Annotated in this window: 51 protein-coding genes and 2 pseudogenes (2 of these 53 cut by a window edge); 41 read left to right on the top strand and 12 right to left on the bottom strand. The window is 44.6% G+C overall.

Going from position 1 to position 57,671, the window contains the following annotated elements; genetic code table 11:
* The 6 genes from BN1546_RS15935 to BN1546_RS15960 all read left to right on the top strand — a co-directional run.
* Positions 1 to 622: the 3' portion of a PspA/IM30 family protein gene (locus BN1546_RS15935; RefSeq protein WP_040102898.1), read on the top strand. It extends 47 nt beyond the left edge of the window; the window shows 622 of its 669 coding nt (coding positions 48-669); its start codon lies beyond the left edge, outside the window; it ends in the stop codon at positions 620 to 622.
* A gap of 7 nt (positions 623 to 629) precedes the next feature.
* Positions 630 to 1,115, top strand: a complete 486-nt coding sequence (locus BN1546_RS15940; RefSeq protein WP_013372999.1) for a PspC domain-containing protein — start codon at positions 630 to 632, stop codon at positions 1,113 to 1,115.
* The gene (locus BN1546_RS15945; RefSeq protein ID WP_090738262.1) at positions 1,115 to 1,819 is read left to right on the top strand and encodes a PspA/IM30 family protein; all 705 of its coding nucleotides are present in this window, start codon (positions 1,115 to 1,117) and stop codon (positions 1,817 to 1,819) included. The genes BN1546_RS15940 and BN1546_RS15945 overlap by 1 nt, the downstream gene beginning before the upstream one ends.
* A gap of 147 nt (positions 1,820 to 1,966) precedes the next feature.
* Positions 1,967 to 2,614 (top strand): cell wall-active antibiotics response protein LiaF, encoded by a 648-nt coding sequence (gene liaF / locus BN1546_RS15950; RefSeq protein WP_013372997.1) that lies wholly within the window; start codon positions 1,967 to 1,969, stop codon positions 2,612 to 2,614.
* 16 nt (positions 2,615 to 2,630) lie between these two features.
* Positions 2,631 to 3,710: a sensor histidine kinase gene (locus BN1546_RS15955; protein WP_013372996.1), complete on the top strand. Its 1,080-nt coding sequence runs from the start codon at positions 2,631 to 2,633 to the stop codon at positions 3,708 to 3,710.
* Positions 3,688 to 4,338: a response regulator gene (locus BN1546_RS15960; RefSeq protein WP_013372995.1), complete on the top strand. Its 651-nt coding sequence runs from the start codon at positions 3,688 to 3,690 to the stop codon at positions 4,336 to 4,338. The genes BN1546_RS15955 and BN1546_RS15960 overlap by 23 nt, the downstream gene beginning before the upstream one ends.
* A 76-nt stretch (positions 4,339 to 4,414) precedes the next feature.
* Here the strand turns inward: BN1546_RS15960 and BN1546_RS15965 are convergent, their stop codons facing one another.
* Positions 4,415 to 4,870 (bottom strand): hypothetical protein, encoded by a 456-nt coding sequence (locus BN1546_RS15965; protein ID WP_090738264.1) that lies wholly within the window; start codon positions 4,868 to 4,870, stop codon positions 4,415 to 4,417.
* A 246-nt stretch (positions 4,871 to 5,116) separates the two neighbouring features.
* Between BN1546_RS15965 and BN1546_RS15970 the strand changes: the two genes are divergently transcribed.
* From BN1546_RS15970 to BN1546_RS15980, 3 genes are all read left to right on the top strand, one after another.
* Positions 5,117 to 5,881: a YwmB family TATA-box binding protein gene (locus BN1546_RS15970; protein ID WP_090738267.1), complete on the top strand. Its 765-nt coding sequence runs from the start codon at positions 5,117 to 5,119 to the stop codon at positions 5,879 to 5,881.
* A 187-nt stretch (positions 5,882 to 6,068) separates the two neighbouring features.
* Positions 6,069 to 7,625, top strand: a complete 1,557-nt coding sequence (gene zwf, locus BN1546_RS15975) for a glucose-6-phosphate dehydrogenase (protein WP_013372992.1) — start codon at positions 6,069 to 6,071, stop codon at positions 7,623 to 7,625.
* 298 nt (positions 7,626 to 7,923) lie between these two features.
* The gene (locus BN1546_RS15980) at positions 7,924 to 9,504 is read left to right on the top strand and encodes a peptide chain release factor 3 (RefSeq protein WP_090738269.1); all 1,581 of its coding nucleotides are present in this window, start codon (positions 7,924 to 7,926) and stop codon (positions 9,502 to 9,504) included.
* A gap of 152 nt (positions 9,505 to 9,656) precedes the next feature.
* Here BN1546_RS15980 and BN1546_RS15985 read toward each other — a convergent pair whose 3' ends face one another.
* On the bottom strand, positions 9,657 to 9,890 hold the full coding sequence (locus tag BN1546_RS15985) for a small acid-soluble spore protein SspI (protein ID WP_013372990.1): 234 nt from the start codon (positions 9,888 to 9,890) through the stop codon (positions 9,657 to 9,659).
* Positions 9,891 to 10,047: 157 nt separating this feature from the next.
* Here BN1546_RS15985 and BN1546_RS15990 point away from each other — a divergent pair.
* The 15 genes and pseudogenes from BN1546_RS15990 to BN1546_RS16065 form a co-directional block, all read left to right on the top strand.
* Positions 10,048 to 10,716 (top strand): annotated as a pseudogene (locus BN1546_RS15990) (TrkA family potassium uptake protein); the annotation flags it as partial.
* 77 nt (positions 10,717 to 10,793) lie between these two features.
* Positions 10,794 to 11,582 carry a TrmH family RNA methyltransferase gene (locus BN1546_RS15995; protein WP_090738271.1) on the top strand — a complete coding sequence of 263 codons (789 nt, stop codon included), beginning with the start codon at positions 10,794 to 10,796 and terminating at the stop codon, positions 11,580 to 11,582.
* Between the two features lie 820 nt (positions 11,583 to 12,402).
* Positions 12,403 to 12,978 (top strand): sigma-70 family RNA polymerase sigma factor, encoded by a 576-nt coding sequence (locus BN1546_RS16000; protein ID WP_090738273.1) that lies wholly within the window; start codon positions 12,403 to 12,405, stop codon positions 12,976 to 12,978.
* Positions 12,968 to 14,038, top strand: a complete 1,071-nt coding sequence (locus BN1546_RS16005) for a hypothetical protein (RefSeq protein ID WP_013372985.1) — start codon at positions 12,968 to 12,970, stop codon at positions 14,036 to 14,038. The genes BN1546_RS16000 and BN1546_RS16005 overlap by 11 nt, the downstream gene beginning before the upstream one ends.
* Before the next feature lie 137 nt (positions 14,039 to 14,175).
* Positions 14,176 to 14,370, top strand: a complete 195-nt coding sequence (locus BN1546_RS28520) for a helix-turn-helix domain-containing protein (protein WP_141651588.1) — start codon at positions 14,176 to 14,178, stop codon at positions 14,368 to 14,370.
* A 1,112-nt stretch (positions 14,371 to 15,482) separates the two neighbouring features.
* Positions 15,483 to 16,184 carry a response regulator transcription factor gene (locus BN1546_RS16020; RefSeq protein WP_013372983.1) on the top strand — a complete coding sequence of 234 codons (702 nt, stop codon included), beginning with the start codon at positions 15,483 to 15,485 and terminating at the stop codon, positions 16,182 to 16,184.
* Entirely contained in the window at positions 16,181 to 17,167 is a 987-nt protein-coding gene (locus BN1546_RS16025; RefSeq protein ID WP_058830357.1) for a sensor histidine kinase, read from the top strand. Before BN1546_RS16020 ends, BN1546_RS16025 begins: the two co-directional genes overlap by 4 nt.
* 101 nt (positions 17,168 to 17,268) lie before the next feature.
* Positions 17,269 to 18,048 carry an ABC transporter ATP-binding protein gene (locus BN1546_RS16030; protein ID WP_013372981.1) on the top strand — a complete coding sequence of 260 codons (780 nt, stop codon included), beginning with the start codon at positions 17,269 to 17,271 and terminating at the stop codon, positions 18,046 to 18,048.
* On the top strand, positions 18,014 to 20,026 hold the full coding sequence (locus BN1546_RS16035; RefSeq protein WP_090738279.1) for an ABC transporter permease: 2,013 nt from the start codon (positions 18,014 to 18,016) through the stop codon (positions 20,024 to 20,026). Before BN1546_RS16030 ends, BN1546_RS16035 begins: the two co-directional genes overlap by 35 nt.
* 182 nt (positions 20,027 to 20,208) lie before the next feature.
* Positions 20,209 to 21,318, top strand: a complete 1,110-nt coding sequence (locus BN1546_RS16040; protein WP_090738281.1) for a TolC family protein — start codon at positions 20,209 to 20,211, stop codon at positions 21,316 to 21,318.
* A 35-nt stretch (positions 21,319 to 21,353) separates the two neighbouring features.
* Positions 21,354 to 22,814, top strand: a complete 1,461-nt coding sequence (locus BN1546_RS16045) for an efflux RND transporter periplasmic adaptor subunit (RefSeq protein WP_090738283.1) — start codon at positions 21,354 to 21,356, stop codon at positions 22,812 to 22,814.
* Complete coding sequence (locus BN1546_RS16050; RefSeq protein ID WP_090738285.1) at positions 22,811 to 23,548, top strand: ABC transporter ATP-binding protein; 738 nt, start codon at positions 22,811 to 22,813, stop codon at positions 23,546 to 23,548. Before BN1546_RS16045 ends, BN1546_RS16050 begins: the two co-directional genes overlap by 4 nt.
* Entirely contained in the window at positions 23,545 to 24,759 is a 1,215-nt protein-coding gene (locus BN1546_RS16055) for an ABC transporter permease (RefSeq protein ID WP_090738286.1), read from the top strand. Before BN1546_RS16050 ends, BN1546_RS16055 begins: the two co-directional genes overlap by 4 nt.
* A 142-nt stretch (positions 24,760 to 24,901) precedes the next feature.
* Positions 24,902 to 25,276, top strand: a pseudogene (locus tag BN1546_RS16060) (polysaccharide deacetylase); the annotation flags it as partial.
* Between the two features lie 39 nt (positions 25,277 to 25,315).
* Positions 25,316 to 25,792 carry an RNA polymerase sigma factor gene (locus tag BN1546_RS16065; RefSeq protein WP_090738290.1) on the top strand — a complete coding sequence of 159 codons (477 nt, stop codon included), beginning with the start codon at positions 25,316 to 25,318 and terminating at the stop codon, positions 25,790 to 25,792.
* Between the two features lie 134 nt (positions 25,793 to 25,926).
* Here BN1546_RS16065 and BN1546_RS16070 read toward each other — a convergent pair whose 3' ends face one another.
* The 9 genes from BN1546_RS16070 to BN1546_RS16110 all read right to left on the bottom strand — a co-directional run bounded on the left by BN1546_RS16070 (position 25,927) and on the right by BN1546_RS16110 (position 36,483).
* Positions 25,927 to 27,207 (bottom strand): glycoside hydrolase family 140 protein, encoded by a 1,281-nt coding sequence (locus BN1546_RS16070; protein ID WP_090738292.1) that lies wholly within the window; start codon positions 27,205 to 27,207, stop codon positions 25,927 to 25,929.
* A 75-nt stretch (positions 27,208 to 27,282) separates the two neighbouring features.
* Positions 27,283 to 28,584, bottom strand: coding sequence for a PTS sugar transporter subunit IIC (locus tag BN1546_RS16075; protein ID WP_058830366.1), 1,302 nt, complete (start codon positions 28,582 to 28,584; stop codon positions 27,283 to 27,285).
* Between the two features lie 155 nt (positions 28,585 to 28,739).
* Entirely contained in the window at positions 28,740 to 29,039 is a 300-nt protein-coding gene (locus BN1546_RS16080) for a PTS sugar transporter subunit IIB (protein WP_025674198.1), read from the bottom strand.
* The gene (locus BN1546_RS16085; protein WP_016324702.1) at positions 29,036 to 29,392 is read right to left on the bottom strand and encodes a PTS sugar transporter subunit IIA; all 357 of its coding nucleotides are present in this window, start codon (positions 29,390 to 29,392) and stop codon (positions 29,036 to 29,038) included. Before BN1546_RS16085 ends, BN1546_RS16080 begins: the two co-directional genes overlap by 4 nt.
* Positions 29,393 to 29,579: 187 nt before the next feature.
* Positions 29,580 to 31,526: a BglG family transcription antiterminator gene (locus BN1546_RS16090; protein ID WP_090738294.1), complete on the bottom strand. Its 1,947-nt coding sequence runs from the start codon at positions 31,524 to 31,526 to the stop codon at positions 29,580 to 29,582.
* A 131-nt stretch (positions 31,527 to 31,657) separates the two neighbouring features.
* Complete coding sequence (glpK, locus tag BN1546_RS16095; protein WP_090738296.1) at positions 31,658 to 33,199, bottom strand: glycerol kinase GlpK; 1,542 nt, start codon at positions 33,197 to 33,199, stop codon at positions 31,658 to 31,660.
* A 15-nt stretch (positions 33,200 to 33,214) separates the two neighbouring features.
* Positions 33,215 to 34,150, bottom strand: a complete 936-nt coding sequence (locus BN1546_RS16100) for a transketolase family protein (RefSeq protein WP_058712498.1) — start codon at positions 34,148 to 34,150, stop codon at positions 33,215 to 33,217.
* A gap of 3 nt (positions 34,151 to 34,153) precedes the next feature.
* Positions 34,154 to 34,999 carry a transketolase gene (locus BN1546_RS16105; protein ID WP_013372964.1) on the bottom strand — a complete coding sequence of 282 codons (846 nt, stop codon included), beginning with the start codon at positions 34,997 to 34,999 and terminating at the stop codon, positions 34,154 to 34,156.
* 23 nt (positions 35,000 to 35,022) lie between these two features.
* Positions 35,023 to 36,483: an L-fucose/L-arabinose isomerase family protein gene (locus BN1546_RS16110; protein ID WP_090738297.1), complete on the bottom strand. Its 1,461-nt coding sequence runs from the start codon at positions 36,481 to 36,483 to the stop codon at positions 35,023 to 35,025.
* 427 nt (positions 36,484 to 36,910) lie between these two features.
* Between BN1546_RS16110 and BN1546_RS16115 the strand changes: the two genes are divergently transcribed.
* The 16 genes from BN1546_RS16115 (at position 36,911) to yunB (ending at position 55,543) form a co-directional block, all read left to right on the top strand.
* Entirely contained in the window at positions 36,911 to 38,350 is a 1,440-nt protein-coding gene (locus tag BN1546_RS16115) for a 6-phospho-beta-glucosidase (protein WP_090738299.1), read from the top strand.
* A gap of 276 nt (positions 38,351 to 38,626) precedes the next feature.
* Positions 38,627 to 39,457, top strand: a complete 831-nt coding sequence (gene licT, locus BN1546_RS16120) for a BglG family transcription antiterminator LicT (protein WP_013372961.1) — start codon at positions 38,627 to 38,629, stop codon at positions 39,455 to 39,457.
* Positions 39,458 to 39,707: 250 nt separating this feature from the next.
* Positions 39,708 to 41,597 carry a beta-glucoside-specific PTS transporter subunit IIABC gene (locus tag BN1546_RS16125; protein WP_090738301.1) on the top strand — a complete coding sequence of 630 codons (1,890 nt, stop codon included), beginning with the start codon at positions 39,708 to 39,710 and terminating at the stop codon, positions 41,595 to 41,597.
* 220 nt (positions 41,598 to 41,817) lie between these two features.
* Complete coding sequence (locus BN1546_RS16130) at positions 41,818 to 43,308, top strand: alanine/glycine:cation symporter family protein (RefSeq protein WP_090738303.1); 1,491 nt, start codon at positions 41,818 to 41,820, stop codon at positions 43,306 to 43,308.
* A 153-nt stretch (positions 43,309 to 43,461) separates the two neighbouring features.
* A complete protein-coding gene (locus BN1546_RS16135) occupies positions 43,462 to 44,067 on the top strand; it encodes a bifunctional transcriptional activator/DNA repair enzyme AdaA (RefSeq protein ID WP_025674186.1) in 606 nt (201 codons plus the stop codon).
* The gene (locus BN1546_RS16140; RefSeq protein WP_013372957.1) at positions 44,048 to 44,581 is read left to right on the top strand and encodes a methylated-DNA--[protein]-cysteine S-methyltransferase; all 534 of its coding nucleotides are present in this window, start codon (positions 44,048 to 44,050) and stop codon (positions 44,579 to 44,581) included. The genes BN1546_RS16135 and BN1546_RS16140 overlap by 20 nt, the downstream gene beginning before the upstream one ends.
* Positions 44,582 to 44,595: 14 nt before the next feature.
* Positions 44,596 to 45,411, top strand: a complete 816-nt coding sequence (locus BN1546_RS16145) for an SPL family radical SAM protein (RefSeq protein ID WP_090738305.1) — start codon at positions 44,596 to 44,598, stop codon at positions 45,409 to 45,411.
* A gap of 62 nt (positions 45,412 to 45,473) precedes the next feature.
* Entirely contained in the window at positions 45,474 to 46,091 is a 618-nt protein-coding gene (locus BN1546_RS16150; protein WP_090738307.1) for a DNA-3-methyladenine glycosylase family protein, read from the top strand.
* 19 nt (positions 46,092 to 46,110) lie between these two features.
* Positions 46,111 to 46,800 (top strand): DNA alkylation repair protein, encoded by a 690-nt coding sequence (locus BN1546_RS16155; protein ID WP_090738309.1) that lies wholly within the window; start codon positions 46,111 to 46,113, stop codon positions 46,798 to 46,800.
* 71 nt (positions 46,801 to 46,871) lie between these two features.
* Complete coding sequence (locus BN1546_RS16160) at positions 46,872 to 48,467, top strand: response regulator transcription factor (protein WP_090738311.1); 1,596 nt, start codon at positions 46,872 to 46,874, stop codon at positions 48,465 to 48,467.
* A gap of 23 nt (positions 48,468 to 48,490) precedes the next feature.
* Positions 48,491 to 50,347, top strand: a complete 1,857-nt coding sequence (locus tag BN1546_RS16165; RefSeq protein WP_090738312.1) for a sensor histidine kinase — start codon at positions 48,491 to 48,493, stop codon at positions 50,345 to 50,347.
* A 98-nt stretch (positions 50,348 to 50,445) separates the two neighbouring features.
* On the top strand, positions 50,446 to 51,807 hold the full coding sequence (locus BN1546_RS16170; RefSeq protein WP_090738314.1) for an ABC transporter substrate-binding protein: 1,362 nt from the start codon (positions 50,446 to 50,448) through the stop codon (positions 51,805 to 51,807).
* A 32-nt stretch (positions 51,808 to 51,839) separates the two neighbouring features.
* Complete coding sequence (locus BN1546_RS16175) at positions 51,840 to 52,742, top strand: carbohydrate ABC transporter permease (RefSeq protein WP_025674174.1); 903 nt, start codon at positions 51,840 to 51,842, stop codon at positions 52,740 to 52,742.
* A 2-nt stretch (positions 52,743 to 52,744) separates the two neighbouring features.
* Entirely contained in the window at positions 52,745 to 53,581 is an 837-nt protein-coding gene (locus BN1546_RS16180) for a carbohydrate ABC transporter permease (protein WP_058830380.1), read from the top strand.
* Between the two features lie 83 nt (positions 53,582 to 53,664).
* Entirely contained in the window at positions 53,665 to 54,597 is a 933-nt protein-coding gene (locus BN1546_RS16185; protein ID WP_090738316.1) for an aldo/keto reductase, read from the top strand.
* Between the two features lie 196 nt (positions 54,598 to 54,793).
* A complete protein-coding gene (yunB, locus tag BN1546_RS16190; protein WP_090738318.1) occupies positions 54,794 to 55,543 on the top strand; it encodes a sporulation protein YunB in 750 nt (249 codons plus the stop codon).
* A gap of 46 nt (positions 55,544 to 55,589) precedes the next feature.
* Here yunB and BN1546_RS16195 read toward each other — a convergent pair whose 3' ends face one another.
* Complete coding sequence (locus tag BN1546_RS16195) at positions 55,590 to 56,696, bottom strand: M23 family metallopeptidase (RefSeq protein ID WP_013372946.1); 1,107 nt, start codon at positions 56,694 to 56,696, stop codon at positions 55,590 to 55,592.
* Between the two features lie 243 nt (positions 56,697 to 56,939).
* Here BN1546_RS16195 and lipA point away from each other — a divergent pair, with 243 nt between their 5' ends.
* Positions 56,940 to 57,671 carry the 5' portion of a lipoyl synthase gene (gene lipA, locus BN1546_RS16200; RefSeq protein ID WP_016324696.1) on the top strand. Its footprint extends 171 nt past the window's final position, so 732 of the gene's 903 nt are visible here — the first part of the coding sequence; the start codon lies at positions 56,940 to 56,942; its stop codon lies beyond the right edge, outside the window.

Below are 57,671 nucleotides of genomic sequence, written 5' to 3' on the forward strand. Positions count from 1 at the left end.
TGAGCATTTGGAACAAAGCCAAGATCCGGTACAACTCATTGACCAGTTCCTATATAATACCCGGCAGGAAATCGCCGAAGCGGAAAAGCTTCAACAGCAGTATGCAGTGCATACAAGACAAATGAAGCAGCAGTTGGATCATGCATTGTCCATGCAGGCCAAACGGGAGGAACAGGCGCTTCTGGCTTTGAAAGCAGATGAAGAACACGTCGCAAAGCTAGCCCTTCAGGAAAAAATGCTGTATGCAGAAAAAGAAGAGCAGTATAGAGAACTGTGGGAACAGAGCCGTGAATCATTACGTGAATTGGAGCAACAGCTGGATACATTAAAAACAGAATACCAGACGGTACACAGTAAGCGTCAGTATTACGCTGCACGTGTACAAACGTTGAGACTCCAGCAGCAAATGAACGAACGGGCAGGTACATACGGCGGACGAAATGTTCCCCGAATGTTCAACCGCTTGGAAGACCGGGTAGCTGATATGGAAGCAGAAACGATGAGTCTGCGTGAATTGCGCCGGGGTGAGGAGTATACAAGGGATGCTCACACCGGTGGATCGCTGCTCGAACAAGAGTGGGCGAGACTGAAAAGCAAGCTGAACAACAGCGGGAAGGAGTAAGTAAATTATGACCCGAATTTACCGATCAAACCGGGATAGAGTATTAACTGGAGTATGTGGCGGTCTTTCTGACGCAACAGGAATGGACTCAACTTGGATACGTATTTTGGTTGTGATCAGTTTCTTTATTACAGCAGGCACCACATTTATGATTTATGTGATTGCAGCGTTGGTTATTTCCAAGGAACCAAGATCTCCTTACGACGGAGGATTTGGTCCAGATAGTGGTCCCTATACCCATCAAGATCCACGCTATTATGGCGGTAGTAGTACTAGAACGCAGTATGGACAAGGAACTGGTTACAATCAAGGCGGAGCATACGGCAACTCGAACCCGTTTGGTCAGGATGCCCGCTATTCATCCAAATTTAATACAGGGCACAACAGTGATCTGGATTCCATGATGGAAGATATCGAGAAAAAAGCAATGAAAAAGGAACTGGAAGAGTTACGTAAAAAAGTAGAGCAATTCGAGAAGGGAGAACGTAAATAATGGGAATTTTTAAAAGAATGAAGGATATGACAAGAGCATCGGTGAATGAAATGTTGGATAAAGTTGAAGATCCGATTATCATGTTAAATCAGTACTTGCGCGATATGGAGGCAGAAATTCACGAGGCTGAGGTAACGGTCGCCAAGCAAATGGCAAATGAGCGTCGTATGAAACAGCGTTTGGAGGAGGCTGTGCGTGTATCCAATGAGCGCGAAAAGCAGGCTGAATCTGCATTGCGAAATGGCCAGGAAGAAGTAGCACGCAAGCTACTGGGCGAGAAGGTTTATTTTGTGCAAAAGCAGGATGAATACCGTGACTTGCACACTCAAGCCGAGCTCCAAGCCAAAGAACTGGTACAGCAGCTTCATGGAATGAAGGATGAATTCTACAAAATGCGCAATAAGCGTAATGAGCTGGTATCTCGTGCTCAAATGGCAAAAGCCAAAAAGCAAATGTCGCAAATCAATAGTTTGCACACGATTGAAAGCGGGTCTGCTTCGCTGGGCTTCCACCGCATGGAGGAAAAAATCATGCAAATGGAGGCAGAAGCTGACGTACTGCGTGCCCCTTATCGTCAAGCACCGGGAGAGGCATATGTTAATCCCGCAGAAGCTGAAAAACAATTTAAAGTGGATGAGCAGCTTCAACAATTGAAGTCCAAAATTCAGGCAGGTGCTAAACCTGTAGAAATGAAGAAGGACTAACTACTCGGAACCCAAACATTATGATATGCTGTATAGATGGACACTGACCAATAACAGTGCTCAATCTGTACGGTTCGGAAGCCATATGGCGATATATTTCGCCACTATGGCTTTTCCTTCCGGTATAAACAAAAAAGGGGGTGCAGCATGGAGAAAAGAAAATCAGCCTTGGCACTGGCAGGGATTGGCATCGGGATTATCATTTTATTCGGTCAGTGGATTGGGTTCCTCTCCGTGTTTGCACTGATCCTAATGTTGGCCGGAATATATAAGATTCGCAATTCCAAAATCAAAAAGGGCTATACGATGCTTGCCATCGGTGCCGGTCTGCTGGTGCTGGATCATTTGTTCTTGTTTGTAGTGATCACATTGGCTTCGCTGGCTGTGTTCTATTCACGTTCCAGGAAGCTGCATAAAGGTCAAAGCTCCATATTCAAACACAATTTCATATCCAATCATAAATGGGATGAAGTGCCATGGAGCTTGCGCAGCACAAGCATATGGCATGTGGTTGGTGATGTGGATGCCGATTTGACGCTCGCTCTTCCAGAGGAACGTGAGCCCGTCATATTTTTACAGGGGATCTTCGGTGACATTGACATCACGCTGCCGGATAATTACGGTGTAGAGGTGGAGATGTTCGTATTGTTCGGTCAGATTCAGTTCGACCGGGATCATGAGGCGGGGATGCTCAATCGACTGGTGTGGAAGTCTCCTCATTTTGAGCAGAGTGAATATAAAGTGAAGTTTGTCGTTTCGTACTTGGCGGGCGATGTCCGTATTCGATTTTATTGAACCAGGAGGAACCGGGATGAATCACAAAAAAACGTCCAACATGGTAACCCGCAGTATGGGTGAAGGTATCCTCCTGTGTGTTGTTGTGGGCGTAGTTGTCTTTTATATGCTGTATACATATGGATATGTGAAGTCGTTCCCAACCTGGGGAATGATACTGAAAGTAGCAGGAGCCGTTATACTGGTGTTGATTGGTACAGGGGCAATGTACGGATTTTATGAAAGTTATCGCTTTAAAAGCAGACTGGAAATGTTGAGAGAGACATTGCTGATGTGGGAAAAGGGAACCCCTGCACGTGAGTTGCCACCTCTAGGGCATGATGAGCTTGGCAGACTAGGAGAGCAGTTGGAACGAATCGGGCGTAAATGGCAGGAACAAGTAACGTCTTTACAACGCTTATCTACGGATAATGCTCAGTTAGCAGAACAGGCACGGATGACTGCGATTGTGGAGGAACGGCAGCGGCTGGCCAGAGAGTTACATGACGCAGTATCGCAGCAATTGTTTGCTATTTCAATGACAGCGACGGCTGTGGGTAGGACGCTGGACAAGGATTTTGATAAAGCGCAGCGTCAAGTTGCATTAATTGAAGAAATGTCCTCCGTGGCACAATCCGAAATGCGGGCGTTACTACTTCATCTACGGCCTGTCTATCTGGAAGGAAAACGGCTTGAGCAGGGTTTGCGTGATTTGGTACAGGAATTACAAGCAAAGGTACCGATGGAGATTGATTTTGAGATGGAAAGCGGAGTACAGTTGGTTAAGGGCATTGAAAATCACTTGTTTCGCATTGTTCAGGAAGCGATGTCTAATACATTGCGTCACGCCAAAGCAACTCGTATGGAAATTCGTATTGTGCAACGCCCGGATTCCATTAGGTTGACGATTCGGGATAATGGTATTGGTTTTGAAATGGATGAGAAAAAGCAGACATCATATGGATTATCCACCATGCAGGAGCGGGTCAGTGAAATTGGGGGAGCTATTCAGTATATAACGGCTCCGGGAAAAGGGACACGGATCGAGGTGTCTGTGCCAGTTATTTATGATGAAAGCGGAAGGAACGATGATCATGGAAACGGAATTACCGATTAGCGTACTGCTGGTAGACGACCATGAAATGGTGCGGATCGGGCTTGCGGCGGTGCTGGGGACAGAAGAAGGGATTGAAGTGGTCGGCGAGGCCGGTAGCGGAGAAGAAGGCATACGCTTAGCATCAGAGTACAAGCCAAATGTGATTTTAATGGATTTGGTCATGGATGGCATGGATGGTATCGAAACGACACGCCAAGTGACACGCCTGCTTCCAGAGACAAAGGTGATTGTACTGACGAGTTATTTGGATGATGAGAAAATGTATCCGGTCATTGAGGCAGGGGCATTCAGCTATTTGCTTAAAACGTCTCGTGCTTCCGAGATCGCGGATGCGATCCGTGCAGCTGCACGTGGACAGTCCGTACTAGAGTCGCAGGTGGCCTCTAAGATGATGAATCGGTTTCGCCAGCCACAGGCTGAAGCGCCTGCACATACGGAGCTAACAGATCGTGAGATGGAGGTTCTTCGCTTATTGGCACAAGGGAAGTCCAACCAGGATATCGCAGATGAACTGATTATCGGGATTAAGACGGTAAAATTCCATGTCACGAACCTTCTCGCCAAATTAGGAGTGGAAGACCGTACACAGGCGGCAATCTATGCTTATAAGAACGGCTTAGCAGAGTAAATTGTAAAACGACGAATACAAAGAACCGGAGACGATGAATGGTCCTCCGGTTTTTTTGTGTTCTGTAACACGGTGTTTAGATAAGGAGGAATAGAAAGGCGATTAAAGCCAGATCTAGTATAAGTCCTGCCCCGTATCCATATCTACCACGATAGCCTGCTCTGCCGTTTCCATAACCCCTATTTCCATTTGAATCAAATGCGCCTACGTTATAAGGAAAGTATGGATTTAGAAGTTCGTCCGGCGGTCTATTAAAGGAATTTAGCTTGGCAGAAGAACGAGCTTTGTTTTTAGAGTTCTTTTTTTGCTTTTTAGAGGAATTTTTTTTAGCTTTTTGTTTTCCTTTGTTACTGTAGCTTCCAGCATAGAGACTACCAGGAAAGGAGGATGGATATCCGTTCAACATCAGCTTACCTTTGCTACACCCACTTAAGATGCCAATGTGTCGTGTACCATCACGCATAACGGCACAGACCATCCGTCCGCCATGAGGTGCCACATTGGCTTCATTTACTGGATAAATGGGAAACATGATTTCACCTCTTTTGGTGTAAGATGCGTTGTGATTATAGTCTATTCTTATCGTGCCTACGGTGTATGGTCGAACACCCAGTAGGCGAATGAATATTCTGAAAGGGTGTGCTGACTTCCTCTGCGTATAAAACCTCTGGCAACGGGCATGCTATTGATAGATTCATAGATTTCAATCGAGCCGAAAAAAAAGCATTCCATTGTGTGTATGCGGAGAATAAATGGTTATGGAGGGGGAAGAACGGCCATGTTAAAAGCAGAAATGATTAAAAAGGGAGTTATTGCATTTTTGGTATTAGGAACGGTGTTGGTACTGGCTGGCTGGCGTTACGGAACTCTTCAGACCAACGGAACTGATTCCCGTGAGGCAGAAGCGGCTTTACGCTCGTTATTAATCCTCTCGGATCAAACCCCGGGTACACTGGATAAGCTGGTTGTAAAATGGCAAGGCGATTGGATTCCTAATCATGGAGATCCGGCAGATATAGTGGCACAGATAGCTGAGCAACTGAATATACCCACAGCAAGCAAACTCGTAGAAAATGGGCACACACTATATCGCTCTGTTCGTGATCGTGAGGATTTAAAAATTCGTTTAAATATGATGGAACGTCAAGCTGGACAATGGTATGTAGTCGTTCAACTGGAAAGCAGCGACACAGGACGTGAGCAGTTGATTCAGCTTCATAAGCTTTGTGCCGAGCAATTACATTCGATAGGGGTTCAAGCGCAGTGGAACACCTCCGTTCAGCGTTCGCTGCAAGCAAAGGAAAGCGTGGATCAACTGATGAAACGGACAGAAGCAAGCTTAGCAGGGGATATCTCCATGCAGGCTAAAGAAAGATACACAGATGCAACCACAGTAGCTGTATCTTATGAAGCTCCAGAACTGCCATTAATGGTGCAAAGCGGTGAGCATCAAGTCCAGATGCAGATGGCGGTACATGAAAATAGAGCGCAGCAGAATAAACGTATAACACTCGGTTTTCCGATTATCACAATTGAATACTGACTTATAAGGTAAATTTATGATTCATCGGATAGCTTATCCATGTAGAATATGTTAAAATGTCATCAAATCTTTAGTTCCATGTTTTTCGAAAATCAAGTATGATCTTGTATAAATATACACAATACTACATGCGGATTTCGAGGATTGTGGATTGCGGAATCTTGACATGGGAAGAATGAGGTACTTCATGGCTGACATACCTGTTAAAGAATCTCTTGTGACACAAGGTGCAGTTCTGTTTATTTTTGGTGCTACGGGCGATTTGGCTCGCCGCAAGTTATTTCCTGCTATCTACAGCTTGTACCGCGAAGGCAAGCTTGCTGAAGATTTTGCTGTTATTGGTGTAGCAAGACGTCCCCGCACAGAAGCAGAATTCCGTAATGACCTGTACGCTTCCATACAGGAGTTTAGTCGCTACAAAGCAGAAAATGATCAAGAATGGCAGGCATTTGCCGAGCATTTTGAATATAAATCGCTGGATATCAACAATGTTGATGGGTTTCATGAGCTGAGACAGCAAACGGAGGCTATAGAAGGTAAGTTTAACATACCGGGAAATCGGTTGTTTTATTTGGCCTTGGCGCCTGAATTATTCGGAAGTGTGTCGAAGAGCTTGAAAGAGGGCGGCATGTTGGACGGCAAGGGCTGGAATCGTCTAGTTATAGAGAAGCCTTTCGGTTACAACCTCGAGTCTGCACAAGAATTGAACATTGAAATACGTGAAGTATTTGCCGAAGAAGAAATTTATCGAATTGATCACTATCTCGGTAAGGAAATGGTTCAAAATATCGAGGTAATTCGCTTCGCTAACGCCTTTTTTGAACCACTATGGAATAACAAGCATATTGCCAATGTGCAAATTACGCTGAGTGAAACGGTAGGGGTGGAGGAACGCGGAGGTTATTATGATCATTCTGGCGCTTTGCGCGATATGGGACAGAACCATATGCTGCAAATGCTTACGATGATCGCGATGGAACCGCCTAGTCGTCTGTTACCAGAGGATATCCGTGATGAAAAGGTGAAAGTGTTACGTTCACTACGACCTTTTGAATCGTCTGAGGATGTGAAGACCAACGTGGTACGTGGTCAATATACTGAAGGCAGTTACCGAGGTCAGCAGTTGCCAGGGTATCGTCAAGAAGACAAGGTTGATCCACAATCGAATACAGAGACTTATTTTGCTTCACGTGTGTTTGTAGATAATTTCCGTTGGGCTGGTGTACCGTTCTACATTCGTACAGGCAAACGTCTCCCTGTAAAAACTACGGAGATCGTTGTGGAATTTAAGAGCATGCCAACCAATGTATATCTCGGTCAAAAGCATAAGCTGGAACCAAACTTGCTCGTCATTCGGGTCAATCCAATGGAGGGCATTTACATTAAAATTAATGCCAAGAAACCCGGTTCGGAATCAGATATTGAGCCGCTGGCTATGGATTTTTGCCAAAGCTGTATGGTGGGGATCAACTCACCGGAGGCGTATGAACGGTTGCTGATGGATGCGATCGAGGGTGATTCGACGTACTTCACGCGGTGGGATGAGGTTGCTACAGCGTGGGGATTCGTTGATCGAATCGCCAAAGCATGGCAGCAGACCCCGGATACACTGGAAACCTATGCTGCAGGCTCATGGGGACCTGATGGTGCTCACAAGCTGTTAGAGCAGGATGGCTATAAGTGGTGGCCGGTTAGCGGTCAGGATGAAGATAATGTCATCTGGCGAGTAGGCGGCACTCAGTAATCCCGATTTGTCATGCATCCCCCTATGTCCTGTTTAGGATGTAAGGGGATGCTTTGCGTTCGGAGTATGCTATAATAGCTTAGTCTCAGGTTTTCAGTTTGCAACTGATTATATGTTAAAGGCAGGCTAAAACATGTAAATAGATCGTATTTATCATGAATATGGTGACGGAGTATGCCGAATACTGGAGCTAACGGCAATGAGCCGATGAACTTATGAACATAGGCGTGCATCATGGCCTTTTTATGAATAGCTTGAGCAGAAATGCAATGGATTTGATCATGAAGGGATATGTGAAATGAGTAAAACAACAGATATACTTCAACAGGAAGTCGACAAACGGCGTACGTTTGCGATTATTTCTCACCCGGATGCGGGTAAAACGACACTGACGGAAAAGTTGCTGCTGTTCGGGGGCGCTATTCGTCTTGCAGGTACAGTCAAAGCTCGTAAAGCCAGCAAGCATGCGACGAGTGACTGGATGGAGATTGAAAAACAGCGGGGGATTTCGGTAACATCCTCAGTGATGCAATTTGATTATAATGGGCATCGCGTTAATATCCTGGATACCCCGGGTCACCAGGACTTCAGTGAAGACACGTATCGCACATTAACAGCCGCAGATAGTGCGGTCATGCTGATTGACGTAGCAAAAGGTGTGGAAGCGCAAACGATCAAGCTGTTTCAGGTTTGTGCGAAGCGCGGAATACCGATTTTCACCTTCATTAATAAGCTGGACCGTGAAGGACGCAGTCCCTTTGATCTGATGGAGGAGCTGGAACAGGTTCTTGGTATCCGTTCAGTGCCTATGAACTGGCCGATTGGTACAGGGCGTGATCTGTGCGGTGTTTATGACCGTGTCAAAAATCAGGTTGAGTTGTTTCAGGGAGATGACCATTCCACGATCAAAGTACAAAAAGTGGAAGGTTACAATGATCCGATTATTCGCGAGATGGCGGGCGAATATTTGCACGACCAATTATGCCAAGATTTAGAGTTGCTTGATGTCGCAGGTGACCCTTTTGATATGGAAAAAGTACAGCGTGGAGAATTAACGCCTATATTCTTTGGAAGTGCTATTAATAATTTTGGTGTGCAAACATTTTTGGAAAACTTCCTTCAGCTTGCTCCTAAGCCGGAACCGCGCCACAGTACAGTTGGGGAAATTCAGCCAACGAACGAGAAGTTTACTGGCTATGTATTTAAAATTCAGGCCAATATGAACCCGGCTCACCGTGACCGTATCGCATTTTTGCGTATCGTGTCCGGTAAGTTTCAACGTGGGATGAGTGTTAAGCATGTTCGGATGGGCAAGGAAATTAAGCTGTCCCAACCACAGCAGTTCTTGGCACAGGACCGTGATATTGTCGAAGAGGCATTTCCTGGAGATATTATTGGTTTGTTTGATCCGGGTATTTTCCGCATTGGCGATTCACTCAGTCAAGGCAGCGAGGTTGTATTTGATGAACTGCCGACCTTCTCACCTGAGATTTTTGCCAAGGTTACTGTAAAAAATGCTTTGAAGCACAAGCAGTATCTGAAAGGTATCGACCAGTTAACCGAAGAAGGTATGATTCAGGTGTTCCGTACGGTAAGCTTTGATGATACGCTACTAGGTGTAGTCGGCCAACTGCAATTTGAAGTATTTGAATACCGCATGAAGGGTGAATATGGGGTAGATGTACAGCTTCAACGTATGCCGTTCCAATTTGCACGTTGGATTGTGGATGAGCAGATTGATCCGAGCAAGTTCCGTATCAACTCTACGCTGGTAAAAGATAAGAAAGGCAATTATGTAGCCTTGTTCGAAAATGAGTATGCCATGCGTACGGCTATGGAAAAAAATCCAACCGCTAAGTTTTTGGAAATGGCTCCATAAAATTTTATATGCAGAGCAATCTGATCTCAGTCATTTGATATATACCACGAATAGTCCACTCGACATGAATGCGAGTGGACTATTCTTATTTTCGAATACGGGTAAAAATAATGAGCACAATTAAAGCATAACAAGAAGTTGAATAGCTAGGGTTAGGTTAAGGGCACGGGTTTGATTTTATCGATTTGTTCATGTGCCAAATGGACGAAATCCTGCTGCTGGTTTGGACTCATATGCTTCCATGCGATTTCAAGAATGACACCTAATCCAGGCAAAGCGGCTTCCGGTCCATCCACTGATCCAATAATCATATCCGTAAGATCAGCCTCTGATTTGCCGTGAACTTTGTGAACAATCGCTTGTCGTAAATCCATTGTAATGGGCATGTGTACCTCCCGTATGTTGTAATAGTGATCGAATGTATTATGGCTTGGGCTGTGGCCCAGTATACATGGAGAAGCATTTGGAATAAGGATGTCAAAATTTATGTTTGTAGCATGATATGCTATACTATGACGGACAGTATGGTGAGCGGGAGGTAAAGAAGGAATGGCAAAAAAACAGTATGCGGTCATTGGCATGGGGCGCTTTGGTTCCAGTGTTGCCAGCGCGCTGAGTGAGATGGGGTTTGATGTACTTGCTATCGATTCGGACGAGCAGCGTACACAGGAAATGTCGAATATTGTGACGCATGCAGTGTCTGCCGATTCGACCGATGAGGAAGCACTGCGAGCACTGGGTATCCGCAATTTTGACGTAATTGTAGTCGCAATTGGAGAAGATATACAAGCCAGCATTCTAACGACATTGATTCTCAAGGACATGGGTGTGCCTGCTCTTGTGGTCAAAGCACAAAATGAACTGCACGGAAAAGTGCTGCAAAAAATAGGTGCGGATAAAGTGGTTTATCCTGAACGGGATATGGGACTGAGAGTAGCCCACCATTTAACGTCTCCTAATATTTTGGATTATATTGAGCTGTCCAAGGACTACAGTATTTTGGAGATGCGAGCCGCTGATTCCATGATCGGCAAAAATTTGAAGGAGCTAGACATACGGGCACGCTTCGGCTGCAATGTAATGGCGATCCGCAGAAACCAGGAGATGAACATTTCACCGTATGCCGAGGATCGTCTGGAAGCGGGTGATGTGCTGATCATTGTGGGTCACAAGGACGATCTAACCAAGCTGGAGCTGGCTTTTGCAGCTTAGAGAGGTTTGATGTTCAAGTACAAGTGATGCATCATTTATTTTTAAAGAAACAGACCTAGAAACGGAAGGTTAAACCAATGGAAATCATTTCACCGAATAATGCACGTGTAAAAGAATGGTCGCAACTCCTCGAAAAAAAGCATCGCACACGGCAGTATAAATATATTGTCGAGGGTATTCATCTAGTGCAGGAAGCGCTGCGTTCGAACGCGGCTGTTGAAAGCGTCGCCTATGATTTGGACAAGGGGATTCCTGCCGAGCTGAATGGTCTGGATTCAGCCGATCAGCCGGTGGAATGGATTCCCGTGTCGGCGGCGGTCATTGCCAAATGCACCGATACCAAGACGCCGCAGTCTGTCTTTGCCATCGTGCGTAAGGAGGAGCGTAGCGCATTCGCAGCATTGCTGGAGCAACCAGATGCGCTGGTTATGGTGCTGGACGGTGTGCAGGACCCCGGCAATGTAGGCACTATCATTCGCAGTGCGGACGCTGCTGGAGCCGCAGGCGTTATATTGGGTCATGGTTGCGCCGACCTATATAATCCCAAAACGATCCGCTCCACGATGGGATCATTGTTTCATCTTCCAGTGATCGAAGGCAGTCTGGAAGAGCTTTTGCCGCAGGCCAAAAGCAAAGGTGCCCGCTTGCTCAGCACCTCGCTCGATGCAAGCTTATCATGCTATACCATAGATTTGCGTGTATCCACTTGGCTCGTGATTGGCAACGAGGGCCAGGGTATTTCTGCTGCTACCGCAAGTATGGTGGATGAATCAGTATTCATTCCAATGCAGGGACAAGCGGAATCACTGAATGCAGCCATGGCCTCTACGGTGTTATTATTCGAGGCGATGAGACAGCGAAGCTAATACCTGAGTGTTTATTATTCACTGATTCGAGTTTTCATGTTTTTATAGTGAAAATGGACAGGGTATTTTATATATGATGTTGTAAGATAAACCTCTTCATAAGAATAACTTAATAGCTTAGATAACTTGACAGTCCCGATAAATAAAATTATTTTTGGGGCTGTTTTTTAATTTTTAGACAGAAGGAGGGCTAATGAGGAACAACATAATCAAACTGAATTCTCACAGATCATTGGGGTATCACAAGGAGCATTAATAGAAGCATAGGTTTTTTCAGCGTACAAGTTGATGAGCTTGAGTCCAGATTAATCTCAGATGTAAAAACACCTACAAGGTTATCTCCATATCTTACGACATGGCTTGATTCTCTTGAAGATGTTTTGATGTGTCTCACGTTTTGGGATCAGCTACGTCGTTAAGCAACAGGGGCCTTCACAATTGTAATCATAGTTGGAAACTTAAGCTGCATAGCAGCCAGTGTTGCGTTTTGTTGGCTTCGTCTCTTGCAAATTGGGGGTCTTGGTAGCCATATTCAATTTGACCTAACAAATTATTGTCTCTGATTTTAGTAGAAATATAACCTGCTGCATGAAGGCCATTTTTACATTTCTAGACCTTGTTATAATGGTCCGACAGCAGGCCCAATTCTTTGAGCTCACCGTTCAATCTGACGGAAAGAACAAGATGTCTTCCACGCTTTCATGCCACTGCTTGTCTTCCCGCAATCCATAGACTCCCAACCGAGAACATAAAAACCGAACCTTTTTTCCATCGAGCGACAATATAGGGTGTAAGCTGCTTACTTAGGAGGGCCCTCTGAATGCAAAGTGAATCTATGTACCACGTGCTCACAAAAATGATTGAAGGAGATCAGCAGGCGTTTCACACGTTGTATGATGCCACCTATAAGGATGTCTACCGGACCGTCTCTTTTCTGGTGGATCATCCGCAGGATCGCGAAGATATTATGAATGAGATCTACATGCAAATGTGGGCCTCGCTTCCCAACTACGATCCGAATCGTCCTTTCCACTTCTGGCTGCACGGCTTGGTCATCCGACAAGTGCAAAGATTCCGGGTGAAAAGCTGGAGGAGATTCCGAATTTTCGAACGCATCCGTGTCTTTTCTCGGGAAGAGCGTCATTGGGATCAGACCACGGTGAGGACGGATGGGACAGACCCTGAAATATCGAAGGCCATGCACAAGCTGACCGATAAACAGCGAACGGTGATCATACTCCGCTTTTACCACGACTATAGGCTGGAGGAGATTGCGACATTACTCGATATTCCGCTGGGTACAGTTAAGTCCAGATATCATGCCGGCCTGCAGTCGCTTCGAAAACACTTGGGAAATCTCTCCTTGGAAAGGATGGAAAAGAACAATGCCTATTGAAAGCCAAATCAGCGAGTACCTGCACCAAGAAGCAGAGACCATGGAATGCCCCCCGGCTGTTTCCAAACGAGTCGAACAATCCTATTCTCAATACGTACAACGGCAAAGGAGCAAAAAAACGATGAAAAAACGATTGATCGGCAGCATCGTCGCTGCAATAATTATGATTCCAACCGCGGCATTCGCGGCCCCTCCCCTGATTGAAATGATTACGAGAACACCGATGACAGCCAAACAAGTCAAGATGGATGCGGTTGGCCAAGCAGCGCTTGAAAAGTTGTATCGCTCTTATCCGGAAACCAAATCGTTTGAAATTATCGACGCCAGCCAGATTGGAGGAGACCCCACGAATACAAGTCAGGGGAAAGCCATTCAAACAAGCATCGTGCTGCAGGAAAAGGGAGCTCACGGCAAAAAGGTCAGACTTGATTTGAACGGTATCACGGGTGAAATCGAACAAGTGAACCAAGAGAATTGGGAGCCTCAGGAGAAGCCGGTCAACTCCTTATCCGATCAAGAAATCAAATCGAAAGTAGATGACCTCATTAACAAACTGTACGGCAGCTCCAGTAAGTACGAATGTAACATGGAGCCGATGCAGACACCGGACCAAAAAACATTTATATTGAACTACACCGAAAAGGGATCAACAACGCCGTTTTATCAGGCATTCGTTCAAGGGAATACGATCAGCGTTTCTCTGATCGGAGGCGGCCCTGCTCCATCCGTGGAAGGCTTTTTCATGACTAACGGCAAGCCTGACTATACTGCAGATGCCTTTTTAAACGATGAAGAGCTCTTTTCTTTACTTCACATGAGTCCAGCAGACTTGAAAGAAGAATTGGCAAAGGGGGCATCTGTCGTCGAGATCGCAGCATCTAAAAAGATTTCCAAACAACAAGTCATGGACGTTATCGCAAGTACGCAGGCTAAAAAACAAATCCAAGCCGATCCGCATGGTGGAGCTACTGTTGACGATCGTACGCTGGAACTATTGAAACGGATTCTTGAACCCAAAGTATTGAAAGTGATTGAACACAAAACGGAAACGCCTTGGTAGGGAGAGCAATACAGAGTGTACGGTGTTTGATATAGTTAAGTAAAACGCGCTAAACGAAACAAAGAAAGCTTCAGACTGATTCATCCGGTCTGAAGCTTTCTTTTCATTTGTCAGCTCACTATGATTTGTCTCACGTTATGGGGTCAGTCCCAACAGTACACATATCTGAACTTCGATTGAAAGAGGCGAAACATGTATTCAAGTCAACAGAGTGGTCCATGTCTGATATTAGTAAAGAATTGCGATTAGAGAATTCATCGCCGTTTACAGGGTGGTTTGTGAACTGGGAGGGAATATCTCCGCAAAAATATAGAATTTTTAATAAGAGATAATAAGGACACTAAACTTGGTAAAGAAATTTTTTAAAAAGAGTTTATACTATAAGTCTAGCTATTCTTTGACTACAACTATAGCTTCCTTAAGCATGGCATTGTATCAAATGAATACCTTAAGCTTAACTTTTTGGTTTGATATTGATTTTGTGAAAGTTAAGAAATGAGTGACATTAATAGGAAGGAAGTTGTATCTTTATGACAAAAATTGAGGGCTTTTAACATTCCTCAGCTCCGATTACAAGAAGATATTCTCCGGAATAACTTTGTGGACGTCAGGTGGTATGGGGGGAATCTTGCTCCATTACGTATCGCAGAGTTTAAATCTGAACTAATTGAAGGAAGAACTTTTGTTGACACTAAACAAACAACTCGCGAACTGGACTGCATAAATATGTGAAGTTTCACAATTTCCATTGAAAGCACGATCCGTGATTTTGAGAGCATTCTTTCTGAGTTGAAGCTAGGTATATCTCTAGCGGAACAACAAGGGGATACGACAAATAGAGGTGCAGTTTCTTTATCTAAATAAGTTTGAAGTGTAGATCACTTCAAGAGAGAAGTGCATCAAGTCAAAATTAAGAGGCATAAGCGCGGGACATTCCTATCTGGGATTAGTAGAAATATCGGAAAATGAGTCGGGTCATAGAACCCGACTCATTTTTTTATAAAGACACACGCTTCTGATGATCTGAATTCTTTATACCTTACAACAAAGTAATGTTTTTGTAAGCTTTGGCTGTTGTTCCTTAGATAGAAGCTAATTAGTATGGAAAATAGCGAGCCGAGGAGAGAAGTGAGCAAAGTATGAAATATTCAAAGCATAAAATTAAAGAGGTATTTAAGTCGAAATTATGTTGTAATGAAACGTTAAAAAACTATAAAGAGATCATGATTACAGTAATAGTTATCGCCATTATAATTGTCATGTTAATCACTCTGGTGTTTGGCACCATGCATATCATTCGGGATTCAATTTACACCATGAGACTCTCCTAAGCTACAAATAAAAGGAATTCGGTTGTTGTTATTGCTTGGACGATCAAATAAAGGCATTATATAGAGAAAATCATGTGATTTAAAATTCAAGCACTAAGAAGGTAGAAAACACGATGCATAAAATATTAATCGTAGAGGATGACCCTCAAATTAGCTCCTTACTCCAATCCTATCTTGAGAAATATGGTTATCAAGGAGTTGTCGTTTCAAATTTTGATCAAGTCTTAGGTGTTTTCCAGAAGGTAAAGCCTGATTTGGTCATACTGGATGTGAATTTACCTCGTTTTGATGGATTTTATTGGTGCAGGCAAATTCGTACTCAATCTACTTGTCCCATCCTGTTTGTGTCCGCGCGTGATGATAAAATGGATCAGGTCATTGCTTTGCAAAACGGAGCAGATGATTACATTACCAAACCGTTTCATCCCGAAGTACTGTTAGCCAAGGTAGAAAGCAATCTGCGACGTGCCTATGGTTTATATGCAGTTGCCCAAAAATCACGCACCATAACAGTGTCAGGCTTAACTTTATATCCTGATACTATGGAGCTGGTGTTTCATGACAAGCAAGTAGAAATGAGCCATAAAGAAGCTGCACTACTGGAGCTACTGATGACATATCCCAAGCAGGTTGTAGGGAGAGTTCATCTCTTAGAAGCGTTATGGGATGATTACCAATATGTAGGAGAAAATACGCTGAACGTTTATGTTACCCGTGTCCGTAAAAAGCTGAGCGAACTGGGGTTGGAGGATATTATAGAAACGGTTAGAGGAGCTGGATACCGGCTGCACTTGACTGAGGAGGAAGAACAGTGAAGCTGTTTTGGCGTGATCATTTTTCCATGATCATTTTTAATATTATCCAACTTTTTCTTGTGTTGAGTATTTACTGGATGGATGGTTATCGTAACTTGTCGACCGCCTTGTATTCGGTCTTTTTTGGGTTTATCCTTTTGCTGGTCTATTTGCTATTTCGGTACGTCATGTATTCTGGTTTATATCGAATATTATCCACTGCTAACATTAGAGATTTAGATGAGCTTATTCAGATGAAGGTACTTAATCCGTTAGCCTCTTCTTTACAGCATTTGCTTTTGCAGTTCTACCAGTTGTACCAGTCTCGGATTCATCAATTGGAGCATCAGCAGCGTGATCACATCACATTCATTAACCAGTGGGTTCACCAGATGAAAACGCCCCTAGCTGTGATTCATTTAATTCTCAAAGGAAAAATAGATCCCGAGTCGGATCAGATTCACGATGAGATTGATCGAATGGGAAAAGGACTGGACATGATTTTGTATATGTCACGATTGGAATCCTTTGAACCAGACTTTCATGTAGAGCCTGTTGTATTACGAAAGCTGGTTAGTGAAGTGATTTACGATAACAAAAGGTTATTGATCCGCAACGAAATTTATCCTTCCAATGAAGTGGACGAGCAGTTGAGTGTGATTACCGATGCCAAATGGTTAAGATTTATCATTAATCAATTGGTGACTAATGCGATAAAGTATTCTTCAGGTTATGCCCACAGCCTGAAATTGATATCTGACGTAAGAGATCATGTGATTGTGTTGAAAGTACAGGATGAAGGGATTGGCATCCCTAAAAAAGATATAGAGCGGGTATTTGAGGCTTATTACACAGGTGAAAATGGACGGAAGTATAGTGAATCTACGGGGATGGGGCTCTATTTGGTGGCAGAAATCTGCAAAAGGTTGAATCATGACATTCAACTCACATCGACGGTAGGTGAAGGAACGACTGTTGAAATTCTGTTTCCAATACACCCATAAGAAACCTTACAACACATTTAAGGTTTTTGTAATGTTAATCGATCGACGCTCTGTTCCGGATGGATTATGATCATGACATAGGAAAAAGAAAGGAATGAACGATGGAGATTGTACGAATGGATCAAGTCACCAAAATATACTATGGTAAGGTTCCACACCGAGCTCTCAACAATATCCATTTAACGATTCAACCAGGTGAGTTTGTTGGCATTATGGGTCCGTCTGGTAGTGGGAAGACAACATTATTAAATATGATTTCGACTATTGATATGCCGACTTCTGGCGAGGTTAGCATTAAAGGGGAAAATCCACATCTGCTCAAGAAGGATAAGCTGGCTTTATTTCGCCGCAAAGAACTGGGGCTTGTATTTCAAGATTATAATTTGTTGGAAACCCTCACTTTGGGAGAGAACATACTGTTTCCTCTGATGCTGAATAAAAAAGGGTTAAAGGAAATGGAGCACAAACTGGAAGAAGTAGCGAAAAAACTGGATATTACAGATGTTTTGGACAAACGGCCTTATGAGGTGTCAGGGGGACAAAAACAACGTGCAGCCATAGGCAGAGCTATGATTCACTCTCCTTCGCTCCTGCTTGCAGATGAACCAACCGGAAATCTCGATTCCAAGTCTTCGCGTGTTGTAATGGAAATGCTGAGCCTTGTCCACCGTGTAGACTATTCTACAATTGTGCTGGTAACACACGGCGCCTTGGAAGCCAGCTATTGCGACCGGGTCATTTTTATTAAAGATGGTGAGTTATATAATGAAATCCGTCGTAGTCATAGTCAGCAAATATTTTTTCAGGAAATCATAGATATGCTCTCCTTTTTGGGGGGAAGTAGACATGCACATGAGCTTTCGTCTGTTAGCATGGAATAATCTCAAACGTAATGCGCGTGCTTACGTTCCTTATTATTTAAGCAGCTCCTTGATGATTACGATTTTTTTCGTATATGCGGTATTTATTTTTCATCCGGATGTCTCGAATGTAATCACAGCAGCTAATGTAAAAAAGGGATTACAGGTTGCGGATCTATTGATTTTTATATTTTCCTTTTTTTTCGTATTATACACAAATAATATCTTTGTTGCTGCACGTAAGAAAGAATTTGGTATACTCACCATTTTAGGAGCAAGTCATAGGCAAATTTATTTTTTGGTAGCTTTTGAAAATCTAATTATAGGCTTTTTATCATTGGTGACCGGGATGATCGGAGGATTTGTTTCAGCGAAGTTTTTCCTGCTGATGGGTTCCAATGTCATAGGAATGTATTTAAGATTTTATTTTCCCTGGAAAGCACTTGCCTTTACAGGAATTGGATTTATGTTTTTGTTTATATTGATCTCACTTGTGTCTGTTTTCTTTATCCGACGTTTTAAACTACAGCAGCTTTTTAGCAAGGCTCCTCAGCTCAACAAAGAGCCTAAAGCTTCATGGAGTCTGTCCATTCTTGCCATAGTATTAATCGGAGCGGCTGTATATTTAATGAAGCTTGATTTTTCACCCTACATTTATCTGGCACCTTATCGTTTAGGGACCCTTTCCTTTTATATATTGCACTATTCGGTTGGAGACACCTTTAAATATACAATTATAATGGGATCTCTGGGTATTTACTTATTTTATACTCAATCATGTGTACTATTCATTCAATTGCTTAGAGCTAACAGGAAATGGTCTTGGAGCGGATCGCGTTTGTTATGGTTATCTGAGATCACATATAAAATGAGGAATAATGCCGGGCTTTTTTCATTAATTACCCTCATTTCTATCATTTCCTGTGTAGGAGCCGCATCAACTTTTGACTCCATGCAACAGCAAAAAAGATTTCTTAGGGAGCAATCTTATTCATTTGCATTTACTTCGGATGTTGTAAGTTCTAACGAGCTTGAAAAAGAGATTGACCAAAATCTGTATACGGCTGGAGTGGATTATGGGAAAGGTGAAGTATTAGTCTTCCCTTTTCGGGAACAGATTGCGCCAGTGATGAAACAATCCAACTATGAGGCACTTGCTTCCAAGTTTAAGAAGCTAAAACAGGTACCTACGCTTCGGGAGAATCAAGGTTTTTTCATTATCGATCCAAACGAGATGCCTCTCGAAGAAAAGAAAACCCTTTTTGAAAAAAAGCTAACTTACAAGCAAGGGAAATCTCATATGATGAATCTTGAGATTATGGATACTAAGACGATAGATCATAACCTGAAGTTTGATGGAAATATCGTCTCTGAACTTGGAAGGCTACTTGTTGTTTCTGATCGAACTTACGACTATTTAATTGAACATCGGTATTTCAATGATCCGTTGGCATTTAAATCTACTTATTATTTTGTGCCCAAATGGAAGAATGGCCAGCTTTCCTTAGAAACTTCTGAAACTCAACAAGAGGTATGGTTGTATTCTGTGTTGGCCAATAAGGTGAATAAAGGGGTGCTTAACTCTAGGGCCGTAGACTATTTGACATCGGAGATGGATCTGGTTATTAGTGAATTTATTGGCGGATTTATCGCCATTATTATGTTGGCAAGTACAGTAAGCCTGCTGTATTTCAGACTATATGTAGATCTTCAGCGAGATGAAGAAATATACCGAGCTTTATCGAAAATTGGACTAAACTCAAGGGAAATGAGACAATCGGCTTCCAGACAAATTGCATTCCTGTTTCTTCTGCCATTAGTCGTATCGTCTATGGGAATGGTGCTTTGTTTAGTGATGTCAGAACCATCTGTAATATATGGAGTACCCGTTCATCTTACACTGATTCAGATTATGCTGTGCTTCTGGGCCATCCAATTTCTTTCCTTTCTTATTGTACGTTCTCTGTATCTTCGTCAATTAGATTTAAAGATACTATAAGGAACGGTACGTTGTGTGTAAAAAGTTGCAGAAGGGCAGGACGGTGTTCCTCCTTTCTGGAATGTGCACCGAATAGAAGGTAAGGTCTCAAGTGGGATACAGAAGAAAACACATAATTCGTATAACAACGTAATTATAAACTATATTTAAATCGATACCATATTTTTAAAGTGGGGATATCTATGAAAAAACGTATGTTCATCTTATTGCTGCTCGCCTTGTCGGCCAGTTCTTTATCAGAGTCCTTTGTTCAAGCAGAGAAGGCGCAGCAGCAGGTTACCAAAGCAAGTGTGAAATTAACATTGAGTCAAGCCCAGCAGTGGGCACGATCCAATAGTTTTAGCTTGAAGGAAGCCCAGCAAACGATAGATCGCAACCGGATTATGCTGAAAAATGCAGGCAAGAATCTGGATTTCATTCCGGCAGGTCAAGGCAACGGTGAAGAAGATGCGGCTAGTAGTTCAGCATGGAAGGGGTATGCTTCATCGACAGTTTCTTATTTGGAATCCAAAAAGCAAATCGAACTTGCCCAAGATCAGACAGACTACGCTGCCATGAAAAACTATTATGACGTACTTCTGGCTGATAACAAAGTCAAGAGTAGTGAGGATGCACTTTTGCTCGCGCAATTGGAGGAAAAAGCTGCTGAAGCGAAGGCTAACCGTGGAAAAATTTCTCCAGGTGATCGAAGTACGATTATTCAGACTCGTATAGAGGCTCAAAAAAATGTAGACATTGCAAAAGCTGCGCTGCAAAAAGCGCTAGATTCGCTTAATACACAAATGGGACAGTCACAAGGAAATTTATATGAACTGGTGGACAGACCCGTTTACCGGAAAATGGATAACACGAATCTGGATACACTGGTGTCGCGTGCCATCTCAGCGAGTCCTTCGGTATGGAGACAGGAGGAGGCAGTCAAACTAGCAAAAATGGAAATTAAATATTACACGTGGAACTCGGGGACGGATGACTATGAAATTAAACAGATAGATGTAGATTCAGCACAAGGCGGACTGGAAAATACCAAGGATCAACTGGCAGAAACACTGAAGAGTATGTACTTTAACTTACAGCAAAATGAAGAACAATACGAGCAAATGCGAAGTAATCTACAGAACCTTAATAAAGTGTTGGACATTTCTCGCAAAAGAAAGGCACGTGGATTTGCAACAGGTACGGAGGTCGCCACGAATCAGTTGAAAGTAAAGCAAATCGAACGGAATATGGATGAACTCATTGTTCAAATGACGCTGCTGCAACATGCTTTAAACAAGCCGTGGAGTGTATAGGATTTAGCAAAAATACAATTTAAGGGGATATAACATTGTCGGAAACAGAAAAGAAAGATAAAGATTCATTACAAGTATTAAGAAAAAAAAGAAGAGTGAAAAGGAGCATAGGTATTCTGATCTTGCTCATTATAGCGGGAATTGGCGGTACGCTCTACATGAAAAGGGGCCAGGAAAAGCCTGTGGAGGCTCCGGCGAATCAGGTCGTACAGGTACAGAAAGCTAACATAACCGAGTCGCTTAGCGTTACTGGAACCGTTCAGGCTTCCAAGGAAGTAAATATTAATTTTACAAATGTCGAGGGTGCCAAGCTCGTCGCTGTCAATGTCAAAGCAGGAGATAGCGTCAAGGCAGGTCAGGTGCTAGCACGACTAGATGATTCAGATGCCAGGCTGCAAATTAAGGATGCCGAATCCAATGTCGCAATTGCAAGGGCCAAACTGGACGAAGCCAAGCGCGGACCCAAAACGAATGATATCGAGCTACAGAAAGCAAATGTCTTAAAGGCACAGATGGCGATTAAAACAGCCAAGAACGGGATGGAATTAGAGGAAGCTGCTGCGCAAAAGGAGGCAGCCAAGATGACTTTGGATAAAGCCCAGAAGGATTATGATGACCAGGCTTATCTGGTTCAGAATGATGCGGCAGCAGAAAGTGACCTGGCGACAGCCAAGCAAAATCTGGATAAGGCAAAACTGGATATGAGCAATGCAGAGCTGCAGTACAAGAAGGCACAGACCAAGCAAACTGAGGCGATCGAAGAGGCGGAAATGGGCTATAAAACAGCATTAATACAATTAAAGGCTGCACAGTCCCCACCTGAAGCTTCCAACATCCAATCTGCACAAGCTTCTTTATTGCAGGCTGAAACGGCATTAGAGCAGAAGAAAAGTGTTCTAAGTAAATTACAGGTTACGGCGCCGTGGGACGGGATCATTTTGAAGGTCAACGGCGATGTGGGCACTAGTCCTACTGCACCTTTTATTGTCATGAATAACTCCAACACAGGGGTTATGAAGGTTCTTGCCAAGGTGAACGAAAGTGATATTGCTAAATTAAAGACCGGACTTCAGGCGACAATGCACTCGAATTCATTCCCGGACAAACAATTTAAAGGCGAAGTACGCTTTGTTTCTCCAGAGCCGGTGACGGAAGCCAATGTGACTACATACAAAATTGAATTGTCTTTGGATAGCCAAAACATAAGGCTGCAACCGGGGATGAATATGGATGTATCTCTACTGTTAGCTGAACACAAAAATGCGCTGTCTGTGCCATTGTTTGCCTTGAGATCTGAAGGCGGTGTAGATGGAGTATATGTGGCGAAGAACGCGGCGAATCCGGCGGATTATGAGTTTAGACCCGTGAAACTGGGTATCTATACAGCGGATCAGGCCGAAATCAAGTCCGGTGTCAAGGAAGGTGAAACCATTGTTATTCCTCCTCAGAACAGCAGTGCTGACCCGAATGGCAGTGGAGGGGGGCAGACACAATGAGTGAAACTCAATCCAATAACACCGTTATTGAAATTAAAGAGCTGAAAAAAAGGTATGAAGTAGGCGGTCAGGAGATTCAGGCTCTACGCAGTGTGAACTTATCTATTAACGAAGGGGAGTTTGTTGCTATCATGGGGCCCTCTGGTTCAGGCAAGTCTACCATGATGAATGTCATTGGTTGCCTGGATCATCCGGATACGGGTAAATACTATTTGGATGGATATTCCATATTGGATGCTCGTGAAAACGAACTTTCAGAGATTAGAAATCAGAAGCTAGGTTTTGTGTTTCAGAAATTCTATCTGCTTCCTCGTACTACAGCTTTAGCAAATGTGGAGCTACCTATGATGTATGCAGGTGTTCCTGGCAAGGAGCGTCGGGAAAGAGCTATAGAGGCGCTTCGGATGGTGGGTCTTGCAGAACGGATGTATAACAAGCCTAATGAGCTTTCTGGCGGCCAGCAGCAGCGGGTTTCCATCGCCCGGGCATTGGTGAATAATCCAGTCATTCTACTGGCGGATGAGCCTACGGGCGCACTGGACACGAAGACAAGCATCGAGATTATGGAGCTGTTCCAAGGTTTGAATGAACAGGGAAAAACCATTGTCCTGGTTACTCATGAACTTGAAATAGCGGAATATGCCAAACGATTGATCAGCTTTCGGGATGGTAACATTGAGCGAGATGAGCCGATTAAGAATAGACGAATTTCATCAAGGGTGGTAAGTCTATGAATTTGATGGAAACGATCCGTGTATCGATGAATAGCTTAACTACCAACAAGATGCGCTCCTTTTTAACGATACTCGGTATTATTATCGGGGTGGCAGCGGTGATTGCCATTATGGCCATCGGGAATGGCTCAAAGGCCAGTATTAAGGAGGAAATCAATAAGTTAGGGAATAACGTGCTTCTGGTTGCTCCCGTCATGCCAATGACCGAGGAAGAAATAAATCAGGACACCTTGCCCTCATTTACTTGGACAGATGTCGAGGCATTGGAACAAAAGAGTTCGATTGCAGCAATGATGCCCCGCATTTCAAACAGTTCAAAAGCTGCGTGGGGTCGATATAACTATAATGCAACCATTGTAGGGACATCTGCTTCATTTTATAAGGCCAAAAAGTTTTCCTTTGCCGAGGGCAGAACATTTACCAACGATGAGATGGATAAACGTAGGAATGTTGCCATTTTGGAAAGCCAAGCGGTTATGCGTCTTTTTGGTGGGGATACCCAAAATGTATTGGGACGAACGATTCAAATCAAACAGATCCCTTTCAAAGTAATCGGAGTATTAAATACCCAGCCTGTTACGAATTTAAGCTACAGTACCAATGATCAAATCTACATCCCTGCTACAACCATGATGAACCGTCTGGGTGAGAAAAACATTACTGGTCTGGAGGTATCCGCCAAGTCACCAGGCTTGATGGGTCAGGCTCAATCAGACATATTGGAAAGCTTGCGTGTGACGCATCAGCTAAAACCTTCGGAACCGGATCAATTCCAAGTAATGAGTCTGTCCGAAGCAGCAGGTGCAGCATCCGGTGTAGATAATATCATGACCAGCTTGCTGGGAGGTGTAGCGGCGATCTCGCTCGTGGTTGGGGGAATTGGAATTATGAATATAATGATGGTATCGGTTATAGAGCGCACGAAAGAAATTGGGATTCGAAAAGCCATCGGTGCCAAGCCAAGAGATATTATGATTCAATTCCTGTCCGAAGCCGTCATTTTTGGTCTGCTGGGGGGGATGCTCGGGGTGGTTACAGGCATAGGCGCCTCCAAAATAATCGAAGCAACAGCACACATGACCATTGAATTTACAATCTCGCCGATCCTATACTCGTTTCTTAGCTCCGCAGGCACAGGCATTCTATTTGGGGTATACCCGGCTTATAAAGCAGCAAGATTAAAACCAATAGATGCATTGAGATACGAATAATTGAATGGGCATATGGTCGCAACATAAAACGTGAACTGCTTCTAGATTTTGGAGGAACAAATACTATGGAAAAAAGCTATGCGCAAAATAGAACCAGAGCTAATCGGATAAAGAGAAATAGAAGAAGAATTCGAGCATTTTTATGAGCGACATTGAAAAAACAAATCAAATTTTAAAACAAATACTGGGGCAGAGTTTTTCGACAAGAGTGATTCGATTTCCAGGCGGTCATATGACATGGCAGAAAAACGACCCCGATGGTATGGGAGTACTGGACAAAGCTCTACATGATAAGGATTATCATCAGATTGACTGGAATGTGTTACCTAAAGATGCAGAAGGTGCACCTAAGAATGCTGAGCAATTAATTAGCGAATTCATGAGGAATATGGGGAATAGAGAAAAAGCAGTGGTACTCATGCATGACACTTACGGGAAGGAAGAAACAGCCAAAGCCTTGCCTGAAATCATAAGATATTTAAAAAAGCAGGGATATGAATTTAAAACTATCAAGTAACGTACCGATTCAATCAAAACAGAAGGGATAAGCAATAATATGGATATTAAAGATCTGGAGGATCTATATGTATCTTGCAAATCAGATCTCTTTGGTTATCTATTGAGGATGTTGCATAACAAACAGGATGCCGAAGATTTGTTGCAGGAATGCTTTATTCGTTTCATAAGAGCTTCTCCTGATTTGCCCGAAGATCGTATTCGATTCTATCTTTTGAGAATTGCCAAAAATTTAGCTATAGATTTAATGAGAAAACGAAAAAAAATGGATGAATATACTTTGCGTAAGGAAATGCTCTACTACCACTCGGATACCTTCGATTTTGAAATTCAGGAAGAGGTCAATCGAATTCTTTTGCTGGCTAGTAATACGGAGCAAAGAACGGTACTTGAATTGCGATTACTCCAAGGATACTCCATAAAGGAAACGGCTAGAATTTTAAACAAGAGTGAAAATGCAGTGAAGTCTTCGCTTCACAGAGCTTCCCAACGTATTAAATTGAGATATATTTCTTGAACACTATGGAGTGCTTTGCTTTTTTAAACAAGAAGTAAGACAAACAGTCCCGATGAGAAAATTCTTGATTGCGGGGCTGTTTGTATGTTGTACATAGTAGGTGAAATGGTGAAAAAGACGGTAAGTAATCACGGTTATTTTCTTATGCCGATCAGCAAGACATCAGCTTCAAAATCATGCATACCAATGATCGTGATCTGCTCTTGCACAGAGATTGAAGCTGTGCCAAAACGACGATTCTCCAGGTCAATGACCGTGAAGTCATATTCACTTAAATCCACGTTTAGCTTCAGCACAGTGTTGATTGGAACGTAGATGGCGACCTTGATGTAATCGGCGCTTACAGCCGCACGGATTTCTTCCGTATTTTTAAGCACTATGTTCCAAGGCTGCATATCCGTAATTCCATATATCCCGAAGAGCCATTTGGCCAATCCATAATCCCATGCCCCTTCAAACTTAAGTGCAGACTGCCAATCATATGGACTGTCGAATCCCTCCCCAGTTACACCGAACTTTTTGCCTTTCCGATGCCAGCTCCAAATACCGTGGGCTCCATAGGTTATGCCAGCAGACGCCCCGGACAGAAGACTTTGCCAAGCTGCCTTACGAACATCGGCGCGGCTGAAGCGGCCATAGACTTTTCGACTGTAGCCCATCTGTTCATAACAGGGCTCTGAGTTGAGCACCGGTCGGGTGACAGGCTTATTACAGAAGTCCAGTGCGAGTGTATACGCTGTTGGTTGAAATTGTGAATTATGTCCTGACTGGTACATGTAAAAATCCAAATGGGGGTCATTAATAAATTCCTCTGGCAGTGAAGCTAATCTTCCTTGAATATGCAGAGTGGTCAGGCACTGCGGGCTGTGCTGTTTGATGGTATGGAGAGCAAGTCGGTAATATTGGTTGGCACGCTCGGAGGGGAAATCGGTGTCACCACTTATAATATATATGGGGTAGAATTTGGAGAACCGATCGGCAACATAACGCACATAAGGTTCCACTGCCCCAAGCGGCATTTTTTTCTCCTCACGAAGCTTGGCAGCCCACGTATCCGGGATATAATTACACCATAATAGGACCAGTGCAGGAACAAAACCTCTGTTTACAGCCATTTCGATCATCGTCTCGGCTCTGGTAAAATATTCTTCGTTCAACGTATAGAAATTGTAGCTGCCATCCTCGGCATATGCGAAAGGCTCATAGTTCAAATCGCTGCCACTTGCATCCCATTGGCGCAGCATATTGATTTGCAGGACATTGAAGCCCTGACTTTTCCGGTAATCCAGATAATAGGCCCATTCCTCCAGCGTGATGTTGGTAAATGCGCTCCAAACCGTATCGGCCAAATAAAAAAAGGGGTTACCCTCATTCATGAAATATCGTTTGTTCTCAGCTATACTCAGTTGAATCAAAAGCTTCCTCTCCTAACGATTGTCATGACAGAAGCGGTGACCGTGTATCCGTCCGCCGCTTCTGCCTTTTTTCTATTATAGGATAGCGGGACTTGCTGTGGTTTCACTTGCTTGCTTTTCCAATTGCTCTTGCGCTTCGTGTTCCTTCTTCAGAGCCTGCTTGTCCAGCGCTCTAAAGAACGGATAGTAGATCAGCATACTGATCGGGATGAGTACCAGTTGTGCGGCGGCTAGTTTCCAACTGCCCTCGATGAAGCCCAGAGCAAAGATAGGGGTGCCGAAAGGCGGGTAAATCCCGATTGGTGCGGGCAACAAGCCGATGTTGGTGGCAATATAGCCGAGCACCGCACAAATGATGGGGGCAACGATAAACGGAATGGCTAGCAACGGGTTCAATACCATTGGAATTCCGAAGATCAACGGCTCGTGAATTGAGAAAAAGGTACCCGGAAGACCGAGTTTGCCGATCGTGCGAAGCTGTTTGCTCTTGGCCAGGAAAACCAATAGCAGGGCAAATCCGAGCATTGGCGCATAGTTGCAGAAGATGGACCAGAAGGCCAGCCCGATAATGTTTGGAAGTGGAGCGCCTGCCTGGAAAGCGTCAAGGTTGGCTAGATCCAGGCTCATCCAGATGGGCTTCACGATAGCGAGTATAACAATTGCACCGTGAATTCCGAACATCCACAGAGCCTGCATAATGATCAGCGCGATAATCAAAGCGCCGAGTGATCCGCCCAACCCTTCCAGTGGTATTTGGAGATAAGTATAGATAAAATCGTGGACTGTACCAAATGAAGTCTGCATGAACAAACCAGCAACGATAACAAACACAAGGGCTACCAAGACGGCCGGGATCAAGCCTGAGAAGGTTTTGACAACGGTAGGCGGGATCCCGTCAGGCATTTTAATCGTCCAATTGCGGTCGACAATCCAAATATACAACCGGGCGGCAATCAAACCGACGATCATGGCAACGAATAATCCCTGCGCGCCGAGCCATTGAAGTGGCAAAGCACGGACTTTATCAAAGGTCTGGATCGGTGTAACGATAAGAAAAGAGAGAAGGGCGGTTGCCGCCGGAACAAGGGGGTCCTTGTCAAAAGCTTGCGCCAGTCTGTAGGCTATAAAAAATACCGCATACAGAGCGATGATGCCGGTGGTCATCGTCGATGCCAACCCGATTATGGCCTTCACGGGCGCAATAAGATTCTGGTAAGGCTCCCAAGCAAGTGCAGAGAAGAGAGTTGCAAATGCTCCGATAATCAGAAAAGGAAGGGTGGACATCAGTCCGTTGGAAATTGCGCTCATGTAACGGTTTTGCTGAATTGTACCCGCCACTTTTTGAAGCTTATAAGAGAATTTTTGTTGGCTAGCCATATTTATTCAACTCCTACTATAGACTTTCATCCGCCTATATAATAACTTAGATAACGCTTTCATTTAATGAAACAACATGCAGGATTATCATATATCGTTGCCCGATTTGACCAACCTCCTTGTTCGGCTGATGAGTGAGCATCTGACTCTGGGCTTTACAGCTTAAGCGCGTCTCCTAGCACTTTTTCGCCGTTCATCATACCGTAGTCTACTATATTGATAACACTTACCTTAATGCCTTTAGGTTCATATTTTGCCTTGAAATCATCCTCCAGGTAACCGACTTGTGGTCCGATCAGCAGTACATCCGTCTTGTCGGCATATTCTTTAAACGAACTTTCGGAAGTAGCCCTGATTTCAACCTCAAGGTTTTGCGCTTGTGCGGCCTTTTGCATTTTCTGTACCAACATACTTGTAGACATTCCTGCAGCACATACCAGTGTAATTTGTTTCATCCGTTGTTCCCTCCGTTGGAAGTGTGATTTGTGATTTCTTCATAGCGATTCAATCTGTTGTAAAGCTCAATCATATGTCCAGCCAGATCTTTAGTTGTGATGGCTGACATAAGATGATCTTGAGCATGTACCATAAGCAGTGTGACTTCGTGGACGGTTCCGCCAGCTTCCTGTTGAATCAGCCTCGTTTGTGATTTATGCGCTTTAACCAACTCGGCTTTGCTTTCTTCAAGCCGCTCTGCCGCCAACTGTGTGTTACCTTTTTGAGCAAGAGCGATCGCGTCCATCGCTTTACTCTTGGCAACACCTGAGTTAGTGATAATTCCCATAATAATTTCTTGATACTCCTCCATCTCGTTCACCTCATGCTTTTTTCTCTTTAACTTACAGATTCAGTGTATAGGTTTGCTGCCGAGATCTAAACCCAAGTCTTTTCCGCCAGTAACGGAAATTCATTCATTGCTACTACGCTTTCATTTTAAAAAGCTCCAAGCAGCACCCGCTCTGTGAATATCAGCTAGATGCACTGCGAAGCTTGGTTCAATACAGCTTATATTTAACGATAATCCTGGAGAATTCCTCGTACGTTTCGCATTTTAACATCTGCTGGACGATATCCGAATTGTCGACCAGTTCCATGAGATGGTTATACATTTTAGACGGTGGCTCTTTACCGTTTCTTTCAATGCTGAGGAGACAGATGAACTGCACTGGTTTGTCGCCCCACTCGATAGGTTGTTGAAGGGTACAGACCGCCCATACGGTTTGATTGCTTTGCGGAATGATAGGGTGAGGAACGGCTACCAAATTTCCGTAAGCCGTGGGTGCAGCCTGTTCTCGTTCCAGAACGAGTCCTATAAAACCTTCTGCAGAGCGGATCAGCCCTTCAGCATATATTTTTTGGCCCAGAAAAGAGATGACCTCTTCCTTGGTGGTAAAATTTTGTCTCAGAAATACGAGTTCCTCCCGAATGTAATGAAAATCAAACTCGGCTTCACCAGTCAGAAAACTTCCGATTTTGCCCATATCGCTGCCGCCAAGAAGTGTCTGCACGACCACGACCGGAACCGATAATGGCAGCTGAATGGGAATGGTGCTCACCACAAAGTCAATGTCATGGAGGGGGACCTGCTGAAGCTTGTAATATTCCGTTGTACCCGCCACTTCAAGCGAGCTGCCAAAAGTGCTTTGCAGTTTGTACTTGAGCAGCCGGGCGCTTCCAACTCCTGAAGTGCAGACGACCAGACAGCGTTTTGGCCGGGTGTTCATACGCTGTCGTTCGATGGCTCCTCCGATGTGAATGGCGAGATAGCCCATCTCCGCTTCCGGGATCGCAATATTCAGCTTGCTCTCGACCAGCTTGGCACCAATGACTCCCGCTTGAAAAGCCAGAGAGTAGTTGCTCTTGACATGCTCCAGCATGGGGTTTCGGATGTTCATCCCGTACTTTACCCGGTTCAGCGCCGGCTTCAGATGAAGGCAGATGCCTATGAGCAGTTCCGTATCACGGCTGATGTTCAGATTCAAATCCCTGTCGATCTCGGCGAGCATTTCCTTGCCCAATTCATAGATGTTCCAGTCCAGCAGCTTCTCGGGTCCCATGTCCTCTATTTGTTGTCCTTCAATTCCGACAAACCACTTGTTTCCGGCAAGATGCATGGCAATGTAGGCGATTTCATCTTCGGGAAAAGACAACTGCAATTCCTTTTCGATCAGCCCGACAATATGCTCGGCAGCCCGAAATTCGTCGGTGCCCCGCAGATCTCCTATTTCCGTCGAGAGCATAGCTACCTGGTTTCCGTCACGAATACGCTTGCAGGCGATTGCAATATGAATAGATAAATTGCTGAACGCGATATCGGAGAGCGTTACTTCATATTTCTGAGTCTGTTCCAGAACGATTCCGCAAATCAGCGTCATTTCGTGCGGGGTGACGATGCGCAGCGCTGCATGAAGTGTTCCGCCTTGTTCTTCGGAACGACTTACAATAAACTCGGACAAGCAAAACCGAAGCTGAACTTCATCACCCTTCAGTTTGACTCCGTAATTTGGCCGTTTGTCAGTGGTGATTCCGTAGCCTTGTAGGGTTTGTTTGACCTCTTTGAAATCATTCTGCACCGTAGACTTGCTTATATATAGCTCATCTGCGAGGTCTTCCAGCTTCACATAATGATCAGCGAGCAGGAGACGCTTGATTAAATACAATTGCCGGTAACCGGGAGAACCTGGATCATCGGGCTCGCCGGACAGGAACAACTGCTGCAGCAGCGCACGAAAGCTACGATTATCAGTAATTTTTAGTTCATATCCCCTTGAACGAACAGGTTCAATTGCTGCCCCGTGCTTAGATAGAAATTCATCCAGTTCCCGGATATCGCTGCGGATGGTACGTGAAGTAACCTGAATCAATTTGGCGAGATAATCACTTTTGACAGGAGCATCGGCAGCCAGCAAGTGCTGAAGAATTGAAACCATGCGTGCATTCATTCAAGGTTTCCCCCTTTCTGTAAAACGGAATACAAGCAGTGTACATAAAAAACCTCCGATTATCCAAGTGTAACACCTGTAAAATAACCGGAAGCTTGTAGTAAGCTCAAAAGTAAATGAGGAAGATTCAATCAACAGTTAGCGGAAGAAGATGGTGTAAGCGGTTGGTCTGAACGTATTACCATCTGCACAGCATTTTGCCAACCTGTATAAAGCCGCTGGCGCCTGACTTCATCCATACTAGGAGTGTAGTGCTCATATAGATTCTGATCAGAGGTGTTTCCCGTGACGATGCCTTTAGGATCTGACCAGTATCCGACTCCAAGACCGCCCAGATACACAGAGCCCATTGCAGACAGCTCGGCACAGGTAGAGCGGGTAACATGGGTACCCAGAATATCTGCCTGAAACTGCATGAGCCAGCTGTTAGATGAGGCCCCGCCATCTGTACGTAAACTAGTAAGGGGTACACCGGATTGTTCACGTATAAATTCTACCGCATCTCTCACTTGATACCCGATACTCTCCAGCGCTGCGCGCACAATATGTGCTTTGCCGTTTCCACGGGTCATACCCACAATTGCAGCACGTGCAGAGGGATTCCAGTAGGGGGCACCTAAACCAACAAAAGCAGGGATCAGATATACGCCCTCATTGTCCTGCAATTCGGTGATCATGGATTGCATTTCCTCAAATGACGAGAATAATCCTAAATTATCCCTTGTCCATTTTATACTGTCTCCGGTCGTACGTATAACGGCTTCCAATGCATAAGTAATCTTTCCTGAAGCCCCCCAGGCAATCGTTGTGACCAGGCCGTCACCGCCCTGCACGGGTTGCGAACCAATATTCATAAGTACAGATGTTCCAGTCCCATATGTCGCTTTGGCGTCGCCAGTCTCGAAGCAACGGTGTCCGTACAGTGCACCCTGTGAATCTCCGATTATGCCTGATATAGCTACTTGTTCGGCCCATAATTCCGCTTCCTGTGTATAGCCATACAAGGCATCGGATGCTTTTACCTCAGGGAGTATGGAGGAAGGAACACCAAATATACTGCACAAATCCCTATCCCAAGCCAGCGTGTGAATGTTAAAAAGGGAAGTACGGCTGGCGTTGCTGTAATCGGTTGCATGTATTTGACCGCCTGTAAGTTTCCATAGCAGCCAGCTGTCAATGGTCCCCGCAAGTAGTTTACCTTCAGCAAGCAATTGGGGGGCATGAGGTACATGTTCCAAAATCCAATTGAACTTGGCGGCAGAGAAATAAGGATCGAGCATTAGACCTGTCTTGGAGCGTATAACATCTTCATAGCCAGTATTCTTCAAGCGTGTGCAGACCTCTGCCGTTCGCTGGCACTGCCATACAATGGCATTATAGATAGGCAAGCCAGTAGAACGATCCCAGATCAGAGCCGTTTCTCGCTGATTCGTAATCGTTACTGCGGCCAGCGAGGAGGGAGAAAGTCCGGCTTTCTCCAGTACGCCTTTCGCAGCAATAAGCACATTGTGATATATCTCAAGCGGGTCATGTTCAACCCAGCCCGGCTGTGGGTAATATGGTTTGTGCTCCAAAGAATAACGGGTAATCACATCGCCCTGCTGATTGACCAGCAGAGTTTTGGTTCCAGAAGTGCTTTGATCGATCGCCAGAATATAGGTCTCGATATTCATTACAGCTACAGCTCCTTACTTGTTCATCAATTCGAGCACAATCTTGCTGATATTGTCAGAGGTAAGTCCATAATGTTCAAAGACTTCAGCTGTTTTGCCGGCAATCGCCGGTTCATCCGGTATGCCCAGCACTTTCATAGGAACCGGTTGATGTTGAACCACCATTTCTGCTACGGCAGCACCCAAGCCTCCGAATACACTATGCTCCTCCACGGTGACAATACCTCTCGTTTCCCGGGCTGCGGCGATGATCGCTTCCTCATCAAGTGGCTTGATGGTGTGCATATTGAGAACACGAGCTTTCACACCCATCTGCTGGAGCAACTCAGCCGCATCCAGAATGATACGGACGGTCTCACCAGCGCCAATCAGAGTAATGTCTGATCCTTCTCGCAAGGTGACAGCTTTTCCAATCTCAAATGGATAATCATCGGACGGATAGATATCCTCAACAGCATTACGTCCGATCCGTACATATGCGCCTCCTTCATGCTGAACCAGCGCTTCGGTCATTTTCTTGGTTTCATGACGATCGGCGGGGAGTAAGACCATCAAACCAGGAATCGCTCTGGCCACAGCAATATCTTGGACAGAGTGATGGGACATCCCCAGTGCGCCGTAGCTAACACCACCGCTTATCCCAATCAGTTTTACATTGGTTCCGGAATAAGCTACATCTACCTTGATTTGCTCAATACTACGCATGCTCAGGAAGCAGGCAGGAGAGGTGACGAACGGCTTTTTACCGCTGTGTGCGAGTCCGGCAGACATACCGACGATATTTTGCTCGGCAATGCCTACTTCCACAAATTGTTCCGGATAGGCATCGGCAAAGGGGGCCATAGCAGCAGAGCCGCGAGAATCACTAGCCAACACCATAATATCCCGATCCTCTTTGGCAAGACTAAGCAACGTTTCACAGATGACCTGACGATTAGGGATTTTGTTCATTGTTTATCTCACCTGTCCTTCCCCGGATAATTCGTCTATTTCTTGCGTTAGTTCCGCCAGTGCGCGTTCAAGTTCATCATCACTTGGAATACGATGGTGCCAGCCTGGAACACCCTCGGCAAAGGATACTCCTTTTCCCTTGATCGTGTTTGCCAGCACCAACGTTGGTTTGCCTTCAATTTCGGGGACATTGCGGAATGTATGGATTAGTTCCTCCATGCTGTTGCCATCAATGGAGATAACATTCCAGCCGAAGGCGGCCCACTTCTCCTCCAGCGGCTCAAGTCCCATAACCTCCTCGGTTGTACCGCTGATTTGCAGGCCGTTGCGGTCAATGATGCCGACAAGATTATCCAGTTTGTAATGGGCACCTGCCATAGCGGCTTCCCAATTGGAGCCTTCAGCTTGCTCTCCGTCACCCATTAGACAGAATACACGGTAGGATCGCCCGTCACGCTTGGCAGCCAGTGCCATGCCGACTGAGATGGGGAGGCCATGGCCCAATGCGCCTGTATTCATCTCAACACCGGGAACCTTATTGTTCGGATGCCCAATCAGACGGGTACCGAATTGGCTATAGGTTTCCAGTTCTTCTTTAGGGAAGAAACCAAGGTCTGCCAGAATACACCATAAAGATTCGACGGAATGTCCTTTGCTGGCAATAAAGCGGTCGCGTTCTTCCCATTTAGGATTAGCGATATCAATATTCATGATTTCGTAGTATAGGGCGGTGAGTATATCCGTATTGCTCAGTGAGCCTCCTGTATGTCCTGTTTTGGCACGATGAATAATGGTGAGCAGGTCCTTACGGATTTGTGCGGCTTTGATTTTCAAGTCTAGGATTTCCATAGTGTCCTCCTGAAAAAATATAGTTAAACCAGAATACCCGACTTGGTGACAGCGAGATCGGAACCACGCAACCAGCGTTGGATTTCCTGTTCGGTAGGATCTACTGGATCTGCCTTAACGCCTGGAAGGTAATTGCAGGCCTCGTACAGAGCTGGGATGACGTTAGCGTGAATGCCAACAGAGTGATGGACGTAAGGACCTTTGACGAGCTTTTCTTCCCATAACGGCCAGTCGTTGACTTCTACCCAGACATACGAGCCGCGGGTATAAGGTCCCTCAATTCCTTTAGCTTTGCCGAGGAAAATGGAATAATCTCCATGATCACCATCAAAACGAGCGATGGTCATGCCGCCGCCTTTGATTTGTCCTTCATGTGTGCCTGGTGCGTGATCATCGAACAGGAAGTGCTTGCGCAGTTTGGGTTTGTTCTCAATAGACATGGATACTGGAAAGTTCCCGCAGTGGAATAAAAGTTCTCCATTGTCATTCTCAGGGTGACGTACTGTAATATCAGCAAAAAAGGTTGGCAGTTCGTTCATCGCAGCCGCTTGCACCATAACCGAAGTAATAGCTCCGTGAATATCGGTTTCGCAGGTGACCGGAATTTGTTCATCTGTCAAAATGGCATTAGCCAGACAAGGCATAATTCCCATAGCTTCCTGGAGGGAGGACCAGCATTGGATGGCGATAGCTGTACTTCCCGTTTCGATAGCGTAGGATTTCATGGCTACTTTAAGTGCAGCGATGCGTCTGATATCTTCTTCGGTGACTTCACTGTAGTCCAGCTTTTCTTTGATATAATCAATCGCTTCTGAAAGCTCAGCACTGCTTCCGGAAGCAATTTTCTTTGAACGGAGCTGAATATCTACTAGTGTAATTGGATGAATTTCAATACCGAATCGCTCCAACAGTTCCCCTTCATTGCAGATCATGGTCCAAAAGGAAGCAGGACGAGGACCTATTTGGAGAATCCGTAAACTTTGGAATTGTCGTACTACATTGGCAGCCGAGATAAAGTTGTTAAAGCCTCGTTCAAATACCGGATCAGCTACACGACTGTTTGTGATATAGGTAAAAGGGACATTAAAGCGGCGAAGCACTTTTCCGCTGGCGAACAATCCACACTGGGTATCCCGCAATCTCATCCCGTCGGCTAGAGGAGCCTCATCACGTGGACCCCACAATAGCACCGGCTTGCCAATCGCCTTGCCCACACGGGCAACCGTATCCTCGGTACCAAAATTGCAGTGGGGGAAGAAAACGGCGTCTACTTCCTCTTCCTTGAAACGTTTGATAATCAAGTCTGCGTTAATATGATCGTCATACAGTAAACCTTCTTCATTAAGTCCTTCCAAATCCACGATGTCCATGTTCATTCCGAAGCTCTCGATTTGTTTGCGAATGGCAACTTTGTAGCGGAATGCATCCTCAGCACTGAAGGTGAATCGTCGAGTAGGCGCATACCCCAGTTTCAGCTTTTTCATGAATAACTCTCCTTGTACTAGAAGTAAACAAATTGAAATCACACTAAACAAAACTAAACTATGGTGTACAAATTATATAAAGTTTTATTTTCGAAGTCATCGTATCATCTCTATAAACCGCTGTCAATTAGTCTGTTTATAAAAATTAAGTTGTTTAGTTTAGTTATTTTTCGAAAATAAACTAAACAAATGTATTTAATTTAGAGTGAGTAACGTATGTATCATATCTATTAAATTTGACAGGCTCCTAAATCTTTGTTAGAGTTTCAATCAAATATGAATAACCTTTTCATGGGATGTTACCGATAGGGCATAACCTGAACTGGCTTGTTTACACTGCAAGTGTAATCAGGCTGGTTTGGGTTTTTTTTATTACTCATCACCCTTTCTGTATCCCTTTTATTACACATTTGGAAGGAGAACGTTTATGTCTAGTTATGTTTTTCCTAAAGACTTTTTATGGGGTGGTGCTCTTGCTGCCAACCAGGCTGAGGGGGCTTATTTGGAAGACGGTAAAGGGTTGAGTCTGGTGGATCTGCTGCCTACCGGAGAGAAGAGAAGAAGCATAATGAAAGGGAATGTTCCTTCGCTGACTCCACTTGAAAGCGAATTCTATCCTTCCCACGAAGCCATTGACTTCTATCATCACTATCGCGAGGATATTGCACTATTTGCGGAAATGGGATTCAAGGCACTGCGTGTTTCTATTGCCTGGGCTCGTATTTTTCCAACTGGAGAAGATGCTGTTCCCAATGAAGCGGGGCTGCAATTTTACGATGATTTGTTCGATGAATTGCATAAACATGGCATTCAGCCGGTCGTTACCCTTGCTCATTTTGACGTGCCGGTAGCTCTGATCGAAAAATATGGAAGCTGGCGCAGCCGGAAACTGGTAGGTTTGTTTGAAACCTATGCCAAAACCGTATTCGCCCGTTACAAGGATAAAGTGAAATACTGGATGACGTTTAATGAAATTAACATGCTGCTCCATCTGCCGTTTCTCGGCGCCGGGCTTGTATTTCAAAAAGGTGAAAACGTTAAACAAATTCAGTACCAGGCTGCGCATCATCAGCTTGTTGCAAGCGCGCTGGCGGTGAAAGCATGTCACGAGATTATTCCAGATGCGAAGATTGGCTGTATGCTTGCTGCTGGCAGCTTCTATCCGTATACATGTAATCCCGAAGATGTGTATCAGGGGATGGAAAAAGACCGCGAGTCCTACTTCTTCATTGATGTACAGTCACGCGGCGAATATCCTGGTTATGCGAAACGCTTCTTCAAGGATCATGGACTAAACATCGAGATGGAATCCGGCGACGCAGCCATTTTGAAAGATCATACCGTCGACTACATCGGGTTTAGCTATTACTCGAGCCGGACAACCAGCACAGACCCGGAAGTTGTCAAAAACATGACCAGCGGGAATGTATTCGGCTCCGTGGCCAACCCATATTTGGACAAGTCAGAATGGGGCTGGACGATCGATCCAAAAGGATTCCGCATCACAGCCAACCAACTGCATGACCGCTACCAAAAGCCTTTATTCGTAGTGGAAAACGGTTTTGGGGCCAATGATGTGGTTTCGCCTGAAGGAGAAGTGAATGACGATTACCGAATCGACTATCTCAAGCGGCATATTGCCGAAATGGGCGAGGCTCTTCAAGACGGGGTCGAAATTATCGGTTACACCAGCTGGGGACCGATTGACATTGTCAGCGCTTCCTCGGGAGAGATGAAAAAACGCTATGGTTATATTTATGTAGACCGTGACAACGAAGGCAACGGTTCGTTGAAGCGTATTAAAAAGAAAAGCTTCCACTGGTACAAAGACGTAATTCATTCCGACGGCGAAAATCTCGGCGAATAATCGTACGACAAGAAAATAGGATCGGATGTCCCGAACCCATAGGGATTTCCGATCTTCGTTTCTTGATTGAAAGCGTTGACAATCGTTCCTTTTCGGGCTATACTTGACGCAATTCCATCATTTTTTAGGATTGTTACTGCATAGCAGGCAAAACCTAAGCCACGAATAAGCGGATTTTACAGTCTAGTTTATTTGGCGTGCTTCGGTTTTTTTTGTTTGCAATAAAGTGGATGGAGCATGAGTGGCTCTTGCTGGCATAGGGAACGGGGGATCGAGATGAATATAGCAAAGGTCATCAACAACAATGTAATTAGTGTCTACCAGACAGACGGTACAGAACTCGTGGTCATGGGTCGAGGGATTGCTTTTAAGAAAAAGCCAGGAGACAAAGTAGACGAAACCAGGATTCAGAAGGTATTTGCGCTGAAAAACAAGCAGACATCCGATAACTTCAAAATGCTGCTGCGCGAGGTACCGATGGATTTGATCGTGATTGTGGAGGAAGTCATTAATGACGCCAAGCATAATCTGAACAGAAAGCTGAACGAAAATATTTATGTTTCTCTGACCGACCATATCAATTTTGCTATTGAAAGGTACCGGGAAGGACTGGAAATCAAAAACGCGTTATTGTGGGAAATCAAGCAGCTGTACAAAGAAGAATTCGCTATTGGTCTGAGAACGCTGGAACAAATCAAACAAAAGCTCGGTATTGAACTGCCTGTGGATGAAGCGGCTTATATTGCCCTTCACATTGTGAATGCTGAAATGAACGAGGAAGTCATTACGACCATGAGTATTACGAAGTTCATCCAGCAAATTATCAATATCGCCAAGTACCATTTTAAGGTGGATTTTGACGAGGATTCTTTGAGTTATTTCCGCTTTATTACGCATCTGAAATTTTTCGCCCAGCGTGTATTTAAGGGAAATCACTATGAAAATAACTATGATCATTTATATGACATGATTAAGGAAAAGCACAAGGAAGCAGCCGCTTGTACGGAGAAAATCGGAACCTTTGTAAAAAAAGAATACGGTCACGAATTGACGAACGAAGAAAAGCTGTATTTGACTGTGCATATTGAACGAGTGGTGAATAGATAAGGTAAACCTTTTATTCGAAAAAGGATCAAAATAAAAGGTTAAATGTTTTTGTTGACAAATATGGTAGTTTAATTATATTATGTGAGTAACAGGAATTTAATAAGTTTTAACTGGGATTGTTACTGGTTATGCAGGCAAAACCTAAGTCATGAAAAATTGCGGGACTCAAGTGCCCACCATTTTTCAAGGCTTAGGTTTTTTGTGTGCCTAAATATGGTAAAAAGCCCCTTAGAACATGGAGGTGTCCATCATGAGTTATGAAAAACTGGCTAAAGAAATTGTGCACCTGGTAGGCGGCGAAAAAAATGTAGTATCGCTCGTACACTGCGCCACACGCCTGCGTTTTGTGCTAAAAGATGAGGCAAAAGCAGACAAGGCAAAGCTGGAAAAAACCGATGGAATTATTACGGTCAAGCAGAGCGGTGGCCAGTTCCAGGTTGTGGTCGGTAACAAAGTACCAGAAGTATATAATGCCATCGGCCAAGTATCCAACATTTTGAATGAAACTGGAAAAGAAGAGAATTCAGCTAAAGGCAAGAAAGGGTTTGGCGCTGTAATCGACGTAATTTCCAGCATTTTTGCACCGTTGCTCGGAGTTATGGCGGGGTCCGGTATTTTGAAAGGTCTGCTGCTGATTGCGAGCAACCTTGGCTGGCTGGTTCCGAAAGACACTACCTATATGATTTTGTATGCTGCGGCCGACAGCTTGTTTTATTTCCTGCCGCTCTTGTTAGCGGTTACAACGGCACGGAAATTCGGAGGTAATATCTTCGTTGCTCTGACCATCGCCGGAGGGCTGCTTTATCCGACGATTGTCACGCTGAAAACAGAAGGTACACCTACAGACTTTTTCGGTATTCCTATTGTGATGATGAGTTATTCATCTACCGTTATTCCGATTATTTTAGCCGTGATCGTCATGAGTAAGCTGGAAAAATGGTGCAATCGACTGATCCATGAGAGTGTCAAAAACTTTATTACACCTTTAATTCTACTTGTAATTATGCTTCCTCTGACCCTGATGGTTTTTGGTCCAGTCGGGGTGTATGTGGGCAACGCAATCGCTACCGCGCTCGTTGCTGCGTTCAGCTTTAGTCCGCTGCTGGCTGGAGCAATTCTTGGTGCTTGCTGGCAGTTGCTCGTTATTTTCGGGGTTCACTGGGGTCTTGTACCTGTATTTATTAATAACATTGCTGTTAACGGCAGAGACGGTATTAAGCCTTCTGCTGCAGCTTCCATCTTTGCTCAAACCGGTGCAGCGTTTGGTGTTATGCTGAAAACGAAAAATAAAAAGCTGAAAACGCTAGCGGGTTCCGCTACACTTACAGCGTTGTTCGGTATCACAGAGCCAGCGGTCTATGGGGTTACGCTACCGCTGAAGCGTCCGTTTATTGCAGGTATTATCGGCGGTGCTGTTGGTGGTGCCATTATCGGCCAAGCTGGGACCCAAGCATTTGCCTCTGGCGCACCTGGATTGCTGACCTTGCCGATCTTTTACGGTCCTGGCGGACAAGGCTTCCCGGGATTGATTTTAGGGATTACTGTTTCATTTTTGATTTCAGCTATCTTGACTTATATTTTAGGCTTCGAAGATCCAGTTGAAGAGGAAGAAACCACTGACAATTCGGCTAAAGAGTCGACTTCTACAGTTGTCGTTTCTAATGAAGAGGTACTAAGCCCGATTGAAGGAACTGTGGTTGCTCTGTCGGAGGTTCCCGATCCTGCGTTTGCTTCAGAAGCTATGGGTAAAGGTATCGCCATCCAGCCGACAACAGGCAGAGTCGTAGCCCCGTTCGATGGAACCATTACGGTGGCGTTCAAGAAAAAGCATGCGTTGGCAGTGGTTTCGCATCAGGGCGCAGAAGTTCTAATTCACGTCGGAGTAGATACGGTTAAGCTGGACGGTAAACATTTTACTTCCTATATTAAAGAAGGCGATCAAGTTAAAGCGGGAGATCTGCTGCTCGAATTTGATGTTGAGCAAATCAAGGCAGAGGGTTATCCTACGATTACGCCGGTTATCATCACAAATTCTTCTGAATATACGGAAATTCTCCCAATCTCTCAAGGGCAGATAGCTGAGCAGGCACCGCTGTTGAAACTATCTAGTGCTCCAAATGTGCAAGAAGATATCGCCTGAATTTCTTAAAGACCAAGCTCTGACGATCCACTTTTTTGGGTCCTCAGAGCTTTTTTGTCGTCCTTTCAGGTAGCAGATAAGTCGATTTGTAATTGACAATATGTCAATTAAATTAGCTTGTACGGTTGTAAAAACTAATCTATAATTTCTTGTAAATATGAAAAATTTTCTGAAAACATTAACTGAATATGAATTGATGGATCAGGGGGAAATGCAAGGAATGTTAGAGAAGTGGGCAGAGGCAGTAAATGGCGTCATTTGGAGCAATCCTGTGGTATATGTCTGTTTGAGCGTGGGGCTATTATTTTCAATTATGACTCGATTTCTGCAAATCAGACATTTCAAAGAGATGATTCGCCTTGTCTTTAAAGGGAAAAGTTCTGAGGCAGGTGTATCCTCATTTCAGGCCTTTACGATGGCGTTATCAGGACGTGTAGGAACGGGGAATATTGCGGGGATTGCACTGGCAGTCGGTATGGGGGGACCCGGGGCAATATTTTGGATGTGGGTCATGGCTTTTATCGGATCGGCCACTGCGTTTGTTGAATCTACACTGGCTCAGATCTATAAGGTAAAGCGTGATGGTCAGTATCGAGGCGGCCCGGCCTTTTATATTGAAAAAGGGACAGGCTTAAAATGGTTTGCGGTTATTTTCGCAGTTGTAGCGTTGGTCGCTATGTGTTTACTGTTGCCGGGAACTCAATCGAATTCGATTGCGGTAGCTTTTCATAATTCGTTTGGTATGGATATGAAGGTTTCCGGGATAGTAGTTGTCGTGTTGCTGGCGCTTATCATTTTTGGTGGTGTAAAAAGAATTGCCAATGTGGCACAGGTAGTCATACCCTTCATGGCACTTGGCTACATCCTTGTCTCTTTCTATATTATGGTGACGAACATTACTGCGCTTCCCGATGTATTTACCCTTATTTTTCGCAGTGCCTTCGGTATCGATTCAGTGTTCGGTGGTATAGCAGGGACAGCCATTGCCTGGGGGGTAAAACGAGGCATTTATTCGAATGAAGCGGGACAAGGTTCTGGTGCGCATCCGGCAGCAGCCGCAGAAGTGTCCCATCCAGCAAAACAGGGGCTGGTTCAAGCCTTTTCCGTGTATGTAGATACTTTTTTAGTCTGTACGTCCACGGCTTTCATGGTCTTGTTTACAGGGATGTACAACGTGAAGGGACCGGGTGGGGGTTATATTGTGCAGCATCTCCCGGGTGTTGAAGAAGGAACACAATATACACAAGCTGCTATCGAATCGGTATTCCCGGGTTTCGGATCAAGTCTCTTGTCCATAACCTTGTTCTTTTTCGCATTTACCACCATTATTGCGTATTATTACATCGCTGAAACCAATATGGCCTACCTGGTTGCCGACCGTAAAGCCAAATGGCCTATGTTCCTGTTAAAGTTGGTTATTCTGGGTTCGACCTTTTATGGAACGGTCGTCAAGGAATCTGCGTTGGCGTGGACACTAGGGGATATGGGGGTCGGTATTATGATGTGGGTGAATCTGATTGCTATGATCCTTTTGGCCAAGCCTGCGCTTCTCGTGCTTAAGGATTACGAGCGGCAACGGCGCCAAGGGCTAGACCCGGTATTTGACCCGAAGCAGGCGGGAATTTCAAATGCAGATTATTGGTCACAGGCATATCAGCATCCTTCAGATGAGACGAAGATTACGGTTGAACCCGGTAAGCTGCAAGCCTAAATAAGATAGAGAACTAAAATCAAAGGTGGCTCCGCGCGGAGTCATCTTTTTTTCGTTATCTTGCTTTTACATTCCAGGAGGGGTACATATGTTCACTATTTAGTTTATAATTTAGATATGAGGCAGGGGACATTGCACAAGAGGGGGATTAAAATGAGAGCATCCGATTTATCCATAACAGACGAGAAGTGGAGAGCTATTGTAGAAAATGACAAGTCTTATGACGGGGTATTTTTGTATGCTGTGAAGACAACGAAAATATTTTGTCGCCCCTCCTGCAAATCCCGACCTCCTAAAAGAGAGAACATCCGTTTATTTACATCAGCAGAGCAGGCTTTGGCTGAGCATTTTCGTCCGTGTAAAAGATGTAAACCGACAGGACAACGATTGCCTGATCACGACTGGATCGCAGGAGTTGCAGAATACGTAGATTCGAACTATATGAAGGACTTAACATTGCACGTCCTGGCAGAGATAAGTCATGGAAGCCCGTATCATTTACATCGTACCTTCAAGCGAATCATGCATGTCACTCCGATGGAATATATACAGCGTACTAGGTTGAAACAAGCGAAGAAGCTGCTTATTTGCTCACATCAATCTGTTGCGGAAGTGGGGGAGAACGTAGGTCTGTCCAATATCCCTTACTTTATTACGTTGTTTAAAAAGAATACAGGTTACACCCCGTTGCAGTATCGCCAACTCGAATCCAAAGCAACTCAAAAAGGAGGTACACAGCATGGTACATCAAATGAATAAAACGATCTATTGGTCATTATTGACGCACGAGGATTGGAATTTATATATTGCAGCTACATCGGAAGGATTATGTTATGTCGGTTCGCTTAATCAACCTGTAGAGGAATTGATAACATGGGCAGGAAGTCGATTTCCCGACAGTCCTTTAGTTGAAGAGGATATCGTTTTACAGCTCTATGCCAAGGAGTTGATTGAATATTTCCAAGGGGAGCGAACACATTTTACATTCCCTTTTGACTTTCATGGAACTGCATTTCAAATGGCTGTATGGAACGCGCTGTGTAATATTCCGTATGGGGAGACACAATCCTATTCAGACATTGCCAACGCTATTCAAAAGCCGAACTCTGTTCGTGCGGTAGGTTCTGCCATCGGTGCTAATCCGATTTTGGTCACCATCCCTTGTCACCGGGTCATTGGTAAGAATGGGGCTTTGACCGGGTATCGTGGGGGGCTGGACATGAAGGTGAAGCTTTTGCAGCTTGAAAAAAATCGCACACACAAATCAATATAGTAGTGAGGTTAGGTATGAAAAATGAGTATTACAAATCTCCCAAGACTCTTTTGAATAAAGGAACCGGCTTCTTGTCGGGGTATACACACTCGTTGAATCCGTATACCGGCTGTACCTTTGGTTGCTCGTATTGTTATGTACGCCAATTGCCAGTCTCTACGTTTCGGAAGGAAGCCTGGGGAACATGGGTTGATATTAAAAAAGAAGCGGCAGATATTCTTCGCAAGGAGCTTCGCAGGGCCCAATCTAGAGGGAAAGTCACGATTTTTATGTCGTCAAGCACTGACCCTTATCAGCCGGCCGAGTACAAGGAAGAGGTGACTCGATCTCTGCTGGAAGTGATGGTGGAAGATCCGCCAGATTTTCTCTTTGTACAGACGCGTAGTCCGCTTGTACGACGAGATGTTGATTTATTGCTCCAATTGAAGGAACGTGCACGTGTGAGTATCACGGTAGAAACAGACCGCGAGGATATACGCAAACATTTCACTCCGGAAGCTCCTCCCATCCAGGCTCGTCTTCAAACGCTGCAACTTTTAAAAGAGGCAGGTGTGCCGACGCAAGCTACTATTGCTCCGATGCTGCCAAGCAGTGAGCATTTTGCAGACAAGCTTGTGCCTCTGGTCAACCGTGTCTGTATTGATGATTATTTTATGGGAGACGGCAGCGGGGGAAGGCGGACGCGTAGCTTGAACATTGGTGCGCTGTATGAGTCATTGGGGCTGGAGGAATGGTATCACCCTGCCGCCTATAAGGCGGTTTATGAGCGTTTTCTTCATGTTTTTCCGAAAGAACAGCTCTATGTGAGCAAAGAAGGATTTGAGCCCTGATATGAAAGCAGCCTATGCAATTAAAATGAAGAGTGTACCATACAAGGGGAGCGGGAGAACAAATGGAAACGGTCATGACCAAAAACTTTGACTATGGAGAAAAGGAAATCAACTACCTGAAAACGGTAGATACCGTACTTGGTGCCGCTATAACGCAAATGGGCAAGGTAGAACGCGTAATCATTCCCGACCTGTTTGCAGCGCTTGTTCATGCGATTGTGGGGCAGCTTATTTCGGCCAAGGCGGTTCAGACCATATGGACAAGGATGCAGGAGAAATTAGGCGCGATCACTACGCAAAATATAGCCGTTCAGACGGCTCAGGAAATTCAAAGCTGTGGCATAACCATGAAAAAAGCAGCATGTATCCTGAATATAGCCCAAACGATCGAGCAGGGATTGTTGGATTTACAGGAATTATATGAGCTTTCTGATACACAGGTGATCCAGAAATTATCCTCGCTACAAGGGATAGGCCCTTGGACAGCTGAAATGATGCTGATTAATTGCATGGAACGACCGGACGTCGTCAGTTGGGGCGATATGGCTATTCGGCGGGGAATGATGAAGTTGTACCATTTAGATACACTGACCAAGCAGCAATTTGAGGAGTATCGCCGAGTGTATTCACCTTATGGTTCAGTGGCCTCCATTTATTTGTGGAGCATTTCATTTCGTTAACAAACAGGGAGTGGAAAATATGGAGAAGACCATCAGAGAGCAGATATTGTCACATGTAGATACGGATTTTCAGAAATTTACGGCTGCATTGCTGCCAACGATTAATAATGTGCTGGGTGTGCGTCTACCGGTGCTGCGTAAGCTGGCTCAAGATATTGCCAAAGGAGATTGGCGCCTCTATCTGGAGACCGCCGAAAGTGAGCACTTTGAAGAAGTGATGCTGCAAGGTATGGTGATTGGTTCTGTAAAAACAGATATTGAGGAAGTTTTGAGTTATACCGCCAAGTTTGTTCCTAAAATTGATAATTGGTCCGTGTGCGATAGTTTCTGTGCCGGATTGAAAATCACGAAACAACATAAAGAAAGAGTATGGGATTTTATTCAGCCCTATCTGCTCTCTAAGAAAGAATATGAAATTCGGTTTGGGGTGGTTATGCTGCTGAATTTTTATATTGAAGAACAGTATATTAACCGGGTGCTTACTTTGCTAGATCAGACCCATCGAGAAGATTATTATGTACAAATGGCGGTAGCATGGGCGATATCAATCTGTTATATCAAGCTGCCTGAGGTAACGATGGCGTATTTAAGTCATAATGCATTAGACGATTTTACTTTCAATAAGGCTCTGCAAAAAATCACAGAATCATACCGGGTGGATCAGGCAACGAAAACAACCATTCGTAGTATGAAACGAAAAAGAAAATAGGATGGGTCCCCGCCTGTAAGTGTTATACTGAAAAAAAACATACGTGTATAAGATCGACAGGAGGGGAGTCAGTGAATTCGATCCCGCTGGGAGTGCTGGTTGTAGATGATGAAACTAGGCAGCGTCGTGGGTTGGCTGCCATGGTCCGGGATTTACGTCCAGAATACAAGGTTTGGGAAGCCAAGAACGGGAAAGATGCTTTGATCATTTCATTATCCCAACCGATCCAGATCGTTTTTACAGATATTCAGATGCCGATTATGAACGGGATTGAATATCTTCAACAATTGAGGACATCGGGTCAGCATGAGACCAAAGTTATTTTAGTGACAGTCTACCAGGAATTTAGCTATGCACAGCAGGCGGTACGATACGGAGCGAATGATTATTTGGTAAAACCGGTGCAATCACAGCAGCTTATTGAAGTGATTCAACACATGGAGAAGATCATTCTAGAGGAGCAGGAAGTACTCGGTGAAAATCGAACAGCGTTAAATCAAATCGAGCAGAGCATGCCTGCATTTGTGGAGCATTTGTTTAGCAGATGCGTGACAGACAAGTTGCAGTCGAACGAGAAAAGCCTATTAAAAAGTCACTTTGGGTGGCAGGGGGGAGGTGAAGTTCTCGCATTGGGGGCATCTGCATCCCGCCCAGAGGATATTTATATGTGGGATTCTAAGCTGCGAAACACGGTTGTTGAAATATTGCGGCCTTGGGCGTCTTCTGTCGTGTTCCCACTTGAAGTCCATAAAGACCATATGATCGCCGTGGTGAATTGGAGAGACAGGACAGAAGGCAAGGAGGCCAAAAGTGCACTTCAAGCTGGTCTGAAAAAGGTGGAGCAGCAGCAAGCTATCTCCATTTGGTTTGCTTGGGGTCAGCCTTTTGATTTTGATGAAATGCAAATAAGCCCATCTCACGAAAGGGCTGTTCGCCTGATCTCCATGCGTTTTTATACACCTCACATCAGATGTTTGAACCTTGTCGCTTCAGATGATGACCAGCCGGTACAGGAATTGAGCACTCATGAACAAATAGCCTTTCTAAAATTCGTTGAAAGCGCTATCTCCAATGGAAAGCCCGATCAGCTATTGGAATGGGTACAACATTTCATTGGGCGAATGACGCAAGGGTACCCTCCACCTGATGCGCTTAAAGCTAAATTAATACACCTTCTCCTAGTTAGTTTACCACGGTTAAATATAGGGTGGAGTGAAGAAGTCTACTCGCGTTACTCGGAACAGTTGAACCGAGCTGTCGAAGAGGCCACATGTATTCAGAATCTTGAGGATCGTATTGCAGCATGGTTAAAAGAGCTGATTCTTGAGCTTGACGGCAGCTCTAAAGGTGAACCTATCATGAAAAAATGCAAGGAATTTCTGGATACACATCTACATGAAGACCTAAGTCTGGAGATTGTGGCCCGGCGCTTTCACTATAATGCGTCCTATTTTAGCATTCTGTTCAAAAACTATTTTGGGCTCTCGTTCACGGAATATATGGTGAAGCTCAGAATGCAAAAGGCTCAGCACTTACTGCTGCATACAGACGCCAAGGTCGCAGAAATTAGTAGACAGGTTGGTTATAAAGATATCAAATACTTCTTTAAAGTGTTCAAAAAAAACGTAAAGCACACACCTGAAGAATTTCGCAGAAAATTCAATTAATCGTTAGGTGAAAGGAAGGTACAATGCGCCAAGTCAAATATATATATCAAAAATTTTTGGACAGTAGCTTTCGTACGAAGTTGATGCTGTCCTATTTTTTGTTGTCTGGTTTTATCGTTTTGATCCTGGGCTTTGTCTACTTCGAAACTAGTGCGCGGAATATTACTGCAAACGTAACAGATAGTGTTACAAGTGTACTTCGAAGTAATAACCAGCTGCTGGATAACAAGCTGACAGCTATTCAAAAAACCGTAGATATGATTCCAATTGATCATGACCTTCTACAGACCATTACAGACGTGGATACTACGGATTCTTCATCGCTTTTACGAACTGATCGCAGTATTACGAAAATTTTGTACAGATACTTTGGCAATATGGAGGAAGTATACGCTTCTCAAATTATGACGCAAAAGTATGCATACGGAAGTACAGAGCGGATGTATATTCCCGTTCAGCCGTTTTATTCTTCTCCCTTGGCGACAACAGCGGTGCAAGCAGAGGGGGCTACCAAGTGGATTCCTGCCTATTCGTATGCCGACACCTTTCATCAGCAGGATTTAAAACAAGGTTCCTATGATTTTAGTTCTTTATTTGCTGTGGTTAAGCAGCTTCATTTGACTGCATTAGATGATGCTGGAACCTTTCATACGCTTCCTGAAGGCAAGGAAAAGCCTATACTTATATTGAATTTCCGGCCTGATTTGCTAAAGGTCGGTTTTGAAGATTATGCAGCCCGCAGCGGATTTGCACATCTATCCTACGGTATGATTCACGATAACAATGGGATAGTCATGAGTTCAGATCGACAGCAACAAGCGGGGGAGCCGGTGGCAGATTGGCTGAAGAAGGCCATTACTTCGGAACAAGGGACGAAAATGGTAAACGTTAAGGGTCAAAGCATATTACTGGTTTACGAAGCGATGAAGACGACGGGCTGGGTATCGTATATAGCCATTCCCATGGAAGATGTACTGGGACATCTGTCAACGATTCGTACCTACACCTTGTTTTTTTTAGGCATTATGATGCTCATTGCTGTTATCCTTGCTTATTTGCTGTCTGTATACATCAGTAAGCCCATTACAGATATGAAACAGGCGATGAAGGTAATGGAGAAGGGAGATTTTGATATTCGAATTCCTGAACGTGGCTATGATGAATTGGGGGACCTGGTGATCCGATTTAATCAAATGAATGAGAAAATTAAAGATTTGATCGAAGAAAATTACAAATCACGTCTGCGAGCTAAAGAGTCGGAGTTAATGGCACTTAATTTACAGCTTAATCCCCATTTTTTGTATAACACCTTAACGACAATGTACTGGATCGCACTAGAGCATAAACAACAGGAACTGGGCCAATTGATCATTAGTCTGGCGGAAATGCTGCAAATTACGACTCGAAACAAAAATGATACATGGAGCCTGGAAACCGATCTGAATTGGCTGGAAAAATACATTTACATTATGCAAAATCGCTTTGAGAACAAGTTCACGGTGGAATATGATATTGATCCCATTTTGCTTCAGATGGAGGTTCCCAAACTCTTCTTGCAGCCTTTTGTGGAGAATTCAATTATTCACGGTTTCGCCGAAATGGAATCAGGCGGTCAGATTAAGATCACAGCCTGGATCGAAACGCAATTGGTGTGTTTTAAAGTCGAGGATAATGGATTAGGAATTCAAGAAGATCATATACGCCGAATTCAAGCTGGAGAAATCCGGTCAACAGGCATTAAAAATGTAGACAGAAGAGTACGGCTGTTATATGGGATGGAATATGGGGTTGCACTCCACTCGTCAGAAGGCAAGGGAACAATTGTCCTGATCCGAATCGGAGAAACGCATAGATCTAATCAAATGACACCAATCCAATGAGAGTACGACTTTTCAAAATGTAAGCGTTTGCTAGAATGGATTTAGTGACGAAGCAACAAACGAAAAGATAAAAAATAAACGGTTTGGGGGCGCTACTCATGTTAAAACGAAAGTTATGGATCGTCTGCATGTGCTTGATCGTTGGACTTATGTCAGCCTGTAGTTCAAATGAGAGCAGCAAGCCAGTAGATTTGCAAGGTCACGAGCAAGTGACACTGACCTATGCCAGCTGGGGGAGCACCAATGAAAAGAAGGTTCAGCAGGAGATTGCCAAAAAATTCACAGAGAAATATCCGTGGATCAAAATCAACTATATGCACATCCCCGGGGATTACGTAACTAAATTAACGACGATGTTTGCCGCCAACCAGGCACCAGATGTATTTCCTATTTATAAAGCACAGGCTCTGCAATGGGCTGAACAAGGCAAACTATATAATTTAAATGAATTTTTGAAGGAGGATAAGGAGCTAACGAAGGAAAGCCTCATTCCTAATTCAGTTATCTATTGGGATAAGGATAAAGTGGCAGGGGTCAAGGTGACGGAGGAAGCCTTTGCGCTTTATTACAACAAGGATTTGTTTGATGAGGCTGGTGTTGCCTTGCCGCCAGTCAAAGCTGAAGAGGCTTGGACATGGGAACAGTTCTTAGAGACAGCACAAAAGCTCACCATTGATAAAGCGGGAAATAATGCGCTCAGCCCCAATTTTGATGCAAGTAACATCAAACAGTATGGAGTTCGGTTTGACACATGGATGTGGCACCTGCTAGTTCCTTCCAATAATGTAAGTGTTATTTCAGACAAAGGGGACTCGCTTAACCTTGAAAACCCTGATGTGATTGAAGCCGTGCAAAAGATGGCGGATCTGATCAACGTGTATCATGTGGCACCGTCGCCGACGCAGTCCAAAAATATTCCTTCTCCGGCCGTAGCATTGCAAAGCAAACGTGTAGCGATGGATCTGGATGGGCAGTGGGTCCAATTGGATCTTGGAGAATCGAAGGTGAATTTTGGTGTAGGCGTGTTACCCAAACTGAAAAGCAGTAAAACAATCCTGTTTGGTGAACCGGAAGTGATTTCTGCCAAAACCAAACATCCGAAAGAAGCGTGGATGTTTTATAAATTCTTGCTGGATGCTGAAAGCGGACTTGACATGCATTCCAGCGGATTGTGGATGCCTGTCATGAAAAAGTGGTACACCGAACCAGACTTGATTAGCAAATGGGCAGATGTCAAGCCAGGCCATGCGGAGGGATATCGTGATGCAGTCATGAACCAAACGTTGCATAACGGTGTCAATTCTTACGACTACTATCTGAAAAACTCGGAAAAAATCAATGCGATTATTAACCCGGCGCTAGATCAGGTATGGCTGGGCAAGAAAACGGTGGAGCAAGCATTTAAGGAGGTTTCCGCCAAGGCGAACGCTGAATTTAAGGGAACATATCCGAAAGAATAAGGTGAGGGTCTTGACAGAAAGAGAGGGATAGAATGCAATCGTTATCTTCTATTCGTAAGAAGGAAAATGGGTTGGGGTGGCTTTTTGCCGCCCCTGCTATTCTGGGCTTTGTCATTTTTGTTCTGGGACCGATGATCGCTAGTCTCTGGTTCAGTCTTACCGATTACAAGGTTGCTTCACAGGCCCGTTTTATTGGTCTGGATAATTATGTACACTTATTTGACGGTACGGATCAATTTTTTTACAAATCCCTTGGGGTTACTTTTTATTATGTGTTTTTGAGTGTGCCCCTGCAAATTATAGTGGCTTTCTTTCTGGCCATATTGCTCAATCAAAAGGTAAAAGGTTTGGCTTTTTTTAGGACCGTTTTTTATCTACCCACGATTGTCCCACTCATAGCATCGTCTATGATCTGGATGTGGCTGTTTGATCCGGACCTTGGCTTGCTGAATGTGGTGTTGCGTGCGCTGCATTTGCCCGAAAGTCAATGGATTTATAGTGAAGGGTCGGTAGTTCCTACACTGGTTTTAATGAGTTTGTGGACCGTTGGGGGGACGATGATTATTTTTCTGGCTGGCTTGCAGGATATACCTAGGCATTATTATGAAGCCATTGAAATTGACGGTGGGAGCGCTCTTCATAAGCTTATCTATATCACAATTCCATTGACATCGCCTACGATTTTCTTTAATACGATTATGGGCTTCATCGGTGGATTTCAGGTGTTTGTCCAGCCTTACGTCATGACTCAGGGTGGACCTAACAATTCCAGCTTATTTTATACATTTTATTTGTTCCGCGAGGCATTTACTTTTTCGAATATGGGTTATGCCTGTGCGATTGCTTGGGTGCTCTTTATTGTAGTTTTAACATTCACTGCCTTTCTGTTCAAGACGGCCCGAAAATGGGTGTATTACGAAGGCGGGGGGGCATGAGGATGAAAAAACATGGCTTGCGTTGGAGCAGAGTTTTTCTCTACACAGTGCTCATTGTGGGGTCACTTTTTTGCATGTTTCCTTTTTACTGGCTGGTGAGAAGCTCCATGATGGATTTAAGTCAGATTTTTCTGATCCCGCCGAAATGGATTCCCGAGCCTTTTGTATTCGAAAATTTTTTACAGCCGTTTGAAGAGTTATCGTTTGGGCGCTATTTTGTGAACACATTTATCGTCGTAGCAGGTACTTTAGCGGGTGTACTTCTGTCGAGTACCATTTCTGCCTATAGCTTTGCGCGAATGAGATGGAAAGGAAGAGATAAGGTTTTTGCCGTGTTATTAAGCAGTATGATGCTGCCGTTTGCGGTCACGCTAATTCCGTCTTTTATTGGTTGGCAGGCATTAGGCATGGTTAATTCCTACGTTCCATTGGTATTACCTTCGTTTTTTGGTGGAGGTGTTTTTAATATCTTTTTGCTTAGACAATTTTACATGACTCTTCCGCGAGAGCTGGATGAAGCTGTATTTGTGGATGGGGGCAACCATTTTACGATCTTTACTCGCATTATTTTACCTTTGTCCCGGTCAGCGATTTTGGTCATCGGATTGTTTACATTTTTGAACACATGGAATGATTTTATGGGACCGCTCGTTTATCTTAATGATGAAAGCAAATTTACGTTGGCGATTGGGCTACAGCAGTTTCAGGGAATATATTCGGCGCAATGGGGTGTTCTGATGGCCGCTTCTTTAATTGTCGTGTTGCCAGCTATCATTCTTTTTGCCATAGGACAGAAGTATTTTATGGAAGGCATAGCCTTAACGGGGATTAAGGGATAAGAGCAGCAGCCAGGTACGCACTTTGCTTTTTTTGGAATTTAATAATAAAATGGAAGTAACTTTCGAAAAGGAGATGACGTGAATTGGCAGAGCAAGTGCGTATTGGCAAAACAGATTTATATGTAAAACCAATCGGTTTGGGTGCGAATAAGGTAGGAGGACATAATCTTTTTTCCGGTTTGAACAATGAAACGGGCAAAGAAGTCGTTCGCACAGCTTTGGATAACGGCATCAACTTCCTGGATACAGCTTTTATTTATGGGCCTGAGCACTCAGAGCGGTTGATCGGTGAGGTACTTAAAGAACGCGGCAAACGTGAGGAAGCTGTCATAGCGACCAAGGGGGCACATAAGTTTGTAAACGGAGAGGTTGTTTTTGACAACTCGCCTGCTTTTTTACGTGAATCCGTCGAATCCAGTCTGAAAAGATTGCAAACAGATTATATTGATCTGTTCTATATCCATTTCCCAGATGAAGCTACACCGAAGGCAGAAGCAGTCGGAGAACTGAAGAAGCTCAAAGACGAAGGTAAAATTAAGGCTATCGGTGTATCTAACTTTACCATTGAACAACTTAAAGATGCGAATAGTGACGGCTATGTAGATGTGCTTCAATCCCATTATAATCTGTTGCAACGGGAAGCTGAGAAGGATTTGCTGCCTTATACTAAGGAAAATGGCATTTCGTTTGTGCCGTATTTCCCGCTAGCTTCTGGACTGCTAGGTGGTAAGTATACGAAAGACATGACCTTCACGGACATCAGAGCGAAAGATTCATTGTTTCAGGGAGATGCATTTGCCCGTAATTTGGACAAAGTGGAGCAGGTACGTGAGATTGCCAATGCGTTGAATGCAGAGGTTGCTCATGTGGTGCTTGCATGGTACTTGACCCGCGATTCGATTGATGCCCTCATTCCAGGCGCGAAGGGACCGGAGCAGGTTCTGGCGAATCTGAAAACGCTGAATGTCCAACTGAGTCAGGCGGATATCGAAAAGATTGACCACATTTTCAAATAATAAGTTGAGTTGAACTGAGTAGGATTTGAAATCATATATGTTTAACACCAGGAGGAGCTGCCGGACGGGCGGCTTCTTTTTCGTTTATTTGCGGCATATCCTTCTAAAGTAAGCTCATCGCTGCGGGGGGATCAGAATGAATAGAAAACCGCAATGGCACAGCAGACCGAGCAGAAGGCGACGCGGCAGGCGCAGAATGTGGCTCGTTGTGGCATTGGCGCTGCTGGTAGGAATCGTACAGGTGGCCGCTTATGTGGAACAGCATTTGAAGCCGCCCATGATGCATCTGGCTAAAGTGCGGGTCAAACAAATGGCGACGGAGGCAATTAATTCAGCAATTACTGCGCAGGTAGAGCAGGGGAAGACTGCTGATAATTTGATCGAATGGAGAACGGATACACAAGGGAGAACCTCTGGATTTGTTCTAAATTATACGGAGCATATGAGAATTACGTCAGACACACTCAAAGCAGTCAAGGCAACGATGGACAGTATGAGTCATTTTGACGAGAGCGTTCCGATTGGTCAGGCATTGGGGAGTCCGCTGCTGGCAGCTTATGGACCCAAGGTCCCCCTAAAGGTGGAGCCGCATGGAGCAATCAAGGTGGATTTAAATACACGTCAGCAGGATGCGGGCATAAACATGATCTTGGTGGAAGTGTACATTCGAATTACGACGGAAGTGTCTGTGGTTATACCGTTTGAGATGCAACCTCAGATTGTGGAGACGGAAATCCCGGTTTCTTATCTGTTGGTGGTGGGCAACGTCCCGATGTACTACTATGACAATCAGGGTAAACCCGTCGGCAAAAATGGTGCAACCGCTCCGCAGTTGGCACTGCCTTCCCATTCTATAGAGAGTAGCGGCGCTGTAGATTCCAGCATAGAAAGTGTTCCAGAGATACAGGAAGAACCCAATTCCCTCAGGCAGTCTCCAACGCCATAAACAAAGAGGGGATTGGTGTGAGATACTCAGGAAAAACCAAAGGGACCTATGAGGAGGTCCCTTTGGTTTTTCCTGATTTTAGCGCTTTACGTTCGCTCTGCTCCCACTGTCTCAATAACGGATATGGGTCAAAGGACCAGTCTGTCCAGCCATTGTCCCGGTATATACCATAGTGCAGATGTGGTGGAAACTTGCCTTGGGTACCCGGTTTTCCATAGCCCGAGCTTCCGACCCAGCCAACCGTCTGACCAGGCTTGACGATGTCTCCGTTATGAACGGTTTTATCAAAGCCGGAAAGGTGTGCATAGTAGTGATAGCGGTTGTTGAGATCACGAATACCGATTCGCCAGCCTCCGAAGGGATTCCAGCCTTTCATTTCAACCACACCGTAGCAGGTGCTGCGAACCGGAACTCCGTAGCCTGCAAACAGGTCAGTCCCTTCGTGTATACGGTAGCCGCCCCAGCTGCGACGGCTTCCCCAAGTGCTGCGGTAGCTATAAATGCTGCCTAGAGGCAGCGGAAAAGCTTGACTGACCAGATCAAGCTTGCCATACGTCTGATACAGCTTGGCAAACTGCTGAACTCTTTGAACCGAGCGGCTGTTATGGTAATATTCCCACACGGCAATACCAAATTCATCCTCGCTATTTCCATACTTTCCGAGATAAGAAGCGATGCTGAACAGCAAATCCTTGTCATTATTGCGGTCAGCGATTCCATCGCCTGAGCCGTCTTGTCCCAGCCCGGAAAATAGTTCAATGGAACGTGGATTTTGATCCTCGGAATCAGGGTTCAACAGACCGGACCATACTGGTCCTGTCACAAAAATACCTATGATCCGTTCCGCATGCTTGCGATCCTTGGGATGGGCCACCGTAAGTGTGCGTTCGTACTGGTCGATGGCAGCCAGTCTGTACCAAGGGACTCCTGTCAGGGCTTCGATGGAGTGATATAAAGCAAGTCTGGACGTATACAATGAAGACGAAGCGTGTGAAGCATCGATATTTGCTGTCAGGTTATTTCCGGCTGACGAGGACTTTGTGTGCTCTGCAGAGGCATGAGCAGGAAGCGGACAAGCCGTTGTCAGTGTAGTAGCGCACAACAGCAGCGATAACAGACGAACAGCGCGGACTGCCCGCGTAGGGTAAGGCACGTGAACCGACCTCCTATAAAAGGGCTTAACCGCCCAGTAAATTCTTGGCCCGTATTCGCGTAAATAGGGCGCTTTTGATTAGATTGAGCCATATCCGCCGCTTTTATCCATCTCAAGAGTTTACTTTTTCCGGCATCAATGTCATATCAAAAAGGGAACAATGAATGGAGGTTTTTCCATGGCTTTCATGCTATAATGTATGGCAATGACAGCTTAAGCACATCAGAAAGAAGGTCTATGCCATTGTCTAAAAAAGTAAAGGAAGCTAAGCCCGACTGGATTCGTATTAAACTTACGACAGGCGATAACTATCAGGAAATCAAGAGCATGATGCGTTCCAAGACATTACATACCGTATGTGAGGAGGCACGGTGCCCTAATATATATGAATGCTGGGCCAACAGGACAGCTACATTTATGATTTTGGGTGATATTTGTACGCGTGCGTGTCGTTTTTGCGCAGTAAATACGGGAATGCCTACGGAACTGGACTTGCAGGAGCCTGAACGCGTCGCGGAAGCGGCTGAGAACATGAATCTAAAGCACTGTGTCGTAACTAGTGTGGCACGTGATGATTTAAAAGATGGGGGCGCTACAATATTTGCAGAAACGGTTCGTGCGATTCGCCGCCGATTGCCTTTTTGCAGTGTAGAAGTATTGATTCCCGATTTTATGGGCGATATTGAGTCGCTGCGAATTGTCATGGATGCCAAGCCAGATATTCTCAATCATAATATTGAAACGGTGGAACGCATGTCCGACAAGGTTCGGGCTAAAGCGAAATACCATCGCTCTCTGGAGCTGCTTCAACGTGCAAAACAATTAAATCCGGCGATCCCAACGAAATCAAGCATCATGTTAGGTGTCGGAGAAGAGTGGGACGAGATCATACAAACCATGGATGATCTGCGCAAAGTCGATTGTGACATTATGACAATTGGTCAATACTTGCAGCCGTCCGAGAAACATTTATAT

The sequence above is a fragment of the Paenibacillus sp. Mc5Re-14 genome (genome assembly GCF_001049835.1).
Classification (GTDB): Bacteria; Bacillota; Bacilli; order Paenibacillales; family Paenibacillaceae; genus Paenibacillus; species Paenibacillus polymyxa_C.

Excerpts from the sequence above, each read along its gene's own strand:
- BN1546_RS16125 (WP_090738301.1), top strand. The coding sequence starts at position 39,708 with ATGAGTTATGAAAAACTGGCTAAAGAAATTGTGCACCTGGTAGGCGGC.
- BN1546_RS16065 (WP_090738290.1), top strand. The coding sequence starts at position 25,316 with ATGGATATTAAAGATCTGGAGGATCTATATGTATCTTGCAAATCAGAT.
- BN1546_RS16000 (WP_090738273.1), top strand. The coding sequence starts at position 12,403 with ATGCAAAGTGAATCTATGTACCACGTGCTCACAAAAATGATTGAAGGA.
- BN1546_RS16110 (WP_090738297.1), bottom strand. The coding sequence starts at position 36,483 with ATGAAAAAGCTGAAACTGGGGTATGCGCCTACTCGACGATTCACCTTC.
- BN1546_RS16080 (WP_025674198.1), bottom strand. The coding sequence starts at position 29,039 with ATGAAACAAATTACACTGGTATGTGCTGCAGGAATGTCTACAAGTATG.
- BN1546_RS16130 (WP_090738303.1), top strand. The coding sequence starts at position 41,818 with ATGTTAGAGAAGTGGGCAGAGGCAGTAAATGGCGTCATTTGGAGCAAT.
- BN1546_RS16115 (WP_090738299.1), top strand. The coding sequence starts at position 36,911 with ATGTCTAGTTATGTTTTTCCTAAAGACTTTTTATGGGGTGGTGCTCTT.
- BN1546_RS16140 (WP_013372957.1), top strand. The coding sequence starts at position 44,048 with ATGGTACATCAAATGAATAAAACGATCTATTGGTCATTATTGACGCAC.
- BN1546_RS15940 (WP_013372999.1), top strand. The coding sequence starts at position 630 with ATGACCCGAATTTACCGATCAAACCGGGATAGAGTATTAACTGGAGTA.
- BN1546_RS16105 (WP_013372964.1), bottom strand. The coding sequence starts at position 34,999 with ATGGAAATCCTAGACTTGAAAATCAAAGCCGCACAAATCCGTAAGGAC.
- BN1546_RS15965 (WP_090738264.1), bottom strand. The coding sequence starts at position 4,870 with ATGTTTCCCATTTATCCAGTAAATGAAGCCAATGTGGCACCTCATGGC.
- BN1546_RS16135 (WP_025674186.1), top strand. The coding sequence starts at position 43,462 with ATGAGAGCATCCGATTTATCCATAACAGACGAGAAGTGGAGAGCTATT.
- glpK (WP_090738296.1), bottom strand. The coding sequence starts at position 33,199 with ATGAATATCGAGACCTATATTCTGGCGATCGATCAAAGCACTTCTGGA.
- BN1546_RS16040 (WP_090738281.1), top strand. The coding sequence starts at position 20,209 with ATGAAAAAACGTATGTTCATCTTATTGCTGCTCGCCTTGTCGGCCAGT.
- BN1546_RS16085 (WP_016324702.1), bottom strand. The coding sequence starts at position 29,392 with ATGGAGGAGTATCAAGAAATTATTATGGGAATTATCACTAACTCAGGT.
- BN1546_RS28520 (WP_141651588.1), top strand. The coding sequence starts at position 14,176 with ATGGGGTCAGTCCCAACAGTACACATATCTGAACTTCGATTGAAAGAG.
- BN1546_RS15995 (WP_090738271.1), top strand. The coding sequence starts at position 10,794 with ATGGAAATCATTTCACCGAATAATGCACGTGTAAAAGAATGGTCGCAA.
- BN1546_RS15945 (WP_090738262.1), top strand. The coding sequence starts at position 1,115 with ATGGGAATTTTTAAAAGAATGAAGGATATGACAAGAGCATCGGTGAAT.
- zwf (WP_013372992.1), top strand. The coding sequence starts at position 6,069 with ATGGCTGACATACCTGTTAAAGAATCTCTTGTGACACAAGGTGCAGTT.
- BN1546_RS16020 (WP_013372983.1), top strand. The coding sequence starts at position 15,483 with ATGCATAAAATATTAATCGTAGAGGATGACCCTCAAATTAGCTCCTTA.
- BN1546_RS16175 (WP_025674174.1), top strand. The coding sequence starts at position 51,840 with ATGCAATCGTTATCTTCTATTCGTAAGAAGGAAAATGGGTTGGGGTGG.
- BN1546_RS15985 (WP_013372990.1), bottom strand. The coding sequence starts at position 9,890 with ATGCCCATTACAATGGATTTACGACAAGCGATTGTTCACAAAGTTCAC.
- BN1546_RS16005 (WP_013372985.1), top strand. The coding sequence starts at position 12,968 with ATGCCTATTGAAAGCCAAATCAGCGAGTACCTGCACCAAGAAGCAGAG.
- BN1546_RS16090 (WP_090738294.1), bottom strand. The coding sequence starts at position 31,526 with ATGAATGCACGCATGGTTTCAATTCTTCAGCACTTGCTGGCTGCCGAT.
- BN1546_RS16055 (WP_090738286.1), top strand. The coding sequence starts at position 23,545 with ATGAATTTGATGGAAACGATCCGTGTATCGATGAATAGCTTAACTACC.
- BN1546_RS16030 (WP_013372981.1), top strand. The coding sequence starts at position 17,269 with ATGGAGATTGTACGAATGGATCAAGTCACCAAAATATACTATGGTAAG.
- BN1546_RS16155 (WP_090738309.1), top strand. The coding sequence starts at position 46,111 with ATGGAGAAGACCATCAGAGAGCAGATATTGTCACATGTAGATACGGAT.
- BN1546_RS16075 (WP_058830366.1), bottom strand. The coding sequence starts at position 28,584 with ATGGCTAGCCAACAAAAATTCTCTTATAAGCTTCAAAAAGTGGCGGGT.
- BN1546_RS16035 (WP_090738279.1), top strand. The coding sequence starts at position 18,014 with ATGCACATGAGCTTTCGTCTGTTAGCATGGAATAATCTCAAACGTAAT.
- BN1546_RS15960 (WP_013372995.1), top strand. The coding sequence starts at position 3,688 with ATGGAAACGGAATTACCGATTAGCGTACTGCTGGTAGACGACCATGAA.
- BN1546_RS15980 (WP_090738269.1), top strand. The coding sequence starts at position 7,924 with ATGAGTAAAACAACAGATATACTTCAACAGGAAGTCGACAAACGGCGT.
- BN1546_RS15970 (WP_090738267.1), top strand. The coding sequence starts at position 5,117 with ATGTTAAAAGCAGAAATGATTAAAAAGGGAGTTATTGCATTTTTGGTA.
- BN1546_RS15955 (WP_013372996.1), top strand. The coding sequence starts at position 2,631 with ATGAATCACAAAAAAACGTCCAACATGGTAACCCGCAGTATGGGTGAA.
- BN1546_RS16180 (WP_058830380.1), top strand. The coding sequence starts at position 52,745 with ATGAAAAAACATGGCTTGCGTTGGAGCAGAGTTTTTCTCTACACAGTG.
- BN1546_RS16165 (WP_090738312.1), top strand. The coding sequence starts at position 48,491 with ATGCGCCAAGTCAAATATATATATCAAAAATTTTTGGACAGTAGCTTT.
- BN1546_RS16150 (WP_090738307.1), top strand. The coding sequence starts at position 45,474 with ATGGAAACGGTCATGACCAAAAACTTTGACTATGGAGAAAAGGAAATC.
- BN1546_RS16050 (WP_090738285.1), top strand. The coding sequence starts at position 22,811 with ATGAGTGAAACTCAATCCAATAACACCGTTATTGAAATTAAAGAGCTG.
- liaF (WP_013372997.1), top strand. The coding sequence starts at position 1,967 with ATGGAGAAAAGAAAATCAGCCTTGGCACTGGCAGGGATTGGCATCGGG.
- BN1546_RS16170 (WP_090738314.1), top strand. The coding sequence starts at position 50,446 with ATGTTAAAACGAAAGTTATGGATCGTCTGCATGTGCTTGATCGTTGGA.
- licT (WP_013372961.1), top strand. The coding sequence starts at position 38,627 with ATGAATATAGCAAAGGTCATCAACAACAATGTAATTAGTGTCTACCAG.
- yunB (WP_090738318.1), top strand. The coding sequence starts at position 54,794 with ATGTGGCTCGTTGTGGCATTGGCGCTGCTGGTAGGAATCGTACAGGTG.
- BN1546_RS16100 (WP_058712498.1), bottom strand. The coding sequence starts at position 34,150 with ATGAACAAAATCCCTAATCGTCAGGTCATCTGTGAAACGTTGCTTAGT.
- BN1546_RS16145 (WP_090738305.1), top strand. The coding sequence starts at position 44,596 with ATGAAAAATGAGTATTACAAATCTCCCAAGACTCTTTTGAATAAAGGA.